Origin of the sequence: Klebsiella sp. RC2 (genome assembly GCF_014192815.1) — a bacterium.
In the GTDB taxonomy this organism is placed as follows: domain Bacteria; phylum Pseudomonadota; class Gammaproteobacteria; order Enterobacterales; family Enterobacteriaceae; genus Klebsiella; species Klebsiella variicola.
The window spans coordinates 807,403-862,693 of the sequence record NZ_JACHYL010000002.1; the positions used below are offsets into that span (position 1 = coordinate 807,403).

Sequence of the window (55,291 nt, forward strand, 5' to 3'; positions counted from 1 at the left end):
CAAGCTGGCGGTAAACTGCGTCATTAATCCTCTGACCGCCCTCAAAGGATGTAAAAACGGCGATCTGCGCCACTATCCGCAGGAGGTTGCCGCCATTTGCCAGGAAGTGGCGGCGGTGATGGAGCGCGAAGGTATTCATACCTCGGCGGAAAACCTGCTATTTTATGTCGAACAGGTGATTGAAAGTACGGCAGAAAATATCTCATCCATGCTGCAGGACATCCGCGCCCAGCGGCACACGGAGATCGACTATATCACCGGTTTTCTGCTCAACCGCGCCCGCGCCCACGGCGTTGCCGTACCGGAAAACGCCCGCTTATTTGAATTGATCAAGCGTAAGGAGAATGAATATGAGCGCGTCGGCACTGATTTGCCTCGCCCCTGGTAGCGAAGAGACCGAAGCGGTCACCACTATCGACCTGCTGGTCCGCGGCGGAGTGAAGGTAACCACCGCCAGCGTCGCCAGCGACGGCGGCCTGACCATCGTCTGCTCGCGCGGCGTCAAACTGCTGGCGGATGCGCCGCTGGTCGAGGTGGCCGATGGTGATTTCGATATCATCGTCCTCCCGGGCGGCATCAAGGGCGCAGAGTGCTTCCGCGACAGCCCGCTATTGGTGGAAACCGTCCGACAGTTCCACCTCTCAGGCCGCATTGTGGCCGCCATCTGCGCCGCCCCGGCGACCGTGCTGGTGCCCCATCAGCTGTTCCCGATCGGTAACATGACCGGTTTTCCGGCGCTGAAGGAACATATCCCCGCCGATCAGTGGCAGGATAAACGGGTGGTCTGGGATCCACGGGTGAATCTGTTAACCAGCCAGGGACCGGGGACATCGATTGATTTCGCCCTGAAAATGATTGACCTGTTGGTGGGTCGCGAGAAAGCGTATGAGGTCGCCTCGCAGCTGGTAATGGCCGCCGGCATCTATAATTACTACGAAGCCTGATAGCCGGTCCGCGCCGCGGACTGGCTCCCCTTTTCCTGAGGAGTCGTAGCATGTCCCGTAGCGCAACCGATTCTCGCGATCTTGTCATCAGCCGCCTGCTCAGCGCGCCAGCCTCTGCCCTGTGGCGCGCGTGGGCCGACCCGGCATTACTCAAAACCTGGTGGTGCCCGAAGCCCTGGTCTACTGAGGTGCTGGCCTTTGATTTTCGCTCTGGCGGGGCTTTTCATACCGTGATGCACGGCCCTGACGGTGAACGCAGCGATAATCCCGGCTGTTTTCTTGCGGTCATCCCGCAACAAAAAATCGTCATGACCTCGATGCTGACGGCGGATTATCGCCCTGCGGTTTCTCCCTTCGCCATGACGGCCATCATCACCTTTGCCGACGAAAAAGACGGATGTCGCTATACGGCCACGGTGCTGCATGCGGATGATGAAACTCGCGAGCAGCATGAGCAGATGGGATTTTTTGAGGGCTGGAATATCGTCATCGATCAGCTGAATGACCTGGCGATGACCCTGCGCTAATGCGCTGGCCCGGAGATGACAAAAGGCCTTCCATCGGGGAAGGCCTTTTTCAATATGGATGGCAACCCGTTACGGGCGATAAACTTTCACGTTGCTGAAGCCCTGCTCGCGCAGATAGAGCGCCTGCAGACGGCTCATCACCCCGCGCTCGCACCACAGCAGCCAGGTTTTGCTCTGATCAAGATCGCCAAATTTGGTGCTCAGCTTGTAGAACGGCAGCGAAACGACCTCAACGCCCTCGACCTTCAGCGGCTTGTCTTCCTGCTCGTCAATGGAGCGGATGTCAAGGATCGCGTCGTTAGCGCCAAAGCCGGTCACGGTTTCCACTTCAACCACGGCGGCTTCCGTCTGCTGGGCAATATCGCGAATGTCGATATTGCTCGCCTCTTCCACCACTTTATCGAGGATGCTGAAATCGAAGTGTTCTTCCTCCGCTTCAATCTTCGCCTTCACCGCCTTCACGGTCGGGCTCTTCGAGATCACGCCACAGTATTCCGGCATGGTGCGGGCGAAATCTTCCGTGCCGATCTCACGCGCCAGGTCGATGATGTGCTCTTTATCGTGCGAAATCAGCGGACGCAGGATCAGAGTATCGGAGACGTTGTCGATCAGGCGCAGGTTAGTGAGGGTCTGACTGGAAACCTGGCCCAGCGCTTCGCCGGTGACCAGCGCCTGCACGCCGTAGCGTTCCGCGACTTTTGACGCAGCGCGGACCATCATGCGCTTGAGCACGACACCCATCTGACCATCGTCCACTTTTTCAAGGATTTCGCCGACCACGGGCTCAAAGTTAATCGCCACAAAGCGAACGCGGTGCGAACTGCCGAAGCGGTTCCACAGGTAATGTGCGACCTGGCGAACGCCAATCTCGTGGGCGGCGCCGCCAAGGTTAAAGAAGCAGTAGTGCACGCGGCAGCCGCGGCGCATCAGCATATAGCTGGAAACGCCGGAGTCAAAGCCGCCGGAGATCAGCGACAGCACATCTTCCTGGGTGCCGATCGGGAAGCCGCCGATGCCTTCATAGCGGCCTTTCACCAGCAGCAGGCGATCGTTTTCAATCTCGAGATTGACGGTGACGTCCGGGTCGGTCAGCTTCACGCGCGCCGTTTCAATATGCTGATTCAGACCGCCGCCGACGTAGCGTTCCACCTCAATGGAGGTGAATTCATGTTTGCCGCGACGCTTCACACGCACGCAGAAGGTTTTGCCTTCCAGCGCCTCGCGCCACAGCGGCAGCGTCTTTTCAAAAATATCGTGCAGCGAGGTGAACGGTACGTCTTCGACTTCCAGAATATGGTGGATGCCGGGGATACGGGTCAGCGCATCGCGAATAGCCGGGCGCTGATTTTCATCTTTCGCGCGAACTTCGATATGATCCCAATGACGGACGACGGCCAGCGTCTCGTCATAGTTTTTGAGAACGTTACGAATGTTCCCGGTTAAGATTTTAATGAAGCGCAACCGCACAGATTGGCTTTTGATGGTGATTTCCGGGAACAATTTAATGATAAACTTCATGGCGACAATAGTTCGTTGGCAAGCCCGACGGGGCTATAAGCAAAAGTTGTAAAGCAGCGCACACCGGTGCCTGCATCCTGGGCGCGGAGTATATCACCATTGCGCGTTATTTGCTTACACGCGTGACTTCGTTACCATACCCGGTATTGCCGTCGCGACATAACAAGAGTCTACATTCACTATGCCAAAGAAAAATGAGGCCCCGGCCAGCTTTGAAACTGCTCTGGGCGAACTGGAGCAGATCGTTAACCGTCTGGAAAGCGGCGATTTGCCGTTAGAGGAAGCGCTAAGCGAATTTGAGCGCGGCGTACAGCTGGCGCGCCAGGGGCAAAGTCAGCTGCAGAAGGCCGAACAGCGCGTGCAGATCCTGCTGGCGGATAGTGAAGATTCCCCGACCACGCCTTTTACGCCGGACGCTGAATAAAATGGATTTCCCGCAACAATTGCAGGCCTGTGTGGAACAGGCTAATGGGGCATTGCGCCGTTTTATCGCGCCGCAGCCCTTTCAGAACACTCCGCTGGTGGAAGCGATGCATTATGGCGCACTCTTAGGCGGTAAACGCCTGCGCCCCTTCCTTGTCTATGCCACCGGCGCGATGTTCGGCGTCAGCCGCGCCACGCTCGATGCCCCCGCCGCGGCGGTCGAATGTATTCATGCTTATTCCCTGATGCATGATGATTTGCCGGCGATGGATGATGACGATCTGCGTCGCGGACTGCCGACCTGTCATATTAAATTTGGCGAAGCCAACGCAATTCTTGCGGGAGATGCCCTGCAAACGCTGGCGTTCTCTATACTGAGTGATGCGCCGATGGCCGACGTCTCTGATCGGGACCGGCTGGCGATGGTCTCCGAACTGGCGCAGGCCAGCGGCGTGGCGGGTATGTGCGGCGGCCAGGCGCTGGATCTGGAGGCGGAAGGACAGCAGGTGGATCTGCAGGCGCTGGAGCGTATCCATCGCCACAAAACGGGGGCGTTGATCCGCGCCGCCGTCCGGATGGGGGCGCTGAGCGCTGGCGAACGCGGCCGCGCTGCCCTGCCCGCGCTGGATCGCTATGCGGAAAATATCGGTCTTGCCTTCCAGGTCCAGGATGACATTCTCGACGTGGTAGGGGATACTGCGACCCTTGGCAAACGTCAGGGTGCCGACCAGCAATTGGGTAAAAGCACCTATCCCGCCCTCCTGGGTCTTGAGCAAGCCCGGAAGAAAGCGCACGACCTGATCGCTGATGCCCGCCGGTCGTTAGATGAGCTGGCCGCACAATCTCTGGATACTTCGGCACTGGAAGCGCTCGCGAATTACATTATTCAGCGCGATAAATAAACAATAAATGAGTCTCTGATGAGTTTTGATATTGCCAAATACCCGACCCTGGCGCTGGTAGATTCCACCCAGGAGTTGCGCCTGTTGCCAAAAGAGAGCCTGCCGAAGCTGTGTGATGAGCTGCGGCGCTATCTGCTGGACAGCGTCAGCCGCTCCAGCGGTCACTTTGCCTCTGGCCTCGGCACGGTGGAACTGACCGTGGCGCTGCACTACGTGTATAACACGCCGTTCGATCGCCTGATCTGGGACGTCGGCCATCAGGCCTACCCGCATAAAATTCTGACCGGCCGCCGGGACAAAATCGGCACCATTCGCCAGAAAGGCGGCCTGCACCCCTTCCCGTGGCGCGGTGAAAGCGAGTATGACGTGCTGAGCGTCGGCCACTCCTCGACCTCCATTTCAGCCGGTATCGGGGTGGCTATCGCCGCCGCGAAAGAGGATAAGCAGCGGCGCGCAGTGTGCGTGATTGGCGACGGGGCGATCACCGCCGGCATGGCGTTTGAAGCGATGAACCACGCCGGGGATATCAAACCCGACCTGCTGGTCGTGCTGAATGACAATGAAATGTCGATTTCCGAGAACGTTGGCGCGCTGAACAATCATCTGGCGCAGCTGCTCTCCGGCAAGCTCTACTCCACCCTGCGCGAAGGGGGTAAAAAGGTCTTCTCCGGGGTGCCGCCGATTAAAGAGCTGCTTAAACGAACCGAAGAACATATCAAAGGGATGGTGGTGCCGGGCACGCTGTTTGAAGAGCTGGGCTTTAACTACATCGGGCCGGTCGATGGCCACGATGTGCTCGGTCTGGTCAGCACGCTGAAGAACATGCGCGACCTGAAAGGCCCGCAGTTCCTGCATATTATGACCAAAAAGGGCCGCGGCTATGAGCCTGCCGAGAAAGACCCGATCACCTTCCATGCGGTGCCAAAATTCGACCATACCAGCGGCGTACTGCCCAAAAGCAGCGGCGGTCTCCCTTCCTACTCGAAAATCTTCGGCGACTGGCTGTGCGAAACGGCGGCCAAAGACAGCAAGCTGATGGCGATCACGCCGGCGATGCGCGAAGGTTCAGGGATGGTGGAGTTTTCGAAGAAATTCCCCGATCAGTACTTTGACGTCGCCATTGCCGAGCAGCATGCGGTCACCTTCGCCGCCGGGCTGGCGATTGGCGACTACAAGCCGGTGGTGGCGATCTACTCCACCTTCCTGCAGCGAGCCTACGATCAGGTGATCCACGATGTGGCTATCCAGAAGCTGCCGGTGCTGTTTGCTATCGACCGCGCCGGGATTGTCGGCGCAGACGGCCAGACGCATCAGGGAGCGTTCGATCTCTCCTTCCTGCGCTGTATTCCGGATATGGTGGTGATGACCCCGAGCGATGAAAATGAATGTCGCCAGATGCTGCATACCGGCTACCATTACAGCGACGGCCCCTGCGCCGTGCGCTATCCGCGCGGTAGCGGCACCGGCGCGACGCTCGAGCCGCTGGCATCGCTGCCGATCGGCAAAGGGATGGTGAAACGTCAGGGCGAGAAAATAGCGATCCTCAACTTTGGCACCCTGCTGCCGGAAGCCGCGGCGGTAGCGGATAAACTCAACGCGACCCTCGTGGATATGCGCTTTGTGAAGCCGCTGGATACGGCGCTGATCCTGCAGCTGGCCGGCGAACACGACGCGCTGGTGACGCTGGAAGAGAACGCCATCATGGGCGGCGCCGGCAGCGGCGTGAACGAAGTGCTGATGGCCCATCGCCGGGCGGTACCGGTGCTCAATATTGGCCTGCCGGATTATTTTATTCCTCAGGGCACTCAGGAAGAGATCCGCGCCGACCTCGGCCTTGATGCCGCCGGTATTGAAGCCAAAATCCGCGACTGGCTGGCATAATTGCCCCTTCCGCTCCTGCTATGCTTAAGGGATACCCTTGATGAATAGCAGGAGCGCACTATGCACTATATCCCCCTCGGTGATACTGCCTTACGGGTTTCCCGACTCTGCCTCGGCTGCATGACCTTCGGCGAGCCGGACCGCGGCAGACACGCCTGGACGCTTCCGGAAGAGAGCAGCCGCCCGCTTATCCAGCACGCTATTGAAGGCGGCATCAACTTCTTCGATACCGCAAACAGCTACTCCGACGGCAGCAGTGAAGAGATCGTTGGCCGCGCCCTGCGCGACTTTGCCCGCCGTGATGAGGTGGTTGTCGCCACCAAAGTGTATCACCAGGTCGGCGATCTGGCGGAAGGGCTTTCCCGGGCGCAGATCCTGCGCTCCATCGACGACAGCCTGCGCCGTCTTGGGATGGACTATGTCGACCTGCTGCAGATCCACCGCTGGGACTATACCACCCCGATTGAAGAGACCCTCGAAGCGCTGGACGAGGTGGTGAAAGCCGGCAAAGCGCGCTATATCGGCGCCTCGTCCATGCATGCCCGACAGTTTGCCCAGGCGCTGACGCTCCAGCAGCAGAACGGCTGGGCGCGCTTTGTCACCATGCAGGATCACTACAATCTGATTTACCGGGAAGAAGAGAATGAGATGCTGCCACTGTGTCAGCACAACGGCGTGGCGGTGATCCCGTGGAGCCCGCTGGCGCGCGGCAGACTGACCCGCCCCTGGGGAGAGACCACCGCCCGGCTGGTTTCGGATGAGTTCGGCAAAACGCTGTACAGCGCCAGCGAAGAAAACGACGCGCAGATCGCCGGGAATCTCGCGGACGTGGCGGAAGAACTCGACGCCAGCCGCGCCCAGGTCGCCCTCGCCTGGCTGTTAAGTAAATCTGGCGTTGCCGCGCCGATTATCGGTCCCTCGCGTCAGGAACAGCTCGACGACCTGCTGCAGGCGGTGGATTTGACGCTTTCTCCGGAACAGATCGACAAGCTGGAGGCGCCGTATCAGCCGCATCCGGTGGTGGGATTTAAGTAACAGGTGTGGTTTCCCCGGCAGCATGATGCTACCGGGGAGAGACGATTAAAGCAGACCGATGGGCCAGTGATGGCCAATGACATACAGCACGGCGGCCGAGATCACGCCGGCGACGATATCGTCGACCATAATCCCCATTCCGCCGTGGATATTGCGGTCAAACCAGCGAATCGGCCACGGCTTCCACATATCGAAGATACGGAAAATCACGAAGCCAGCGGCCACCCACTGCCAGTCCAGGGTCGGCAACGCCATCAGGGTGATCCACATCCCGACAAACTCATCCCAGACTATACTGCCGTGGTCATGGGTGCCCATATCTTTGGCCGTGCGATGGCACAGATAGACGCCAATACAGATGCTCATCATCACCACCAGCGAGTAGAGCTGCCAGGGGAGAAAGGTCATCAGATACCAGAACGGGATCGCCGCCAGCGACCCCATCGTCCCCGGTACCACCGGGCTTAAGCCGCTGCCAAAGCCAGTCGCCAGCAGATGCCACGGGTTACGCATGCTCAGGCGGCGTAACGCCTCGTCTCGACTACGCAAAGTGATCGTATCCCTTTAAATCAAGCGCGACCGGCTTACCATCGCGGATAAATTGCAGCCCTTCGCTCTCCGGCGCAATCTGTCCGATACAGGTAAAACGCGCGCCAAGATGGCCAAGGGCCACGTCCAGCGCCCCGCGGTTCAGCTCCGGTACGGTAAAGCACAGTTCGTAATCTTCCCCGCCGGCGAGCGCCCAGCGCAGCGCCTGCTCGGGCTCCACCTGGCGCAGTATCGCGTCGGAATACGGCATGGCATCGAGATCGATGCGCGCGCCGCAGCCGCTGGCTTTAAGAATATGGCCCAGATCGGAGATCAGGCCGTCGGAAAGATCGATAGCCGATGTCGCCAGGTCACGCAGCGCCTGACCCTGCAGCACGCGCGGCATCGGGCGCAGATGACGAGCCAGCAGGTAGTCGGCGTCAGACGGTTCATCCACCGTCAGCCGGTTCTGCAGCACCGCCAGGCCGGCGGCGCTGTCTCCCGGGGTGCCGGTGACATAGATCCAGTCTCCTGGCTTCGCGCCAGCGCGTTTCATGGCGCGCCCTGGCGGCACAAAGCCGTGAATACCCAGCGTCATGGCGAGCGGGCCACGGGTGGTATCACCGCCAATCAGCTGCATATCGTAATAGTCCAGCTGGACAAACAGGCTGTCGCTAAAGGCTTCCAGCCAGGTTTCATCCACCTCTGGCAAAGTCAGCGCCAGCGTGAGCCACGCCGGTTCCGCGCCCATCGCCGCGAGGTCGCTCAGGTTCACCGCCAGCGCTTTATAAGCGAGGTCGGCAGGGTCGATATCGGGTAAGAAGTGATTGCCCGCCACCAGGGTGTCGGTGCTGATTGCCAGCGTTTTTTTCTCGGGGATATTCAGGAGCGCGCAGTCATCGCCGATGCCGGTTTCAACATCAAGGCGGGCGCTTTTAACGCGATCAAAATAACGGGCAATCAGGGAAAATTCGCCGCATGCCATACGTTATGCCTCAGCAAAGAAAAAAATAAGGCCGGGTTCGCGGGATCAGATCCTGCAAAGCCCGGCCTGGCGTTTACTTTTTGCGGGGACGAATTACCGGAGCCGCTTTGTCCAGCACGCCGTTGACGAACTTATGGCTATCTTCAGCGCCGAAGGTTTTCGCCAGTTCGATAGCTTCATTGATGGCCACTTTATACGGTACGTCGTCACGTTTGGACAGCTCAAACAGCGCGATACGCAGCACCGCTTTTTCCACCTGGCCCAGCTCTTCCAGCTGACGGGACAGGTAGGGCTTCATCAGGCCGTCGAGGTACGCGCTGTTAGTCGCCACTCCGGACAGCAGTTCACGGAAATACAGAACATCTACATCTTTTACGTCCTGTTCCGCCAGGAACTGGTATTCGACATCAGCGATGTCGTTGTGGGACAACTGCCAGGAGTAGAGCGCCTGGACGGCACACTCACGGGCGCGGCGACGAGCAGCAGGTTTCACGGAATTCCCCTTACAAAAATCAGGCCTTGATGGCTTTCAATACGTTAATCATTTCCAGCGCGGTCAGCGCAGCTTCTGCGCCTTTGTTACCGGCTTTGGTGCCAGCGCGCTCGATGGCTTGTTCAATACTTTCAGTGGTCAGAACACCAAAGGCTACCGGGATTTCGCTGTCCTGAGCGACATGCGCCAGGCCATTGCTGGCACCGCCAGCCACATATTCAAAGTGGGCAGTACCGCCGCGGATCACCGTACCCAGCGCGATCACCGCGTCATATTTACCGGTTTTCGCCAGTGCGCCAGCCGCCAGCGGCAGCTCATACGCGCCTGGAACCCAAACAACGGTGATGTTTTCATCTTTTACCTGACCAATGCGTTTCAGGGCGTCAATCGCACCTTCCAGCAGGCTGTCATTGATAAAGTTGTTGAAACGCGCAATGGTGATGGCGACGCGAGCGTCCGGGGTAGCAACGTTAGCTTCAATAATGTTCATACTCTTCCTTCGGGTTCATGTGCCCCGCAAGGGGGGCGGATTTTATCATATTATTCTGAGCGCTGCTTCCTAATAATCAGGAAAGCCTCACGCAGTGGTTAAATGCAGGCAGACATCCGGGCCAACCTGACGTATCTCATTGAATTTGAAATGGGGTGCCTGGCTCAGTTCTTCAAGCCCCGGCAGCGCGCATAATCCACGCGCCGCATTGCCTAACAGTTTAGGCGCAATATAGACGATAAGCTCGTCGACAAGGCCAGCCTGCAGCAGCGCCCCGGCAAGCGTCGCTCCCGCCTCCACCCAGACGCTGTTCACCTGCTGTTTGCCAAGCAGCATCATCAGCAACACCAGATCGAGATGGCCGTTATGTTCCGGCACCAGCAGCGTACGAACGCTTTCCGGCCACTGGCGCTCATCCGCACGCAGGCGGGCAAACAGCGTTTCTCCTGCCTGCTGCACAATACGGTGCTCAGGCGTGACGCGGTTCTGACTGTCGATGACGACGCGCAGCGGTTGGCGCAAATTCTCTTCGGGATACAGCGCCTGAGTATCCGCGCTCAGCTCCTGCCAGCGCACGGTCAGCGCAGGATCGTCCGCCAGCACGGTGGCGCTGCTGGTGAGGATGGCATGACTTTGGGCGCGCAGACGCTGCACGTCGCGTCGCGCCTGCGGGGAGGTGATCCACTGGCTTTCACCGCTGGCCATCGCCGTGCGGCCGTCCAGCGAGGCGCCCAGCTTCAGCTGCACCCAGGGAAAACCGGTGCGCATCCGCTTCAGGAAGCCCTTATTCAGCGCTTCCGCTTCGTTCATCATCAGCCCGTGGCTGACGTCAATACCGGCCTGCTGCAGACGATACAGACCGCGCCCCGCCACCTGCGGGTTTGGGTCTTGCATCGCAGCGACCACGCGGCTAACGCCGGCGGCGATCAACGCATCGCAGCACGGCGGCGTACGGCCATGGTGGCTGCAGGGCTCAAGGGTGACGTAGGCGGTGGCGCCCTGCGCCTTTTCGCCGGCCATGCGGAGCGCGTGCACTTCAGCATGCGGCTCGCCGGCGCGATAGTGAAAGCCCTCGCCGACGATTTCGCCGTCTTTCACAATGACGCAGCCGACATTAGGGTTAGGATGGGTGGTAAAGCGTCCGCGCGTGGCAAGCTTCAGCGCTCGCGCCATGTACATTTCGTCCTGCATGGCTTAGTCCTGTAAGCGGGCGATCTCTTCGCCGAATTCTTTGATGTCTTCAAAGCTGCGATAGACCGACGCAAAGCGAATATAGGCGACTTTATCCAGCTTTTTCAGCTGCTCCATCACCAGATTGCCAATCATTTTGCTGGCCACTTCGCGCTCGCCGGTGCCGCGCAGATGGGTTTTGATATGGTTGACCGCCATTTCCACGTCATCGGCGCTAACCGGACGTTTCTCCAGCGCTTTCAGCATCCCGCTGCGCAGCTTGTCTTCGTTGAAGGGTTCACGCACATCGTTACTCTTCACCACCCGGGGCATCACCAGCTCCGCCACTTCGAAGGTGGTAAAGCGTTCATTACAGACCAGGCACTGCCGACGGCGACGCACGGAAGAGCCTTCCCCCACCAGACGAGAGTCGATCACTTTGGTATCCACGGCGAAACAGAAAGGGCAATGCATAGCGCGTCCTGACAGGTAGTTAAACTGAAGGGTAGTTTACCGCGAAGTGACCTGACTACAAAGAAAGAGCTTTTGAGACAAAGGATCTATGAGAGAGGCAGGCGGTTTGGCTACCATTAAGCATCCTCTGCAAACGGAATCCTGACCATGACAAGACGTTACCTGAAACTCGCCATCGCGGGCAGCCTGTTTACCCTGACCGCCTGCGCCCAGCAAAGCGAAATCCGCCAGATGCACCAGAGCGTGAGTACCCTGAGCCAGGAGATGACCCAGCTCAATCAGCAAACGATCAAAATCACCCAACAAAACGCGCTGAACGCCAAATCCACCCGCGGCGTCTATCTGCTGCCGGAGGCCAAAACCCCGGCGCGGCTGGAGAGCCAGATCGGCACCCTGCGCATGTCGGTGGGCAGCATTACGCCGGACGGCGACGGGTCACGCCTGACTTTACGCATTCAGGGTGAATCCAACGATCCGCTGCCGGCCTTTACCGCCACCGTCGCCTCCGGGCAGATCACCGGCACCACCCACAGCTATCAGGAAGTCAATGTTCAGGATCAGCTGATTAGCGCCCCGGCCAGCATCCTCGCCCCCAGCGATGTGGATATCCCGTTGCGTCTGAAAGTGACGCCCGACAAAGTCGGTTTTATTCGCGTCCACGATATCCAGCCCGCCGCCGCACAGTAAATCTTCACGCCGGGCCCTGCCCCGCCCGGCCTACCTCCAGCCCCGTCTTTCTTATCCACTTACAACTTTTCACAAGAGTTCATTAGAAATCGTTCTGTATGGCGATTTTCAGTAGCATTTTGTCAAGAAATGCATAGAATCGTGAACGCAATCGATTACGCATGTTCTGGTTATGTGAAACAACACGTATTTTTGTGAGCAATGATTCCTATAATAGACCCCCACAGAAAGACGAAATATTTAGAAACGCTTCGGCACTTCTTTTAACGCCTTCAGGCTCAATTTAAACAGTGGCATTACTATGAAAAAAACATTACTGGCAGCGGGTGCGGTTGTGGCGCTCTCCACTTCTTTTACTGCGGGCGCGGCAGAAAACGATAAACCGCAGTACCTGTCTGACTGGTGGCACCAGAGTGTTAACGTGGTGGGCAGCTACCACACCCGTTTTGGACCGCAGATCCGTAACGATACCTACCTGGAATATGAAGCGTTCGCCAAAAAAGACTGGTTTGATTTCTACGGCTATATCGATGCCCCGGTATTCTTCGGCGGCAACAGCACGGCAAAAGGTATCTGGAACAACGGCTCGCCGCTGTTTATGGAGATCGAACCGCGTTTCTCTATCGATAAGCTGACCAATACCGATCTGAGCTTCGGGCCGTTCAAAGAGTGGTACTTCGCGAACAACTATATCTACGATATGGGCCGTAACGACTCTCAGGAGCAGAGCACCTGGTATATGGGTCTGGGTACCGATATCGATACCGGCCTGCCGATGAGCCTGTCACTGAACGTCTACGCCAAATACCAGTGGCAGAACTACGGCGCGTCCAACGAAAACGAGTGGGACGGCTACCGCTTCAAAGTGAAATACTTCGTGCCGCTGACCGACCTGTGGGGCGGCTCGCTGAGCTACATCGGTTTCACCAACTTCGACTGGGGTTCTGACCTCGGCGATGACAACTTCTACGATCTAAACGGGAAGCACGCGCGCACCAGCAACTCCATCGCCTCCAGCCACATCCTGGCGTTGAACTACGCGCACTGGCACTACTCGGTGGTGGCCCGTTACTTCCATAACGGCGGCCAGTGGGCTGACGATGCCAAGCTGAACTTCGGCGATGGCGATTTCAGCGTCCGCTCGACCGGCTGGGGTGGTTACTTCGTGGTAGGTTACAACTTCTAATTGCGGATACAGCAAGACAGCGCCCGGGCCAGCCGGGCGTTTTTATTTCTCCCACACGTCGCACCGCACTTTGCGCAGAAAATCGCTTAACGAGCGATCGGCACACTCGCTGAATCGACGCTCGGTCGCCCTGACCGCCAGACAACGGTCGAGGCGAAAGTTACGATAATCATTACGCAGCTCGCACCAGGCCACCAGCAGCCAGCGCTCCCCCCAGAAAAACAGCCCCAGCGGCAGCACGTCGCGCTCGGTTACCCGGCCAGACTCATCCTGATAGCGCAACTGCAGCACCTGCTGGCCGGAGACCGCCTGATGAATGACGTCAAAATAGGTTTTGGCATAACGATGGGCACCGAGATCGGGGGCAAACAGGCGGGTCTGCTCCGCCTGGCGCCGGCGCGCCTCCGGCAGGATCGCCAGCATCTTCTCCTGGGCGGATTCCAGCGATTGTGACAGCGCCTCACCGCCCCAGGTTTTCAGCAACCGAATCGCGGCGATCAGCGCTTCGGATTCTTTGGTGGTCAGCATCAGCGGCGGCAGATCGTAGCCCGCCAGCAGGCGATAACCACTCCCCGCCTCGCCCTCCACCGGCACGCCGGAGAGGGAGAGATCGCGAATATCGCGATACACGGTGCGCTCCGACACGCCCAACCGCTCCGCCAGCAGCGCGGCGGTAGTGAGCCGCCTGCCGCGCAGGATCTGCACAATCTGAAATAAACGGTCGGCGCGTCGGGTCATGTCTCACTTCACAAAACGTTTAGGTTAAGCCGGCTGGTGCAGGCCGACGCGGTTGCCCTCGCTGTCAGTAAACAGCGCGATGGTGCCAATATCATTCGGCAGCGTCAGCGGCCCGAAAACACACGCCCCACCCGCCGAGGCAATGCGGTCCAGGGTGGCGGCAAGATGGTCTGTATGCAGGTAAATAATAGCGCCCTGCGCTGAAGGGGCGATACCCTCAAATTTGGCCAACGCGCCGCCGGGGGCCGGATCCTGATGCGGGAACACCGCCAGCTCGGCGCAGTCCATGGTTTCGCGACGCAGCGTCACCTGCATCACCGGCTCATAAAACGCGACGGCGCGATCCATATCGGCGACCGGAATTTCAAACCAGTTAATCACGTTATTCATACTTCCTCCTGCTCGTTAGTGAGTTCAGAAGGAGTGTATGGGAGGGCTCCTGACAGCATACTGTCAGCAGGTTTTATCGCGGACAAAAAAATCCCGGCCGCCTGGGCCGGGATGGCTTTATCTCAACTGAACCGGATTACGGCAGAATAGACGGCTGGTCCGCCCCTTCTTTTTCGACCTTCTGCTGCAGCAGATGCTCGCGCTTCATACCCAGTTTCAACGCCAGCGCAGAGGCGACGTAGATAGAAGAAGCCGTACCGATGGAGACACCGATCAGCATGGTCAGCGAGAAGCCTTCCAGAATCGGGCCGCCGAACAGGAACAGCATCAGGATCACCATCAGGGTGGTCCCGGAGGTGATCAAGGTACGGTGCAGCGTCTGGGTCAACGACACGTTGAAGATCTCGTACGGCGTACCGCGGCGGATCTTACGGAAGTTTTCACGGATACGGTCCGATACCACAATACTGTCGTTCAGCGAGTAGCCGATAACCGACATCAACGAGGCCACAATGGTCAGGTCGATCTCGATATGGAACAGCGACAGTACGCCCATGGTGATCACCACATCGTGCGCCAGGGCGATAACCACCCCGGCAGCCAGACGCCATTCGAAGCGGAAGCCGACGTAGATCAGGATACAGACCAGCGCGGCAATCAGCGCCAGGGCGCCAGTTTGCGCGAGGTCCGCGCCGACGCTCGGGCCGACAAACTCAATTCGCTTCACCGCCGCATTCTGGCTGGTCGATTCGTTAATCACCGTCACGACCTTGCTGCCCAGTTCCTGGCTGACGTTGGCGTCATGCACCGGCGGCATACGTACCATGATGTCGCGGCTGCTGCCAAAGTTCTGCACCTGCGGCTCTTCAAAGCCCGCTTTCTGCAGGGAGTCGCGCATCTGGTCCAGATCGACCGGCTTCTCAAGGGTAATCTCGATCACCGTACCGCCGGTGAAATCGAGCCCCCAGTTAAAGCCGCGGACGCCGATGATGGCGATCGACACAATCAGCAGAAAACCTGAAATGCCGAAGGCCCAGTAGTCCCAGCGCATAAAGTCCCAGACTTTACGGCCGTGGTTCAATTGTTCAACAGTATATTCCTGTGCCACAACGCACTCCTCAGATAGACAGCTTTTTAACGCGCTTGCCGCCGTACAGCAGGTTCACGATGGCACGGGTGCCGACGATAGCGGTAAACATTGAGGTCGCGATACCGATACCGGTGGTAATCGCAAACCCTTTAATGGCACCGGTACCGACCGCGTACAGGATGATCACTTTGATAAGCGTCGTCACGTTGGCGTCGAAGATCGAGCTGAACGCGCCGCGATAACCTTCGTCAATCGCCTGCTGAACGGTACGCCCGTTGCTCAGCTCTTCTTTGATACGCTCGTTGATCAGAACGTTAGCATCGACCGCCACCGCAAGGGTTAACACGATACCCGCGATGCCCGGCATGGTCAGCGTCGCCCCCGGGATCAGGGACATAATGCCGACAATCAGCACCAGGTTGGCAATCAGCGCCGAGGTCGCAATCAGACCGAACTTCTTATAGAAGAGGATCATGAACAGGATAGAGACCACCAGGCCGGCCAGACAGGCTTCCAGACCCTGCTTGATGTTCTGCATACCAAGGGTTGGGCCGATAGTCCGCTCTTCGACGATCTGAATCGGGGCAATCAGCGCACCGGCACGCAGCAGCAGCGACAGCTGGCGTGCTTCGTTCGGGTTGCTGATACCGGTGATACGGAAGCTGTTACCCAGACGCGACTGGATGTTGGCGATGTTAATCACCTCTTCCTCTTTCGCCAGGATAGCGCGACCGTTAGCGTCTTTCTTACCGCTGTCTTTATACTCCACGAACAGGGTCGCCATCGGCTTACCGATATTGTCCTTGGTGAAGTTAGACATGATATTACCGCCCGCGCTGTCCAGCGAGATGTTGACCTGCGGCTGGTTGTACTCATCCATGCTGGAGGTCGAGTCGGTGATATGGTCACCGGTCAGGATCACTCGCTTGTACAGCACCACCGGCTGGCCTTCACGCGTCTCTTTCACTTCCGAGTCGCCCGGCACGCGGCCAGAGGCAGCGGCGGACTGGTCCACGTTGGTATTGACCAGACGGAACTCGAGGGTCGCGGTTGCGCCAAGGATCTCTTTCGCCCGCGCGGTATCCTGGATACCCGGCAGCTCAACCACGATGCGGTCAGCACCCTGACGCTGAACCAGCGGTTCGGCGACGCCCAGCTGGTTCACACGGTTACGCAGAATGTTAATGTTCTGCTGAACCGCGTACTCACGGGCTTCTTTCAGGCGCTCATCGGTCATCACCGCTTTCAGGCTGTTGTCACCCTGAGAGGAAATAACCAGATCGCGATGGCGAGGGCTGAGATAAGAGATAGCCTGGTCGCGCGCCGCGCTGTCGCGGAAGACGATGCTCAGACCATAGTTGTCTTCCTTGCGCACGGTCGCGTAAGGAATGCCTTTGTCACGCAGTTCGCTGCGCAGGCTGTCGATGTTCTGTTCCTGCAGCTTGCCTAACGCGGTGTCCATGTCGACTTCCATCAGGAAGTGCACGCCGCCGCGCAGATCAAGACCCAGCTTCATTGGCTCGGCATAGAGTGCCGCCAGCCAGCGTGGGGTTGCCGGAGCAAGGTTTAGCGCCACGACGTATTTGTCACCCAGCACGGTAAGCAGCGCTTCACGCGCACGCAGCTGGGTATCAGTGGTGTCGAAGCGCGCAAGAATAGCGCCCTCTTCCAGTGCCACAGACTTCGCGGTTATTTTTTCTTCTTGTAAAGTTTTCTGGACCTGGATCAGCGTTTGCTCACTGGCGGCGACGCCGCGCGCGCCAGTGATTTGAACAGCCGGATCCTCACCATACAGGTTGGGAAGCGCATAGATCAGGCCGACGACAATGACGACGACCAGCATGACGTACTTCCACAAAGGATAACGGTTTAACACGGCAGTTCCCTTTGGGAAAAGTTAGATTACAGCGCCTTCATGGTGCCTTTCGGCAGAACGGCAGCAACGAAGTCACGTTTGATAACCACTTCAGTGGTATCGTTCAGCGCGATAGCAATGTAGCCAGTTTCCGCTACTTTGGTCACGCGACCGACCAGACCGCCGTTGGTCAGCACTTCATCACCTTTGGCGATGGAGTTCATCAGGTTCTTGTGTTCCTTGGTGCGCTTCTGCTGTGGACGCAGGATCATGAAGTAAAAAATCAGACCGAACACCACCAGCATCAGAATCAGAGACATCGGGCTGCCCTGCGCCGGTGCACCCGTTGCCGCTACCGCATCAGAAATAAAAAAGCTCATTGAAATTCCCTCATTATTAAAATTAATCAACGTTCAAAGGAGGCACGGTGCGCCCCTGACGTTGGTAAAAATCGGTCACGAAGCTCTCTAATTTACCCTCTTCGATAGCCTTGCGTAAACCAGCCATTAAACGCTGATAGTAGCGCAGGTTATGAATGGTATTGAGACGCGCGCCCAATATTTCGTTGCAACGGTCGAGGTGATGCAAGTAAGCGCGTGAATAATTGCGACATGTATAGCAATCACACTCGGCGTCCAGCGGTGCGGTATCGCTTTTGTGCTTCGCGTTGCGGATTTTCACCACGCCGTCGGTGACGAACAGGTGGCCGTTACGCGCGTTGCGCGTCGGCATGACGCAGTCGAACATATCGATACCGCGACGTACCCCTTCCACCAGATCTTCCGGCTTCCCGACGCCCATCAGGTATCGTGGTTTATCGGCCGGGATCTGCGGGCAGACGTGCTCCAGAATACGGTGCATGTCTTCCTTCGGCTCACCGACCGCCAAACCGCCGACAGCGTAGCCATCAAAGCCAATCTCTACCAGACCTTTCACCGAGATATCACGTAAATCTTCGTAAACGCTGCCCTGAATGATGCCGAACAGCGCATTTTTATTGCCAAGGCTATCGAAACGGTCACGGCTGCGCTTGGCCCAGCGCAGAGACATTTCCATCGAGCGCTTGGCGTAATCCCAGTCTGCCGGGTACGGCGTACATTCGTCGAAGATCATCACGATGTCGGAACCGAGATCGTATTGAATCTCCATCGATTTTTCCGGATCGAGGAAAATAGGATCGCCGTTGATCGGGTTGCGGAAATGGACGCCCTGCTCGGTGATCTTACGGATATCGCCAAGGCTGAACACCTGGAAGCCGCCGGAGTCGGTAAGGATCGGTCCTTTCCACTGCATAAAATCGTGCAGATCGCCATGCAGCTTCATGATCTCCTGACCTGGGCGCAGCCACAGATGGAAGGTGTTGCCAAGAATAATCTGCGCGCCGGTGGCTTCCACTTCTTCCGGCGTCATCCCTTTGACGGTGCCGTAGGTGCCAACGGGCATAAAGGCCGGTGTTTCCACCACGCCGCGCTCAAACACCAGGCGACCGCGGCGGGCGCGACCGTCGGTGGTATCCAGTTCAAATTTCATGCTTGCTCCTGCGTCAGAAAAACAGTCCGACGTTTTCATACTCGCCACGGAATGATTCCGTGGCTAAAAAATGCGTCATGGCGTCCAAAACGCCGGCGGGCCGGCCTTGTCAGGGACGCTCAGAAATAGCCTGCGGATTGTACGTGATAAACATCGCATCCCCGTAGCTAAAAAAGCGATATTTCTGCTCCACCGCCACCTTATAGGCGTTCATGGTGTGCTGATAACCCGCAAACGCCGACACCAGCATAATCAGTGTGGATTCAGGGAGATGGAAGTTGGTTACCAGCGCATCGATCACCTGGTACTGATAACCCGGGTAGATGAAAATCTGCGTATCGTCGAAGAACGGCGCGATCAGGGCGTCTTTCGCCGCCTGCGCCGCGCTCTCCAGCGAGCGTACCGAGGTGGTGCCTACCGCAATCACGCGGTTGCCGCGCGCTTTCGCCGCCAGCACCGCATCGACCACCTCCTGCGGCACTTCCGCATATTCAGAGTGCATGGTGTGCTCTTCAATGCTGTCGACGCGCACCGGCTGGAAAGTCCCCGCCCCCACGTGCAGGGTGACAAACGCCATCTCAACGCCTTTGGCGCGCAGTTTGTCCAGCAGCGGTTCGTCGAAGTGCAGACCGGCGGTCGGGGCGGCTACCGCGCCCGGCCTGGTGCCGTAGACGGTTTGATAGAGTTCGCGATCAGCGTCTTCGTCCGGGCGGTCAATGTAGGGCGGCAGCGGCATATGGCCGATCCCGTTGAGGATCTCCAGCACCGGACGCTCGTCGTTAAATTCCACTTCAAACAGCGCGCCATGACGCGCCAGCATCGTGGCCTTAATGCTCTCGTCATCGCCCAGCAGCAGCTCGGCGCCCGGCTTCGGCGCTTTTGAGGCGCGAATATGGGCCAGGATGCGCTTATCATCCAGCATCCGCTCCACCAGCACTTCAATCTTGCCGCCGCTGGCCTTGCGGCCGAACAGACGCGCCGGGATCACCCGGGTGTTGTTAAACACCAGCAGATCGCCGGGATTGAGCTTATCGAGGATGTCGGTGAAGGTGCCATGCGTCAGCGCGCCCGTCGGCCCGTCCAGGGAGAGCAGGCGGCAGCTGCTGCGCTCAGGCATCGGATAGTGGGCGATCAGAGATTCGGGTAGTTCAAAAGCAAAATCGGTAACGCGCATGACGGTAACTCAGACTGAATAAAGAGGCGGGTAGTCTAGTGCCGGGGCGTTCCGCCTGCAACCTTTACCCCTCCGGATGAATGACATAATCTATATTCCAAATCATTCCGAATGCCGCCATGCGGCAACCGAATGCCTTACCGGTGGCAAAGGTGCCGCGCGCAGCCAGGCAGCATGCCATGCGGACACCGAGGCGCCGTTCAGCGCAACATCGGTGATTCCACCTGCCCGCTCGTATTTAAAGGATGTCGTTTTATGAATTTTCTCGCCCACCTGCACCTCGCCCATCTCGCCGACAGCTCGCTGCCCGGCAACCTGATGGCCGATTTTGTGCGCGGCAACCCGCAGGGCGACTATCCGGCGGAGATCATCGACGGCATCTATATGCATCGCCGGATTGACGTGATGACTGACAACCTGGCGGAAGTCAAAGAGGCGCGGGAGTGGTTTCGCCCGCAAACCCGTCGCGTCGCCCCCATCACCCTCGATGTCATGTGGGATCATTTCCTGTCGCAGCACTGGGCGCAGCTCTCCCCTGACCTGCCGCTGGACGAGTTCGTGCGCTACGCCGAGCAGCAGATCGTCCCCATCCTGCCTGACTCACCGCCACGCTTCGTCAATCTGAATCAGTACCTGTGGTCGGAGCGCTGGCTGGAGCGCTATCAGGAGATGGATTTTATTCAGCGCGTGCTTAACGGCATGGCCAGCCGCCGTCCGCGTCTCGACGCCCTACGCGATTCCTGGCAGGATCTGGATACCCACTACGACCAGCTGGAGGGGCAGTTCTGGCGCTTTTATCCGCAAATGATGCGCCTGGCAGAAAACAAACAGCTGTAATAGCCACGTGATTGATAGGTAAAAGCTGGCTGAACGATTGTCAGCGCCTCTTTGTGTTATTAGCGGCCAGGCTCTATACTTGCCCGCGTTGCGTTCCAAATAACCTTAGTAATTACAGGAGAATCAAATGGTTCTGGTCACTCGTCAAGCGCCGGATTTTACTGCAGCCGCTGTGCTGGGTAATGGTGAGATCGTTGAGAAATTCAATTTCAAACAGCACACCAACGGTAAACCTACCGTTCTGTTCTTCTGGCCGATGGACTTCACCTTCGTGTGCCCGTCTGAGCTGATCGCGTTCGACAAACGTTACGAAGAATTCCAGAAACGCGGCGTGGAAGTGGTTGGCGTTTCCTTCGACTCCGAGTTCGTTCACAACGCATGGCGTAACACCCCGGTAGACCAGGGCGGTATCGGCCCGGTTAAATACGCGATGGTTGCTGACATCAAACGTGAAATCCAGAAAGCTTACGGTATCGAGCATCCGGACGAAGGCGTAGCGCTGCGCGGCTCTTTCCTGATCGACGCTAACGGCGTGGTACGCCACCAGGTGGTTAACGACCTGCCGCTGGGCCGTAACATCGACGAAATGCTGCGTATGGTTGACGCGCTGCAGTTCCACGAAGAGCACGGCGAAGTCTGCCCGGCGCAGTGGGAAAAAGGAAAAGAAGGTATGGCTGCTTCTCCGGAAGGCGTAGCAAAATACCTGACCGAAAACGTCTCCAGCCTGTAATCGGCACGCGTTTTAATAAAAGGCTCGCTCAGGCGGGCCTTTTTTGTTAGCGGTGTCAAAATTTAAGAAAATTACCCGCCGATATTTGTGACCAGAGATACACTTCTGCCGAAAAAATTCGCCCTACCTCTCACTTTTTCTCTGTCAAATTTCAGCGTCAAAATACAAAGCCTTCATAACCCACTGAAAAATACATAAATTATTTATATCGTTTTCTGCCGGTACTTTGCCGTCGATGTGATCCCCATCAATATTTAAAACCCCGGATGTGATCTCATCCATCATTTTCATCAATGTATTTAGTCATGATTTTACTCAGGAACAGGAATACGTTCAGGAGCTGAGGATGGAAATTATTTTTGACCCGTCGTTAATCGCCCTTAAGCAGAATATTTCCCGTGCGGAAGAGGCCATCGAACTGGCGGGTTCATTACTCGCCAGGCGTCAGATTTGCAGCGCCGAATATGTCAACGAGATGCTGACGGTATATGAAGATTTCGGCGCCGCTATCGTCATAGACGACGGGATTGCCATGCCGCACGCCCGGCCGGAAAAAGGGGCATTGCAGACCGGATTTTCGCTTGTCACCACCGCCACCCCAATCTCCTTCGGCCACGATGAGTTCGATCCGGTTACCGTGATCATCGCTATCGCCGGCGCGGACGCTGACAGTCATATCAAAATGATCCAACTGATAGCCTCGCTGATCGAGTCAGATATTGTGACCTTCCTTCAGCAGGAAAATGACGTGAATTCAGTCTTACATTTCATCCAAAAACAAATGGAGTAGTCATTATGTTAGTTATCAGAACGGTTTGTGGTAACGGTATTGGCAGTTCATTGATGGCTGCGAATAATGTCAAAAAGATCTGTGAAGAATTAGGTATCAAAGCAGACGTCGCCTCGGTCGATTTTGCTAACGCCGTCGGCGAAAAAGCCGATCTTTACATCACGATCAAAGAACTGGCAAATCAATTTCCAGCCCACTGTCATGTCGCCATCATTCGCAGCTACGTCCATAAAGCGAAAATCGCCGAGGATATTACCGACGCGCTGACCAAAATTGCGGCGAATCACTCTTAATTAACATAGAGGGAACGACCATGCAGGCTATTCTTAGTTTCTTAGCGGAAATATTCAGTCAACCTGCTTTTTTAATGGGGCTGATTGCTTTTGTCGGTTTAGTGGCGCTGCGCTCCCCCGGTAACAAACTCCTTACCGGCACATTAAAACCGATTCTAGGCTATTTAATGTTGAGCGCTGGCGCAGGCGTTATCGTTGCCAATCTCAACCCGCTGGGCGGTATTATCGAGGCCGGGTTTAATATCCGCGGCGTTATTCCAAACAATGAAGCCATTGTCTCCGTCGCCCAGAAGATGCTGGGCGTGGAAACCATGAGTATTTTGCTGTTAGGCTTTATTTTCAACCTGATTATCGCCCGCTGTACCAAGTATAAATATATCTTTCTGACCGGCCATCACTCGTTCTTCCTCGCCTGCCTGTTTTCCGCTGTCCTGCAGGCGGCGGAGTTCCATGGCTGGATGTTGATCCTGATCGGCGGATTCCTGCTGGGGTCATGGTCGGCCATCTCCCCCGCGATTGGTCAGCGTTACACCAAGCAGGTCACGGAAGACGGTGGGATCGCCATGGGTCATTTCGGCTCCCTCGGCTACTACCTCTCGGCATGGATCGCCAGCCGGACCGGCAATCCGGCAAATTCCTTCGCGGATACCGAAATTTCAGAAAAGTGGGGCTTTCTGCGCGATACCACCGTCACCACCGGTATCGTGATGTTTGTTATCTACTTTGTCTGCAGCGCTGTCGCCGGGTCGGCATACCTGAGCACCATCACCGACCAAAACATGCTGATCTTCTCGGTGCTGACCGGCCTGCAGTTCGCCGTTGGCGTGGCCATTGTGTACAACGGTGTGCGGCTGATCCTCGGCGATCTGGTGCCGGCATTCCAGGGCATCAGCCAGAAGCTGATCCCGGACTCCATCCCGGCCGTTGACTGCGCGGTATTCTTCACCTTTAGCCCCACCGCCGTGGTGGTGGGATTCATCAGTTCCTTCGTGGGCGGGCTGGTCGGGATGCTCTTGCTCGGCGGGCTGGGCATGGCGCTGATTATTCCCGGCATGGTGCCGCACTTCTTCTGCGGCGGCACGTCCGGCGTCTTCGCCGACAAGCTGGGCGGCAAGCGCGGATGTATCATCGCCTCCTTTATCGGGGGGATCTTCCTCGCCTTCCTGCCGGCGATGCTGCTGCCGGCGCTCGGCAACCTCGGGTTTGAAAACAGCACCTTCGCCGATTTCGACTTCGCGGTATGGGGCATCATTATCGGTAACGCCTTCACCCAGTTTGGCCAGGTCACTATCTACCTGATTTGTCTGGTGCTGCTCGTCGCGCTGCTGGCGCCTTTCTGTTTCCGTCACGTACGGGTGGTTGGCGATACGCTCAGCTATGAGGAGCTCACGGCGAAGCAGAAAAATGAATAAGCGACGTCATTTTTCCCGGCGGGGAGGTCAGGCTTCCCGCCGCTGACCAATAATCAGGAGTGGTTATGGCTATTTTGTCCATTGGATTTGCTTGTTTCGATCAGTTTTTCTTTCTCAATGAATGGCCTCAGGAGAATACCAAAAACTTTTGTCATGATTTTATAGAAAGCGGCGGCGGCCCAGCGGCCAATGCGGCATGGCTGCTGGGATTATGGGGTGAGGAAGTCTATTACATTGGTCATCTGCATCAGGACCTTTACGGTCAGCGCATTATCGATGAGTTTGCCGAAGCGGGCGTGGATACCAGCCAGGTGGTTTTTTCCGATGACATGATCACTCCGCTGGCCTCGGTGCTGGTCAATCGCTTAACGGGTTCGCGGACGATTATTACCCGCAAGATGCAAACGCCACCTTCCCTGACCTACGATCAAAAGCTCAAACTGGACGACCTCGCCGAGCGGCTGATTGCCAGCGAGGAGCCGGTCACCATTTTAATTGACGGCCATGAGGCAGAAATCAGTGAATATTTAATCAAGAAACTGCCCCACGCCAAAGTCGTGATGGACGGGGGTTCACTGCGTGCCAGCAATATTAAACTGGCGGCCTGGACTGACTATTTTGTCGTAAGCGAACATTTTGCCCGCGATTATATGAGCTATCGTTCACTGAGCACCGAAGCAGACATTAAAGCGGCCCTGATTGAACTGAATAAAATTTGCCGCGGCGAGGCGTTTATCACCCTTGGCGAAAAAGGCTGCGCCTTCTTAAAGAGCGGTATGCTGCAGATCGTCCCGTCCTGGCTGTGCAATGCCGTTGATACCACCGGCGCCGGGGATGTTTTTCACGGTGCCTTTACCTATGGCGTTCATTATTCGTGGCATATAGATAATATTATTTTATTTGCCAGCCTGACCGCCGCTATTTCTATTGAGAAAAAAGGGGTACGGGAATCGATGCCGGATCTGGCGCTCGTCCACCACTCGCTAAATAGCTACGAGAGAAATTTAAAGCAATATTTTGAAGAATAACTGCGTTTAATAAATATCAAGAGGTGACTATGTTAGTGTCGATGAAGGACATGCTTCAGCATGCCCTAAAGAACGGTTACGCCGTCGGTCAGTTCAACATTAATAATCTGGAATGGGTCGGCGCCGTATTAAGCACCGCCCAGCAGTGCCGCTCACCGGTTATTCTGGGCGTGTCCGGCGGCACGGTTAAGCATATGCTCGGGCTAAAATGTATTCATGATATTGTGGTTAATGCCATAGATTATTTACATATTGATATTCCGGTGGCTCTGCATCTGGATCACGGCACTACCCAGGAGGCCTGCGAAGCCGCGATCGCTGCCGGCTTCAGTTCCATTATGTTTGATGGTTCACATCTGCCGTTCAGGGAAAACCTGACCATCACCCGCCACCTGGTGGCGCTGGCGCACAGCAAGGGCATCTCCGTGGAAGCCGAACTGGGGACCATCGCCGGCAGTGAAGATGGTATCGTTAACTCCGAGGTCATTTACGCCGATCCTGAAGAGTGCTACACCCTGGTGACAGAAACGCAGGTGGATTGCCTCGCCGCCGCGCTGGGTTCCACCCATGGTCTGTATAAAGGTAAAGCCCGACTGGGATTTACTGAGATGAAAGCCATAGCCGAGCGCGTGAAGGTCCCGCTGGTGCTGCATGGCGGCACCGGTATTGCCGATGAGGATATGCGCCGGGCGATTGCCTGCGGCACCGCCAAGATTAACGTCAATACCGAAAACATGTACGCCTGGTGCCAGCAGGTGAAAGCGATCTTTGCCGCCGATACCGGACACGATGTGAACGATCCGCGGAAAGTCATCACCCAGGGACTGCAGCCGGTACGTGAGATGATTGCCCGCCGCATGGCGCTTTTTGGCTCACAGCAGCGCTATTGACGCCGGGCCTGCGGCTGAAACCTCCGCCCCGAAGCTGCCGGGGCGGAGGCGTCAAGGTATCAGAAGGCAAAGCAGGAGCAGCCCAGCACGCCCCAGAAAGCTTGCTCATCGGAGACCGGAATCGACGACTTGCGCGCAATATCATGTTGGTGGCCGTGAACGCCGCAGCTGCCGCAGCACTGGTGCATCTGGACCATGGCGCCGATTTTAGCCGCCGCCGGCGGAGCGGAACGGTAATGGCCCGGGACCTTCACCACCGGTGACCACTCCGGTAGCACCGGAATGGGCGGCGGCGCCAGCGGCGAAAAGTGACCGGCAGCGTACACCACTTTGCCATCAACCACCGTTAACATGGACTCAATGCCTTTGATCTCCTCCTCCGCGACGCCGAAGTAGTCTTTCGACAGCACCACCAGATCGGCAAGCTGACCGGCGGCCAGACGGCCTTTCTTGCCCTGCTCGCTGGAGAACCAGGCGCTGCCCGCCGTCCACAGCTCCAGCGCGACATCGCGCGGCAGGCGGTTGTCGTCGTCATACATCGCCATCCCGCCAACGGTGCGCCCGGAGACCAGCCAGTACAGCGCAGTCCACGGGTTATAGCTGGCGACGCGGGTGGCATCGGTGCCCAGCCCCACCGGCACGTCCAGCTCCAGCATTTTCGCTACCGGCGGGGTATGTTTCACCGCCTCTTTACCGTAGCGATCGACAAAATATTCGCCCTGGAAGGCCATCCGGTGCTGCACCGCAATACCGCCCCCCAGCGCCTTCACCCGCTCAATGTTACGCTCGGTAATGGTCTCGGCATGATCGAAGAACCAGTGCAGACCATTAAACGGGATATCGCGGTTCACCTTCTCAAACACGTCCAGCATCCGGCTGATGGACTCGTCGTAGGTGGCATGCAGGCGGAACGGCCAGCGATGTTCCACCAGATGGCGCACTACCCGCTCCAGCTCATCCTCCATGCCTTGCGGCAGATCCGGCCGCGGCTGCAGGAAATCCTCAAAATCCGCCGCCGAGAACACCAGCATCTCGCCGGCGCCGTTGGCGCGATAGAAGTCGGTCCCCTGCCCCGGCTTCAGCATATCGGTCCAGCGTTCGAAATCCTCCAGCTCCTGCTTCGGCCGCTGGGTAAACAGGTTGTAGGCGATGCGCACGGTCATCTGATCTTTCGCGTGCAGCTGTTCGATAATTTCGTAATCTTCCGGATAGTTCTGGAAGCCGCCCCCGGCGTCGATGGCGCTGGTCAGCCCCAGTCGGTTCAGCTCGCGCATAAACTGGCGGGTAGAGTTCACCTGCAGATCCAGCGGCAGCTTCGGCCCTTTGGCCAGCGTAGCGTAAAGGATCATGGCGTTCGGTTTGGCGATCAGCATCCCGGTCGGGTTGCCGCGGCTATCGCGGACGATCTCTCCGCCCACCGGATCCGGCGTCTCTTTGGTATACCCCACGGCTTTCAGCGCCGCGCGGTTCAGCAGCGCGCGATCGTAGAGATGCAGCACAAACACCGGCGTATCGGGCGCCGCGTCGTTCAGCTCTTCCAGGGTCGGCATCCGCCGCTCAGCGAACTGAAATTCGCTCCAGCCGCCGACCACCCGCACCCACTGCGGAGAGGGTGTGCGATCCGCCTGATCCTTAAGCATTCGCAGGGCATCGGCCAGCGAGGGAACGCCCTCCCAGCGGAGCTCAAGGTTGTAGTTCAACCCGCCGCGGATCAGGTGCAGGTGAGAATCATTGAGGCCCGGGATCACCGTATGCCCTTTGAGATCGACGATTTGCGTCCCCTCGGCGGCAAAGCTCATGATCCGATCGTGGCTTCCGGTAGCAACAATTTTTCCGTCGGCGATGGCCACGGCTTCCGCCAGGGGATTCGCGCGATCGAGGGTATGAATCTGACCGTGGGTCAGAATCAGTGTGGCAGTTTGCGACATAACGCACTCCTTGAGGAGGCTGACTCAGTTTTTCTTTAACCAGCCAGCAAACAGGCGGGTCACGATGGGCATCCAGAACCAGACCACCAGCGCAACCACGCAGGCATCATTGATCAGGTGCAGCAGCAGGCTCCCTTTGAGCGACGGCAACAGCATACCGGTGACCGCAGGCACCAGGTTGGTGCTGGGAAAAATCACCAGCAGGGTGATCAGAAACTGTTTCCAGCGCCGCGGCTGGCGCACGTTCGCCGTCGGCGGGGTAAACCAGAAGGCCGGCTCGGTCCGCACCTCCGTCCGATCGCCTTCCGTCAGCAGCGGCGCAATCTCTGCCACCAGCTGCCGACGGGTTTCCGACTGCGTCCAGGCGTAGAGGTGCTCCAGGGTATCGAAGCGGATTATGACGCTCCACAGATTCTGCCCTGCGGCGGGCCGGATCACATTCGCGCCGAGATGGCCGGGAAACTCGGCCGCAATGGGCATAATTTTACCGAGCCACTCCTCGTAGCGCTGGCCGTGTTGCGGATCGAGCAGATGGCTGATGACCAGGGTCACCGATTTTTGCTGCGCCATAGAGAGTTCCTTGCTTCAGGGGAATGGCGGGATTGTTCCCGCCATTAGCCACAGATGACCATACACAACATCATTCATGCTACGTCGAGGCGGCAAGCCGGCACGTCCCCCTGAGCGGAGATAAGTCAGCGACCGGGGACGGGTAAACGCAGCCGAAGATCAGGCAGCCTGAAGGATGAAGTGATTTACGCTTTACGCTCCGGCGCGCCATGCACCATGGTATAAGCGTAATCCACGCCCATCCCGTAGGCGCCGCTGTGTTCGCGTACGAGGTCCATCACCGCATCGTAGGTCGCTTTGCGCGACCAGTCGCGCTGGTACTCCAGCAGCACCTGTTGCCAGGTCACCGGTACCGCCCCCGCCTGCACCATCCGGTCAATAGACCGCTCATGGGCGTCGACAGAGGTGCCGCCGGAGGTATCCGTCACCACATAGACCTCGTAGCCCGCCTCCAGCGCCATCAACGCCGGGAAGGTCAGGCAGACTTCGGTCCACAGGGCGGAAATCACCAGCTTTTTACGGCCGGTCGCTTTCACCGCCGCCACAAACGCGTCGTCTTCCCAGGAGTTCATCGAGGTACGTTCAATCGGCTTGACGTCAGGATGCACGGCCAATAATTCCGGCCAGATATAACCGCTGAAGCTTTTGGTCTCTACGGAGGTATAAATCACCGGCACATTAAAAATTTTGCCCGCTTTCGCCAGCGCCACGGTGTTATTTTTCAGGGTCTGGCGATCGATATTCGCCACGCCAAATGACATCTGCGGCTGGTGGTCAATAAAGATAAGTGCGGAATTAGTGGGATCGAGCAGTTCACGAATAGACATTAAATACCTTCTTAATCAATGAGTTAAAAAGATGACATGATGGTTAATGCGTCGTGTGGATCCTGACTGATAAAGCATGGTGAGTATAGCCAGTTATTTCTAACAAGTTATTAAAGTTTTTTTGTGGTTTATTTTTTGCCCGTAGCAAGGATTTGCTCGCATCCGCATTAATCAAATTTTTACGCCAAACTGTTCTGATTTATTCACTGGCATTGATTATTGTGCTTAGGTACAACAAGGGAAAATAAATTAATGGATAGCTCCCCCATGCGTGTGAATTTTGATGTACTCATGATCCTTGATGCCCTGGACAGACACGGGTCCTTCGCCACCGCCGCGGAGTCGCTGTATAAAACCCCCGCCGCCCTGAGCTATATGATCCAGAAGCTGGAGAGCGATCTGGATATTGTGCTGTTGGATCGCTCTGGCCACCGGGCGAAGTTTACCGATACCGGCCGGCTGATGCTGGAGAAGGGACGGCAGCTGTTGAGCGCCGCCAGAGATCTGGAAAAGCAGGCGCAGCAGCTGAGCGCGGGCTGGGAGCGAGAGCTGGCGATCGCTCTCGATGCTTCGTTTCCCTTTTCTGCCCTGCTGCCGCTGATCGCCGAATTTTATGCGCAAAATCCGCAGACGCGCCTGAACTTCAGTCATCACACCCTCGCCGGTTCGTGGGAAGAGCTGACCCACCATGGCGCGGATATTATCCTCGGCGCCATCAATGAACCCCCGACCTCTGCAGAGTGGTCATGGCAAACCCTCGGCGCGCTGGATAACATTTTCGTGGTTGCCCCCGCTCACCCGCTGGCTCAGGCGAAGGAGCCACTGACCAATAAACAGCTCAGCCAACATCGGGCCATCGTGATCCGCGACAGCGCCCGTTATTGCCATCCGCTAAACAGCAATCTCCTCGACGAGCAGCCGCAAATCGGCGTCGATGATTTCGCCAGTAAAGTCGAACTGCTGTGCGCCGGGTTGGGCTGCGGCTTTCTGCCGCGCCATATCGCTCGCCCATGGCTGGAAAACGGCAGTCTGGTGGAGAAAAGCGTCGCCTGCTGGCGGGAAAAAGATATCACCTACATGGCCTGGCGCAGCGGGAATGACGGGCTGGCTCAGCGCTGGTGGCGGGAGGCGCTCCTCCGCGGCGACCTGCTGAGCCAGCTCTACCGTTAACGGCCGGACCAGACGCTGGCGGAGATGGCCGGAAGGGTCAGCACCCCGTCCTGAAAGGCGCCGGCGCCTTCCAGCAGCGTCCACCCGGCCACGTTCAGCAGCGGCGAATCCTCGATAACCACCTCGCAGGCTTCCCCGCGGTTAATCGCCACCAGCACGCGCTGCTGTTTGTAGACCCGGACAAACACCACCACGTTATCCTCGGCGTAAATCACCTGACAGCCGCCGTAGCGCAGCGCCTGCTGGGCCTTACGCAGTTTCGCCATCCGCTGATACAGCGCCAGCAACTGGGTATCCTGCAGCGCCGGATCCCACGGGAACGGTTTGCGGCAGAACGGATCGTTGTTGCCATCCACGCCCACCTCGTCGCCGTAGTAGATGCACGGTACACCCGGCCAGCTAAACAGCCACACCACCGCCAGCGGCAGGCGCGCTACGTCTTTACCAAGGAGCGATTTAAAGCGCGCCGTATCATGGCTGTCGAGCTGGTTGAACATCCGCAGCTGCTGCTGATGCGACAGCCCGGCGCGATAATTATCCATCCACGCCATGCAGGTCTGGGCGTCTATCTTCTGCGGATCGTAAGAGATATCGGTATTGGCGAGGAATCCCCAGATCGGGAAGGTAAAGCCGCGATAGTTCATCGCCGCATCTTCGGCATCCGCCTGCAGCCATTGTCGCGCATCGCCAAAATGTTCGCCAAAGACAAAGGCTTCCGGCTGCGTTTGTTTTGCCGCCTGAGTGATGCCGGCGATATGCTGCAGGTTATTCCGCGCCCCGCCGCCTTCGCCCAGCATATGCACCACATCCAGACGCCAGCCGTCCATGCTCCACGGCGCTTTCAGCCAGTGGCGTACGATACTGTCCTCGCCGGCATAGATCTCGTTGACCAGGCTGGTCGAGCGATAGTCGAGCTTCGGCAGACTGGCATAGCCCAGCCAGTTGTGCGCCTGCCCCTCCTCTGAGAAGGTAAACCAGTCGCGCCACGGAGAATCCGGGTAATGGCCGGCGCCGCCGCTGCCCTGCTGGTGTCGGTCGAACCAGGGATGGGAATCGCCGGTATGGTTGAACACCCCGTCAAGGATCATACGCATCCCCGCCCGCTGCGTATTATGGCGCAGCCGGAGCAGCGCCGCGTCGCCGCCAAACTGCGGATCGACGCGCCGATAATCCTCGGTATCGTATTTATGCACGCTGGGGGCGGCGAAAACCGGGTTCAGATAGAGGGCGGTGACGCCGAGTTGCTTCAGGTAGGGAAGTTTTTCGCTGATGCCGTCGAGATCGCCGCCGTAGAACGTCGACCCGCCCGCCTCACCGGTTAGCGGTTCGTCCCATGCCTTGCGCACAATCTCCCGTCCCGCCGCGTGATGGTAATAGACCGCATCCTGGTCGGCGTCACGCGCGGCGCTGCGGGCAAAGCGATCGGGGAAAATCTGATAGAACACCTGATCGGCCACCCACTGCGGGCCGGCGTCCGGCAGGTCAATGGCAAACTGTTCCAGCCTGGCCGGCGGGAAACGGGTGAAACCTTGTGGCGTAAACCAGCGCTGATGGTCGGCCCACAGCAGCTTAAAGCTGTAGCGGCGGCGCGGCTGGCCGCTGGCGAGAGAGATTTCACCGCGCCATGCCACCACGCCTGGCTGCGGCGCCTGACGGAGCCGCTGCATCGGCAGCGACAGCTCTTCGTTATCCTCTTCCGCGCGCAGCGTGATCCGCTGCGGCAGCGACTCACCGCTTAACCACAGGGTAATAAACAGTCGGTCCTGTTGCACCTTGATAAAGGGTGCAACCGGAAGGTGCCATGCCTTCAACATCGTGAATCCTCATTGTGCAGAATGGGCACACCTTGCCATAGCCGTCAGGCGCAGAACTCATCATCACAGGATTTTTTGGGGGAGGATAACGGGGGAGGACGCGGGACTGCAAGCCGCCCCGGTCGCGTGATGCTGACCGGGGCGGTGCATTTACTGTGCCTGCGCCAGGCGGCGATCGCGACGGGTCTTAAAGACCCAGCCCAGCAGCAGCAGGCCGATCCACGCCATACCGACATACAGCGAGATACGGGTATCCGGATGATAGCCGATCAGGGCGATAATAAAGGCCAGGAACACCAGGCCGACTACCGTGGTCACCACTCCGCCGGGCACTTTGAATTTCAGCGCCTTGACCTCTTCGGGCGACAGACGGCGGCGGAAGGCAATCTGTGACAACAGGATCATAATCCACACCCACACCGTGGCGAAGGTGGCCAGGGAGGCGATCACCAGGAAGACGTTTTCCGGCATGATGTAATTGAGATACACCGCAAACAACAGCGCAATAGTCATCACCATCACCGTCACCCACGGAATACCGCGGCGCGACGTTTTAGCGAACACCTTCGGCGCGCTGCCCTGCTCAGCCATACCGTGCAGCATACGGCCCACGCCGAACACGTCGGAGTTAATCGCCGACAGGGAGGCTGTCAGGACCACGAAGTTAAGAATACTGGCCGCGAAGGTAATGCCCAGATGCTGGAAGGTCAGGACAAAGGGGCTGCCGTCGGTTCCCACCTGATTCCACGGATAGATGGACATAATGACGAACAGTGTGCCGACGTAGAACACCAGAATACGCATCGGCACCGAGTTGATCGCGCGCGGAATGGATTTCTCCGGGTCTTTCGCCTCACCGGCGGTAATACCGATGATTTCGATGCCGCCGTAGGCGAACATCACCATCTGCAGCGACATCACCATCCCCAGCCAGCCGTTGCTGAAGAAGCCGCCGTTGCTCCACAGGTTATGAATGCCGGTCGGCTGGCCGCCGTTGCCGATCCCCCAGATAATAATGCCGAACCCGGCGAGGATCATGATGATAATGGTGGCCACTTTGAAGAACGAGAACCAGAACTCCAGCTCACCAAACACCTTGACGCTCATCAGGTTGACGGCGCAGATGATCAGTACCACGCTGAGCACCCAGATCCAGTGCGGCACCGTCGGGAACCAGACGCCCATGTAGATACCGAAGGCGGTGACGTCGGCGATGGCGACGATCAGGATTTCGAAGCAGTAGGTCCAGCCGGTGATATAGCCCGCCAGTCCGCCGAGGTTTTCCTGGGCATAGCGGGAAAATGAGCTGGCGGCAGGGTTATGCACCGACATCTCACCGAGCGCCCGCATAATGATATATGCCGCGACGCCACCGATAATGTAGGCCAACAGCACGCTGGGTCCGGCCATCTTAATGGCGTCGGCTGAGCCGTAAAAAAGCCCGGTGCCGATGGCGGAACCCAGGGCCATAAAGCGGATATGCCGGGTGCTTAGCCCGCGCTTAAGCTTGTTACTACTTTCCATCGTGGTTTTTCAATGCCGTTTAACACAAAAAATAAAAAACCACGGAACCCGAAGTCCCGTGGTTAAACGCTTTTCCTTAACGCCTGTTAATGGGCGCTGGAAGTCACCTGACGTCCGGCTGCGCGATCCCAGATCACCGCGAGGAACACCATCACGGCGGTGGGCATCAGCCAGGCCAGGCCCTGCTCCGCCAGCGGCAGACGCGCGGTCCAGGCCGGCAGAATCGCGGCAAACGCCGATGACTTAATCCCGTCAATGATACCAAACATCAGACTGATAAACATGGCCGGCGCGATAACGCGGGACGAATTATGCCACCAACTGCGGGTAAAGCTTAATACAACCAGTGCGATACACGGCGGATAGATAGCGGTCAGCACCGGAATTGACACCTGAATCAGATGGCTCAGCCCCAGATTGGAGACCGCCATCGAGAACAGGCCAAGGATAAAGACCAGCGTGCGATAGGAGAACGGCAGATACTGGGCAAAGAACTCGGCGCAGGCGCAGGTCAGGCCCACCGCCGTCACCAGGCAAGCGATGAAGATCAGCGCCGCCAGCAGGAAGCTGCCCGCCCCGCCGAAGGTGTGCTGCACGTAGGAGTGCAGAATGGCCGCGCCGTTGGCGGACTGGTCCACGAGAGTGGCGCTGTCAGAACCCAGACGGAACAACGCCAGGTACAGCAGCGTCAGGCCAACGCCTGCCATCAGGCCAGCCCAGACGGTGTAGCGGGTCAACAGACGCGCTTCGCTGACGCCGCGGGAGCGTGCCGCATTGACAATCACGATCCCGAACACCATCGCGCCGAGGGTATCCATGGTCAGGTAGCCGTTGACGAAGCCATTGGAGAATGGCGCCGTACGATACGCTTCCAGCGCGTCGCTGATCGGGCCCGCTGGCCAGATGATGGCCGCGACCGCCAGCACAATCAGGGCGATAATTTTCAGCGGCGCAAGGAAGTTACCCACGGTGTCCAGCAGTTTGCCCGGATAGAGGGAGACCAGAATCACCAGCGCGAAATAGATAACGCTGTAGATCAGCAGCGGCAGCGGGCCGTCGCCGGTCAGCGGCGCAATACCGACCTCAAAGGAGACGGTCGCGGTGCGCGGGGTCGCGAACAGCGGTCCCACCGCGAGATAACACACCACCGCCAGCAGGATACCCGCCACTTTACCAATCGGGGTGCTCAGGCTTTCAACGCCGCCGCCGACTTTCGCCAGCGCCACCACCGTCAGCACCGGCAGACCCACCGCAGTGATCAGGAAGCCGATCGCTGCTGTCCAGACGTGCTCGCCCGCCTGTAAGCCAACCATCGGAGGGAAAATTATGTTGCCTGCGCCAACAAACAACGCGAAGGTCATAAAGCCCAACGCTATGATGTCGCGAGATTTTAACTGATGGGTCATAAATTCATTACTGCCTGTGGATGTGGTGTTGTAAAAAATGGAAAAATACCGCGCTCCCCTCTCAGGGACGATACAGCGGCCATTGCCGGTAAACTCAGCGAGATATGCTCCCGAAGCGGCGTGGGAAAGAATTGTTTTTGGTATTACCACGCAAAAGCAGTCTGTCATCGACTGCGCAGGCGCAATTTAAACGCTTATAACGTTTTAAAGCAAGGCACGATCGCAAAAGCAGATGATTATGCTGGTTATCAGTTTCACACCAGAATCATTTACCATATTGATGGAAAACCCGTGGCTTATCATGCGAACAAAAAAGCAGCACGCGTTCATTAAATAGGCGAGGAAAAAAGGGATGCCAACGAAAATGACCAGCCGGGGCTGGTCATTGGCAAGATAAGCTGACAGCACGCCGATCAGGCGTCGTTTCTGGCAATTAATCGTTCCGGGAGCAGGAAGCTAAAACGGGTTCCCTTGCCCACCGTGCTGTCGATCTCCAGCCGGCTGTCATGATGGTTGACCGCGTGTTTGACGATCGCCAGTCCCAGGCCGCTGCCCCCCGTTTGCCGGGAGCGAGCTTTATCCACCCGATAAAAACGCTCGGTCAAACGGGGAATATGCTCTGGCGCAATGCCTGGCCCATTATCCTCGACGCTGAACAGCGCCCCCTGCGGGGTCCGCTGCCAGCTGACGCGAATTTCGGTCCCCGGCGGGGTGTGGTTCACCGCGTTATAGACCAGATTGGAAATGGCGCTGCGCAGTTGCTCCTCATTACCCAGCACCTTGAGCTGCTCGTCAACGGTGAAGATCAGCGTCTGTTTCTCCTGGCTGAGAGTTTGCGCCTCGCGCTCCACCACCCGCAGCATCATCGGCACGTCGATGCGGTCATTCATCGCCAGCGCCGGCGCGGCTTCAATGCGCGACAGCGTCAGCAACTGCTTCACCAGCCCTTCCATACGCTGAGTTTGCTCTCGCATGGTGTGCAGGGCTTTTTCCCGCGTCGCCCCCTCCAGCACCTGCTCCTGCATCATCTCCAGATAGCCCTGCAGCACCGTCAGCGGGGTGCGCAGTTCATGGCTGACGTTGGCGAAAAAGTTCCGCCGCGCCCCTTCCAACTGATGCATCTGCGTCACGTCGCGCGCCACCATCAGCCACTGCTTGTCGGTGTAAGGCATCACGCGAATTTCCAGATGGCGAGCGTTATTCAGCACCAGGTTGAGTGGCTTAGAAAAATCACGCTGTTTCAGATAGTTGGCGAACTCGGGATAACGCAGGAGGTTGAGAATATTTTGGCCACTGTCGTCCGGCCAGCGCAGGTTTAAAATCTGCTGCGCCAGGCCATTACACCAGAAAATGGCCCCCTCTTCCGTGGTCAGTACAACCGCATCCGGCAGCGATTCCGCCCCGCTGCGAAAGCGTTTAATCAGGCTTCCCAGCTCGCGTCGACGCTTTTTATTACGCATCTGCATCTGATGCAGACCATACAGCAGCGGCTCCCAGCTGCCGCGTCCAGGCGGAGGAGTCATGCTCCGATCCACCCACAACCACCACGACAGGCGCATCAAATTCCAGAAATGCCAGATCAGCAAACCGGTCACTGCCGCCAGTAAAAACCACGGCAGATGACCCACAAACGCCCCCAGAATCAGGGCCGGAATACACGCTAAAAAGAGCTCCAGCGCCAGCCTTTTCCATGACAGCCGTTCCAGCACGGGTCACACTCCTGTCAAAATTCAGAAACGGGCGGAGAAACGATACCCCGTGCCGCGAACCGTTTGCACCATACGATCATGGCCACTGTGTTCCAGCGCTTTGCGCAGGCGGCGAATATGGACGTCCACCGTGCGGTCTTCCACATAGACGTTGGTTCCCCAGACGTGGTTCAGCAACTGCTCGCGGCTGTACACTCGCTCAGGATGGGTCATAAAGAAGTGCAATAATTTAAATTCCGTCGGCCCCATGTCCAGCGGACTGTCGCCGGTCATCACCCGATGCGACGAAGGGTCGAGGCTCAGACCCTGCATTTCGATCACCTCTTCCACCGCCATCGGCGAAATACGGCGCATCACCGCTTTGATTCGCGCCACCAGCTCTTTCGGTGAGAAAGGCTTGGTAATGTAGTCGTCCGCGCCGGTCTCCAGGCCGCGAACACGATCCTCTTCTTCTCCACGCGCGGTCAGCATCACAACCGGGATATCCCGCGTCATCGCCTCGCGCTTGAGCAACTTAATAAACTGCAGCCCCGAACCACCCGGCAGCATCCAGTCAAGGAGAATCAAATCAGGCCAGGGTTCATTGAGTTGATTCACCGCGCTGTCATAATCTTCCGCCTCAACGGGCTGAAAGCCATTTTGCTCCAGAACAAAGCAGACCATTTCGCGGATTGGAGCTTCATCTTCAACGACCAGAATTCTTCTCGCCATTATTTACCCTGTGTTTTTTAGCCATCAGTATAGAAGTGCGGCGTCATTATGCGTCACTTTTGTGACAGATTTATGAAAAAAATGACGGTCTGATGATCGGGTAATTTGAAGCATGACGCGGACTTACCCCGCGCCGACAAATGATATACTGCCGCCCATGCTTTTTTCGCTAGGGAAGATTTATGCGCCTCCTTCACACCTCCGACTGGCATTTGGGCCAGAATTTTTACAGCAAAAGCCGCGCGGCAGAACACGACGCTTTTCTTACCTGGCTGCTGGCCCGCGCGCAGGAGCATGAAGTCGACGCCATTATCGTGGCTGGCGATATTTTTGATACCGGCTCGCCGCCGAGCTATGCCCGCGAGCTGTATAACCGTTTTGTCGTCCAGTTGCAGCAGACCGGCTGTCGCCTGGTGGTGCTGGCGGGCAATCACGATTCAGTGGCGATGCTCAATGAGTCCCGCGATATTCTCGCCTTTTTGCACACCACCGTGGTGGCGAACGCCGGCTACGCGCCCATTGAGCTGCCGTTGCGCGACGGCACCCCTGGCGCCATCTTTTGCCCGGTGCCGTTTTTACGCCCCCGCGAGCTGGTTACCAGTCAGGCCGGCCACTCCGGTCGGGAAAAACAGCAACAGCTCCTGCACGCTATTAGCGACTATTATCAGGAGCAGTATCAGCAGGCCTGCGCGCTGCGCGGCGATCGGCCGCTGCCCATCATTGCCAGCGGCCACCTGACCACCGTCGGCGCCAGCAAAAGCGATGCCGTCCGCGACATTTACATCGGCACGCTGGATGCCTTTCCGGCGCAACACTTCCCGCCTGCCGACTACATTGCGCTGGGCCATATTCATCGGGCGCAGGTGGTCGGTGGCTGCGAGCACATCCGCTACAGCGGCTCGCCGTTGCCGCTGAGCTTCGATGAAACCGGCAAAGCCAAATCGGTGCACCTGGTGAGTTTTAACGACGGGCGCCTCAGCGCCGTGGAAACCCTGGAGGTGCCCGTGACCCAGCCGCTGGCAGTGATCAAAGGCGATCTGGCCGCCATCACCGCCCAGCTGGAGCAGTGGCGCGGCGTCGAGCAGGACCCGCCGGTGTGGCTGGATATCGAAATCACCACCGAGGACTACCTGCACGATATTCAGCGTCATATTCAGGCGCTGACGGAGGATCTGCCGGTGGAAGTGTTGCTGGTACGCCGCAGCCGCGAGCAGCGCGAGAAAATATTGCTCAACGCCCAGCGGGAGACCCTCAGCGAACTGAAGGTGGAAGAGGTGTTCGAGCGCCGGCTGGCGCTGACCGAGATTGACGATGACAAGCGCGCCCGGCTGCACGAGCTGTTCACCCATACGCTGCATACGCTCACCGCGGAGGACGAAAACGCATGAAAATCCTCAGTCTGCGTCTGAAAAACCTCAACTCCCTGAAGGGTGAATGGAAGATAGACTTTACCGCCGAGCCGTTCGTCAGCAACGGCCTGTTCGCCATTACCGGCGCCACCGGCGCCGGCAAAACCACCCTGCTCGATGCCATTTGCCTGGCGCTTTATCACGAGACGCCACGCCTGAATAAAGTTTCCCAGTCGCAAAATGACCTGATGACCCGCGATACCGCCGAATGTCTGGCGGAGGTCGAGTTTGAAGTCAAAGGCACCGCCTACCGCGCTTTCTGGAGCCAGAACCGGGCACGCAACCAACCGGATGGCAATCTGCAGGCGCCCCGCGTCGAGCTGGCACGCTGCGCCGACGGCAAAATCCTCGCCGATAAGGTCTCGGACAAACTGGAGCAAACCGCGACGCTCACCGGGCTCGACTATGGCCGTTTCACCCGCTCGATGCTGCTTTCCCAGGGACAATTTGCCGCCTTCCTGAACGCGAAGCCGAGCGATCGCGCGGAGCTGCTGGAGGAGCTGACCGGCACGGAAATCTACGGCCAGATTTCGGCCATGGTCTACGAACAGCACAAAGCCGCTCGCCACGCGCTGGAGAAGTTCGAAGCCCAGGCGGCGGGCATCGTTCTGCTGACGGAAGCGCAGCAGCAGGCGCTGCAGGAAAGTTTGCAGGTACTCACTGACGAAGAAAAAACCCTGCTAACGCAGCAGCAAAACCAGCAACAGCAGCTTCAGTGGCTGACGCGCTGCGACGAGCTGGCGCAGCAGCACCAGCAGGCGGTTAGCCGGCAACAGCAGGCCCGCCAGGCGCTGACCGACGCCGCCCCGGCGCTGGCGAAGCTTGAGCTGGCGCAGCCGGCCGCCCAGCTGCGCCCCCTGTGGGAGCGTCAGCAGGAACAGGTGGCAGGTCTGGCGCAAACCCGGCAACGGATCAACGAAGTAAATGCTCGCTTACTTGCCTGCACCGCGCAGCGCGCGCGCATCCGCCGCAGCGCCCTGCACGCTCAGCAGCAGCGTCAGGCTGAACTGACGGACCTGGCGCAGTGGCTGGCGGCCCATGACCGATTCCGCTTATGGGGCCAGGAGATTGCCGGCTGGCGGGCGCAATTCTCGCAACTGGCGCGCGATAAACAGCAGTTAACGGCTCAGACCACCCGCCTGGCCGCGCTGCGCCAGAAACTCAGCGCTCTGCCGGCCAGCTCCCTGTCATTGTCCGCAGAGGAAGTCGCGGCGGCGATGGCGCAGCAAACGCAATCGCGGCCGCTGCGCCAGCGGCTGCTCTCCCTGCATGAACAGCATCAGCAGTTGCACAAACGCCTGCGGCAGAGCGCCGAGAACATCCAGCAGGCGCAAACGGAGCAGGCAAAACTCAATGCCACCCTGACGCAACGTCGGGAGCAATATAAAGACAAAAACCAGCACTATCTCGACCTGAAGGCGCTCTGCCAGCGGGAAGAAACGATTAAAGATCTGGAAGGTTACCGCGCCCGGCTTGAGGCGGGGAAGCCCTGCCCGCTGTGCGGATCCTGTGAACATCCGGCGATTGAGCAATACGCCTCCCTAACGGTCACGGATAATCAGCGCCGCCGCGACGCGCTGGAAAAAGAGGTCGCCGCGCTGAAAGAAGAAGGTCTGCTGGTCCTCGGGCAGGTCAACGCCCTGACGCAGCAGCTCCAGCGTGAGACCGAAGCGGCCCGGCGGCTCACAGAGGAAGAGCAAGCGCTCACTAAAGCGTGGCAGGAAACCTGCGCCGCTCTGCAGGTCACGCGGGATATTGCGCAAGAGATAAACGACTGGATGCAGGAGCAGGAGCGCTACGAGCAGCAGCTCTATCAGCTCAGCCAGCGTCTGATGTTACAGAGCCAGCTCAACGACCAGCAAGCGCTGGAGCGCCAGGCTCACCAGCAGCTGGAGACCACGCGCCAGGGGCTGGAGAACGCCCTGCAGACGCTGTCGCTCAGCCTGCCGGAAGAAGGCGCAGAAGCCGCCTGGCTGCACGCTCGCGAAAGCGAATTTGCCCGGTGGCAGGCGCAACAGACGCGGCATGGCGTGCTCCAGGAGCAGATCGCCGCCCTGAAACCGCTGCTCGATACGCTGCCGCCCGGCGATGAGGATGACGCGGAGGCTGAGCCGGTGATCCCGGACAACTGGCGCGAAATCCACGAGGAATGCCTGTCGCTGCACAGCCAGCTTGTCGCCCAGCAGCAACTGGAGACCGAAGAAACGGCGCGCGTACATCAGTCACAGACGCAATTCACGACTGCCCTGGCCGCCAGCCGCTTCAACGATCGGGAGGCGTTCCTCGCCGCACTGCTGGATGACGAGACCGCCCAGCGGCTGACGCAGTTAAAACAGTCGCTTGAGCAGCAGCTTCAGCAAGCGACGGTGCTCTGCGAGCAGGCGACTCAGCAGCAACAGGCGCATCTGGCGCTGCGGCCGCAAGGATCAGACGCGGACGGCCCCACCCTGCAAACGCAGCTGCACGCCCTGGCCCAGCGGCTGCGGGACAACACGACCCGTCAGGGTGAGATCCGCCAGCAGCTCAGGCAGGATAATGAAAGCCGCCAGCAGCAGCAGGCGCTGGGGCAGCAGATTGCAGAGGCGGCGCAGCTGGCGGACGACTGGGGCTATCTGAATTCGCTGATCGGCTCCAGCACCGGCGACCGGTTCCGCAAATTCGCCCAGGGGCTGACGCTGGATAATCTGGTCTGGCTGGCAAACCAGCAGCTCAACCGCCTGCACGGCCGCTATCTGCTGCAACGCAAGGCCAGCGAGGCGCTGGAGCTGGAGGTGGTCGATACCTGGCAGGCCGACGCCGTGCGCGACACCCGCACTCTCTCCGGCGGCGAAAGTTTCCTCGTCAGCCTGGCGCTGGCCCTGGCGCTGTCAGACCTGGTGAGCCATAAGACACGGATTGACTCCCTGTTTCTCGATGAAGGCTTTGGCACCCTCGACAGCGAAACGCTGGATACGGCGCTGGACGCCCTGGATGCCCTTAACGCCAGCGGCAAAATTATCGGGGTGATCAGCCACGTGGAGGCAATGAAGGAACGTATTCCGGTGCAGATCAAAGTGAAGAAGATAAATGGCCTGGGCTACAGTCGGCTGGACAGAGTGTTTGCGGTGGAGTGAGGTCTGAATTATGGCGATGTCCCCTTACCCTAACCCTTTCCCGGAGGGAGAGGGAACCGTCCGGCGCCGGTCTGTAATTTCGCACGCTATTGCGATTCCCCTCTCCCTGCAGGATGAGGGGTTCCCGGCCACTGCCTCTACCACCCGCACCGTACCGCTTTTCTCCCTCTCTCTGCAGGGAGAGGGCCGGGGTGAGGGGGAGCGGTTCAGGTCCCCTGGAGCGGCCACAGCCAGGCCGCGCCGCGTACTCCGCTGGAGTCACCGTGCAACGCTTTGCGGATCGGCGTTTCACACTCGCCGCCGAAGACCCACTGCTTCACCAGGTCCGGTACCGTTTGATACAGACGCTCGACGTTGCTCATCCCGCCGCCCAGCACGATAACGTCCGGGTCGAGGATATTCACCACGTGGGCCAGCGATTTCGCCAGCCGCTGTTCATAGCGGCTCAGCGCCAGTTCGGCCTTTTCGTCACCTTCGCCCACCAGACGCATAATCTCGCTGCCGGTTAACCCCTTGCCGCTCAGCCGCTGGTAGTCGGTGGCAAAGCCGGTGCCGGAGATAAAGGTTTCGATACATCCCTGTTTACCGCAGTAGCAGGGCACTTCGGCGCGATAGCGCAGCTCATCGTCGTTCATCCACGGCAGCGGGTTATGCCCCCACTCGCCGGCGTTACCGTTGCCGCCGATATGCGCCCGCCCGTTGAGCGCCACCCCGGCGCCGCAGCCGGTGCCGATAATCACCGCAAACACCGTTTGCGCCCCCGCCGCCGCGCCGTCCACCGCCTCCGACACCGCCAGACAGTTGGCGTCGTTGGCCAGCCGGACTTCACGCTCAAGGCGCAGGCTGAGATCCTTATCAAAGGGCTGGCCGTTGAGCCAGGTCGAGTTGGCGTTTTTCACCACCCCGGTATAGGGCGAAATTGCGCCAGGAATGCCCATCCCCACGGTACCCTGCTGCCCGGTCGCCTGCTCGGCCATCGCCACCAGGGTGGCGATAGTCTCGATGGTTTGCCGGTAGTCCTCACGCGGCGTGGGTAACCGGTGGCGAAACAGCTGCTCTCCCTGGTCGCTCAGGGCTATCACTTCGGTTTTTGTTCCACCTAAATCAATACCAATACGCACGCTCAGCTCCTCACCCCGATTAACAATGCAAGCATAGCGACAATTCGCTATCATGCCCGCCTGATTTAACGACAAAGCCGTGGAAATTATCATGCTGTGGTTCAAAAATTTAATGGTTTACCGTCTCAGCCGCGATATCGAATTGCGCGCCGAGGAGATGGAAAAACAGCTGGCCGAGCTGACATTTACCCCGTGTGGCAGCCAGGATATGGCGAAAACCGGTTGGGTGTCGCCGATGGGATCGCACAGCGACGCGCTGACGCATACGGCAAACGGCCAGATCATTATCTGCGCGCGTAAAGAAGAAAAGATCCTGCCGTCGCCGGTGATCAAGCAGGCGCTGGAGGCGAAGATCCAGAAGCTGGAAGCCGATCAGGGCCGCAAGCTGAAGAAGACCGAGAAAGATTCCCTGAAAGATGAAGTGTTGCACTCGCTGCTGCCGCGCGCCTTCAGCCGCTTCAGCCAGACGATGATGTGGATCGATACCGTTAACGGCCTGATCATGGTCGACTGCGCCAGCGCGAAGAAAGCGGAAGACACTCTGGCCCTGCTGCGTAAAACCCTCGGTTCGCTGCCGGTGGTGCCGCTGACCCTGGAGAATCCGATTGAGCTGACGCTGACCGAGTGGGTCCGCTCCGGCACCGTGGCGCAGGGCTTCCAGCTGCTGGATGAAGCCGAGCTGAAAGCGATGCTGGAAGATGGCGGCGTGATCCGCGCCAAGAAACAGGATCTGGTCAGCGACGAAATCGCCGTGCACATTGAGGCCGGGAAGGTCGTCACCAAGCTGGCGCTGGACTGGCAGCAGCGTATTCAGTTTGTGATCTGCGACGATGCGTCAATTAAGCGCCTCAAGTTCTGCGATGAATTACGTGACCAAAACGAAGATATCGATCGGGAGGATTTCGCCCAGCGCTTTGACGCCGACTTTATCTTAATGACCGGCGAGCTGGCTGCCCTGATCCAAAGCCTGGTAGAAGGGCTCGGCGGCGAAGCGCAGCGCTAAGCGCCGCTTTCCTTCCTGCCAGGCAGGAAGGAAAAAACAACCCGGCGGCAGGCGCCGGGTGTCACTCTGGCTTACAGATAGCGGCACAGATAAGAGGTTGGCTCAGCCACCTGCAGATGAAATTCGCTGTTGCCTGGCACATTGAAAACTTCGCCGGCGGCGTAAACTTTCCACTCAGTCTCACCCGGCAGCAGGACATTCAGCGCCCCGCTGACCACCGTCATCTCTTCCGGCTGCGCCGTACCAAAGGTGTATTCCCCTTCCGCCATCACGCCAACGCTGGCGCGACCGGTACTGCTGCTGGTGAAGCCAATGGATTTCACTTTTCCGTCAAAGTATTCATTGCTTTGAAGCATAAACAAGCCCTTCTGATCGTCGGTTAAAGGCTCAATATAGGGGGCGCTCCTTGCCCCTGTCACGTGAAATTAACACATTAGACCAATAGTTCTGCCGCCAGTCGGGAAACCAGCACATTCGACAGCAAAACCGGGACGTCCAGGGCTTTTTGTAACACATCGCGGTGATGCTGATAGTAACCGAGACAGTCGAGCACCAGCACGTCGGCGCCCTGCTCCAGCAGCGTTTTGCCGGCGCTTAATAACTCACTGTCGCTGCCGGTAAAAGGGTTGGCCAGCGCGTAGTACGGCGACTTTTCCAGCGAGAGCCACTTTTGCCGCTGCATAGGCATGATCTCTTCCACCGGCACGATCACCCCCACCTGATGCCCATCGACGATCGACGCCACCAGCGGCGGGATGATCCGCTGCGGCTCAAGAAGGATCGCATGGTGGGTGGTAAAACCGCTTAACTGTTCGGAGCTAAGCAACAGGATCACATCATAGTTCTGCCGATCTAGCATCGCGATCACGCTGCGGATATCGCGTTCAATTTTCTGCCGCGATACCATCACCAGCTGGTTATCATTGAGCAAGGTCAGCAGGCCCTGCTCGCCGTCACCCACCGCGTACTCTTTGGTTACCTCAGCATGTGTCATATCGCCCAGCAAACTAATGTGGGTGATCTGTTCTTCCCTGATATGTTCGGTCAGGAGCGGCAACACTCCCGCCAGCGGCACAACGCCGATGGTCAAAATTGCCATCGTTGCACTACTCATATCATGTACCTTTTCACTACCACTGCTTCAAGACAGACTTACCACACACGGCATCCGCCCCCCCGGTGAGTAAAAATCAACCGTCGAGAAGCGTAGCAGTTCCGCGCCGCGGTTGAATGTAAAGATTGCCGGGCGACAGCGGCGTGCCTGAAAAATCCGTGTGTTAGATATTCATTAGTACGACTGATAAATAAAAAATGTGAGATACGCCCGATATTGCCAGTATGGCCGGCAATCCGGGCTCAGGGGTTACGACTTATCAGGATCTTCATAGCGCCGCTTGGCATCCACGGCTTCCTGCTCGGTAGGATGTTCGCTGATCAGCGAATTGGGTTCAGGATAATCCGCGCGGAGTTGATACCAGGTGACGGTCTGACCCTGCGGGCCTTTCTCTACCGCAACCACGCGCGCTTCTCTCGGATATGGGGGCCTGTTTGGCATAGTTCTTCCTTCTTCTGGTATCAGAACTATCAAGTATAGGCGCCCCTCGCCGCCTTAATGTAAGTAAATTCTTAACTTACCGGGGTTGCCGTCGCGCCGCACAGCATGGTCATAATCTGCTCCACCACCCGATCCGGGGAGGCCGTGGCATCGACAATATGATGGGCGGCATCACGGTATAAGGCTTCGCGCTGCGCCAACACCTCGCCCACTTCCTCACGTACCGGCTTACCGGTAAGCGTCGGCCGCTGTTCGGCTTTTGGGTAGGCCTCCAGACGATCAATGAGCGCCGACACCGAGGCCTGCAGATAGATCACCACGCCGTTTTCCCGCATAAACTGGCGATTACCTTCCGCCAGCACAATACCGCCGCCGGTGGCGATCACCGTATTCGGCAGAGTCACGGCCTTCAGCGACAGGGTCTCCAGTTCGCGAAAACGCGCCCACCCTTCTGCCTGCACGATCTCTGCCACCGTCCGCTGCTCATGGGCCTGCAGCCGATGATCGGTATCGGAGAACTGAAAATGCCGCGCTCGCGCCAGCGCATGACCGACGGTGGTTTTACCGCAGCCGCGTGGCCCGATGAGAAAGATTGGCTGTGTCATGACCGAAGACCCCCTGGTTCCGCCTGTCGTAAAATATGAAAACGAAAGAACGTATTATCGCTGTTTGTTCCGTAACGTAGTCGTAAACAAAACGTTACACAACTTCTTTACACCCCATCACCACAGTGACAAAAGGGGTTCTTGATGTAAACTTATCATTGCATTAAGTGTTTAACCAGCTTTACTTTCGGCTGGGCGTTATTTTTTATCCAACGCTGGCGTAAACGGTAACACATTTATGCATAGCTTTACGAAGCAACATATTTACAACATCGTGTTTCAGACGCACCCTGATGCCTATTCGACAGTGTGACAGAGGAATGTAACATGCAATCTGAAGAACAACGCCTTATTGATGGACTGTTTTCCCGGCTAAAAGAGGCTGAGGCGCACAGTGCATCGCGCGATACCAGCGCCGAGGAGCGGATTGCCCAACATGTAAGCGCGCAGCCGGCGGCCCCCTACTATATGGCGCAAACCATTCTTATCCAGGAAGCCGCGATTAAACAGCTTAACGATCGCATCCAGGCGCTGGAGAGCCAGGTCAGCCAGCTGCAGGCGGCGAAGCCCAGCAGCGGCGGATTCCTCTCCGGCCTGTTTGGCGGTGGCGGCTCGTCACGCGGCTCTGACCCCATCCCGGGCGCGGAGCAATACGGTCGCCCGCAGGCCAGCGCCCAGCCGCAGTATGCCCCGCCGCAACAGCAACAGAACTATGCCCCGCAGGCAGCGGCACGCGGCGGCGGCTTTATGGCAGGCGCGCTGCAAACGGCCGCAGGCGTAGCGGGCGGCGTGGTGCTGGGCAATATGCTGACCAACATGTTCAGCGGCTCGCACCCGCAGGAGATTGTCAATATCATCGAAGAGCAGCCGCAGCCTGCTGCCGCCGCCGCGCAGGACGCCACCGCGGGTGACGATCCGTTCCGCCAGGGAGACGATCAGTTCCTTGCCGACAACACCTGGAACGACGACTTCGACGCCGGCTTTGGCGACGATGATATTGGCAGCGACGACGATAGCTGGGTTTAACCCTGCTGACGCTTAACCGCCAGCAACCACTTCTCCAGCTCGGCAGCAAACTGTTGCCGGTCGCGCTGCGATAAACTATCCGGGCCGCCGGTCTGCACGCCGCTGGCCCGCAATGTCTCCATAAAATCCCGCATCGTCAGGCGCTCGCGGATCGTCGCCTCACTGTAGCGTTCCCCGCGCGGATTCAGCGCCGCCCCGCCCTTCGCCAGCACCTCTGCCGCCAGCGGGATGTCGGCGGTGATGACTAAATCTCCCGCCGCGCACTGGCGAACGATTTCGTTATCCGCCACGTCAAAACCTTGCTCAACCCGCAAAGTGCGGATGAAACGCGACGGCGGCACGCGCAGCGGCTGATTCGCCACCAGCGTCACCGGGGTCTGGGTACGCTCTGCCGCGCGGAACAAAATCTCTTTAATCACGTTCGGACACGCGTCCGCATCTACCCAAATAGCCATGCCAGCTCCTGTTACCTGCAATAAGTGACGCCAATGTTACCTGCTTTTCTCCCCCATGAAAGCACCAGGATGGTAAGCTAATCAGATCGTAACGAAAAAAGCAGAGGGGAATGGTGATGGATAAGAAAATTGGCTTTATCGGCTGCGGCAATATGGGTAAGGCCATTCTGGGTGGACTGATCGCCAGCGGCCAGGTACAGCCGGGACAAATCTGGGTCTACACCCCGTCGCCGGATAAGGTTGCGGCTCTGCGCGACCAGTATGGCATCAACGCCGCCGGGAGCGCTCAGGAAGTGGCGCAGATTGCCGATATCGTCTTCGGCGCGGTTAAGCCGGGGATCATGACCAAAGTGCTGGGCGACGTCGCCTCAAGCCTGAATAAAGAGTCGCTGGTGGTCTCCATCGCCGCCGGGGTCACGCTTGAGCAACTGGCGCGCGCCCTCGGTCACGATCGCAAAATTATTCGCGCGATGCCCAATACGCCGTCACTGGTCAACGCCGGTATGACCTCCGTCACGCCTAACGCGCTGGTGAGCAGCGAAGATGTGGCCGAAGTGCTGACCATTTTCCGCTGCTTTGGCCAGGCGGAACAAATTGCCGAGCCGATGATCCATCCGGTGGTGGGCGTGAGCGGCTCCGCGCCGGCCTATGTCTTTATGTTTATCGAAGCGATGGCCGATGCCGCCGTCCTCGGCGGCATGCCGCGCGCCCAGGCCTATAAATTCGCCGCCCAGGCGGTAATGGGCTCCGCCAAAATGGTGCTGGAGAGCGGCGAGCATCCGGGGGCGCTGAAAGATATGGTCTGCTCGCCTGGCGGGACCACCATCGAAGCCGTCCGCGTACTGGAAGAGAAAGGGTTCCGCTCCGCGGTGATCGAAGCCATCACCCAGTGTATGGAGAAATCAGAGAAACTGAGCCGCTCCTGAGCCTGAGAGGGTAGGCAGCAATGCCCTGAGTGTTCAAAGAAGAAGGGAGCGGATAAGCGCTCCCTTTTTTTCAGGCTTTCTTCAGGCAGGTACTCATGAAGGTACTGCGTTCATCACCCTTCAACGATTTTGCCGAGGCCGCTTTGTTGCAGTCGCTCATCTTCTGCTGCTGAGGGGTGAGCGCTTTTCCTTGCGACGTAGTGGTCTCTTTTTTCAGGCACTGGCTCATAAACGTTTTGCGCTCATCTCCTTTCAGCGCTTTGGCTGACGCTTGCTGATTGCAGTCCGTCATCTTTTGCTGCTGTGGAGTGGGCGTTTTTTCTGCCGCGCCAACCGCGCTGATAAAGATCAAGCCAAACAGTAGAGTCATTAGTAAGGTTATTTTCATCGCACCATCCTTCTGTGAGTGGATCGTTGTAAGTCTGGACGCAGATAGAAAAAAAACCAGCCGGTGACGCGATTTCGCCACCGGCAGCGACTTATTTCAGACTCAGGGCGGCTTTCATGGTCGAGAACAGGTCGGTCTGGTCGGTCAGGCCGACGACGTTAGCCGCGTGTGGACCGTAGGCCGCAATGCGCAGCTGGGTGCCGGTATGCTCCATCGACTCTTCCTCAGAGTTGCCGTAGCTCATGACCATCACTGCGCCATCGTGGGTATTCAGAGCCTGGGTCAGTCCCGGGGCTTTGCTGTCCGCCGGAATGATCTGGCTGGCGTGCGCATGGTCGGCGGTGACGATCACCAGGGTATTGCCGTCTTTTCGCGCAAACTCCAGCGCCTTCTGCACCGCTTCGTCGAGGTCTACGGTTTCGCCGATCTGGCCACACGGATTCGCCGCATGATCCTGTTTATCGATGGAAGCGCCTTCCACCTGCAGGAAGAAACCTTTCTCGTTGCGGCTCAGCAGGTCAATCGCTTTCTCCGTCATCTGCGCCAGCGTCGGCACCGAGGCGTCGCGTTTCGGGTTTGGCGTACAGGTCACCGGCGCCTTATCGATATTGCCGTGATAAGACGCCTTCGGCCCTTCCCAGCGAACCGGCATATTGCCATCGGCGAAGAGTCCCAGCAGCGGCTTAGCCTGACTGGCGTCAGTCGCGGCGGCAAGGGAAGCCGCGTCGGTCACAATCTGGTAGCCGCGCGCTTCCGCCTGCTCGCGCAGGGTTTTGCCCTGCCACTCGCCCGCCGTCGCCGTTTCGGCAAAGGTCTTCGCCCCGCCGCCTAAGGTGACATCCGGCCGGGCGTTCAGCAGCTGTTCGGTAATGGAGCCTTTGCCCCCTTTCTCCAGCGCATTGCTGGGGCATTTTTCACTGGTGACCGTGGGGCCGTAACATTTACGCGATGTCACATGCGCCACCAGCGCTGCGGGGGTGGCGTCCTGCAGCTCGGCGGTGGAAACGTTGCCGGTGGCCAGCCCCGCCGCTTTCGCCAGCTCGAGGATGGTCTGATGCGCGTTCTCATGAATATCGACGCCCAGCGCGCCGTTATAGGTCTTGACGCCGGTGGTCCAGGCGGTGGCGGACGCCGCCGAGTCGGTCACGTAGTCCGGTTTCCCGGTTTTTTTATCCAGCGAATAGTGCGTGTACTGCCCGGTTAACGGCAAGGCGTCAATCCCTTTAAAGAAACCGCCTGCCCCTTGCGCATAATTTCGCGCAGCGGTAATTTCCGAATCACCCATGCCATCGCCAATCAGCAAAATAACGTTTTTAGCTGGCTTATTGATTAACGAGGCGCGCAGCGCTTCGGTTTGATCGCCGGTTAAACGACGCGCGCCGCCGGGAGTGGTGATATCTCCCTGCGCAGCGCGATTTTCCAGAACCGGCGCAGCAGTGGTTTCTGCATGAATAACCGGCGAGCCCAGCAGAGGAACCAGGGCAATAAACAGGGCGCTTAATTTCACTTTTGTCATCTCCATGTAAAAAATACTTAAAAAAAACAAAACGAGGGAGACTTTATAAAAGGGAGATGACAGAAAAATGACGGCATCCTTGTCGTGTCATAAAGACTAGCTACGAGGATGCCGCAACAGCTTCTTTAGATATTGCTGCAGCAGCATCGCATCCTGGTCGTTGACCGGCGGACAGGGCGTCACCTGGTCAATCGCCTGTTCTATATCCTGAATCAATGCCTGCTGGGCATCATGCTCCATATGGCGCAATAATGCGGTGACCACGATCTCCAGCGCTTCAACCTGCACCGTCAGTTCCTTTGCTTCTTCTTCCTTTTGCGCCAGTTTAACCAGTAACTCAGCAATGAGATTCTTCATAGCACCAGTTCCTTATGCGAGGCCTGTTTTTGATTGGGATGTCATACCCGATGACGGACCTCAGAATTACTTAAAATAAGAATCATCGCAACACCCAATATACAGCGAAACGTTTTACCACAACAAAATACCACTATAAATAGTATTGTTTAATCATGGTCGGGGATGGTTATAACCAGATGGCGCAGGAAATAATAAAATGGAATAGCGCTCACGGCATGGCGATAACAAAAAGTAATGGTAAATGTACCGACGGTGAATAACGCTGACGGTATCGCGATAAATACCGTCAGCAGAGGTTCAGGCGTTAGCCCGGCGGGTGCGGCGCAGCATCCATGCCAGCTGCCAGAGGTTAATGAAAACGATAATGGCGGTAGCAATAAACACCCAGCGGAAGCCGGCCATCGCCGATACAGAGGCGCCAATCAGCGGCCCGGCGACGTTGCCCAGATACATAAACGACTGGTTATAGCCAAAGATGCGTCCGGTGACGCTGTCGCTGCTGTATTTCAGCAATAAAGTCTGCACCGCCGGGAGCATCGCGCCATCGGCAAAGCCGAGCAGGAAACGCAGCGTACCCAATTGCAGCGGGGTGGTGACAAAAGACATGGCGAAAAACATCACCACTGCGCAGCAGAGCGTCGCGAGCAGGATCCGCGAGGTACCGATGCGATCGCCTAACTTACCCAGCCGTGGCGCAGAAATCAGCGCCGACACGCCAGGCACCGCGGCGATCATCCCGGCCAGAAAGGCGATATTGTTGCTGTCCGGCGCCATCGACTTGATAAACAGCGCCAGGATCGGGCCAATTGAGCCGTTGCACAACTGGATCACCAGGGTGGTGAAGAACAGGCTGATCACCAGCCCCGGATAGGGTAAAGAGGCAAGGACTTGTTTTCCGGTGAGGCGCTCGCTTTTACTGACCTGAGGGCGCCCTCCCTCTTTGATCAGAAACAGGGTCACCAGAAAACTGATGGTCAGCAGGATCGCCGTAATAAAAAAGACCATCCGCAGCCCGACGTGGTCCGCCAGGAAGCCGCCCAGCAGCGGGCCGCCGATCACGCCGCTGATTTGCGCGGTTGATAGCGTGCTCAGCGCCCAGCCGCTGCGCTCGCGCGGCACCTGGGAGGCCACCAGCGCCATGGCGTTGGGGATATAACCGGAGGTTAAGCCCATGATCGCCCGCAGGATAAACAGCTGCCAGACGTTAGTGGCGAAGGCCTGCAGTAAAATAGCAATCGCCATCCCCAGCGAGGCACGCAGCAGCATCAGCTTGCGGCCTTTGCGGTCTGCCAGGCTCCCCCACATCGGCGAGACGATCGCCGAGACAAGAAAAGTCACGCTGAAGGTCAGCCCCGACCACATCGACAGCGCTTCATGCGAGGTAACGCCCAGCTGGGAGACGTAGAGGGGCAAAAAAGGGAGAATTTGACTGATCGCCAGGCCGGTAAAAAAGCAACCAAACCAGACGGAGATGAGATTAACCTTCCAGGATTCCATAACTACGCGTATTCATTAATGATTTGCCAATTATTACCTAGCTTAGCAATTTCATTCCACTGGTGTACTACCATAGATGCGCTGGCGGTGAGTTTGGTGTTTTATGAGTGTGGATGAGAACCTGACGAAGCATTTTCTGGTCATTTAGGCTACTCACAGCGCTTTATGCTCAAAAGCAGAAGCCCTGTCCGCGCATCCCCAGATGAAAATGATTGGCGTGAGCCGCATTGTACTCTGGCCCCAGCGCGTTGCCGAAGTAGTGGCAGCTGTTGTTCAACAGCGCCGCCAGCCAGGGATGCGAGGTCTCGCTCCGCCAGCCCTGCAGGACGCTGACGCGTCGGCCGTCCGCCAGGCGGAAACCGCTGACGTCCAGCGCGTCCGCCGTGGCGTGTTCACTGCGCCGCGCCTGTTGCCGATGGTAGATATTGCGGCAGGCGAAGCTGCCGAGATGATCGATCTGGCGCAGATCGCTCGCCATCAGTTGACGGGTCAGCGGTTTCGCCTGCTGCTCGACATACAGCGCACTGCTCAGCGCCAGCGGGCAGCTGGCGAGGAAACTGCTGCTCAGCGTCACGCTGCCAAAATTCGCTACCCGCACCACGTTATGCAGCGGGCAGCTTCCCTCGCTGTCCGCCACCGGCTGGCTGGCGATAAGCCGGCGGCGATTGGCTTCCGCCAGCAGGGAGGCGCACTGGTCTGCCGTCAGCCTGCGCAGCTTGAATGACGTCAACCAGCCCGGGGGATCGTCAAGCGCCAGCGGCGCCAGCGGATTCAGGTGCGGCGGCAGATAGCGGTATCCTAACAGGCCCGCGCCGAGCAGCCCGGCCAGCACCAGCAGCGTCTTTCCTCTCACGCCCACTCCCGTCAATTGATCAGGTAAATATTATGGCAGGCAGGCAGCGGTTTCACATGGTATGTTATGCCCTTTGATGTTATCTGGATGGAAGTTGAAATGGCAAAGATGAGGGTTGGGATCGTTTTTGGCGGCAAGTCGGCGGAGCATGAAGTGTCGCTGCAGTCAGCGAAGAATATCGTGGAAGCGATTGATAAATCGCGCTTCGATGTGGTTCTGTTGGGTATTGATAAACAGGGGCTATGGCACATCAACGACGCCGGCAACTACCTGCTCAATGCTCAGGATCCTGCCCGCATTGCCCTGCGTCCTTCCACGGTGACCCTGGCGCAGATCCCGGGCCGAGAAGCACAGCAGCTGATTAACGCCGACAGCGGCCAGCCGCTGGCGGCTATCGATGTGATTTTCCCCATCGTCCACGGCACGCTGGGCGAGGATGGCTCCCTGCAGGGGATGCTGCGCATGGCGAATCTGCCTTTCGTTGGTTCCGATGTGCTGGGCTCCGCGGCCTGTATGGACAAAGACGTGACCAAACGTCTGCTGCGCGATGCCGGGCTCGCCGTCGCCCCGTTTATCACCCTGACCCGCGCCAACCGCGCGCAGTTCAGCTTTGCCGATGTCGAAGCGAAGCTGGGGCTGCCGCTGTTCGTGAAGCCGGCCAACCAGGGATCATCGGTTGGCGTCAGCAAAGTTAAAAACGAAGAGCAGTACCATCAGGCGGTGGCCCTGGCCTTTGAATTTGACCATAAAGTCGTGGTGGAACAAGGCATTAAAGGGCGGGAAATTGAGTGTGCGGTGCTGGGTAACGACCACCCGCAGGCCAGCACCTGCGGTGAGATTGTCCTCAACAGCGAGTTTTACGCCTACGACACCAAATATATCGATGACCAGGGCGCGCAGGTGGTGGTCCCGGCCGCCATCGCCCCTGAGATCAACGACAAGATCCGCGCGATTGCAGTGCAGGCCTACCAGACCCTGGGCTGCAGCGGCATGGCCCGCGTCGACGTGTTCCTCACCGCCGACAACGAGGTGGTGATCAACGAGATCAACACCCTGCCGGGCTTTACCAACATCAGCATGTATCCGAAGCTGTGGCAGGCCAGCGGCCTCGACTACACCAGCCTGATCACCCGGCTGATTGAGCTGGCGCTGGAGCGCCATGCCGCGGACCGGGCGCTGAAAACCTCCATGAACTAAAACGCGTTTATCGCGCCTGGCAGCAGGGGTCTTAGGCCTCTTCTGCCGGGCGGCGGCGGATCACCAGGCCCGCGGCCCAGAAGCTAATGACCCAGGTCACCAGACCGACGGCGTAGGATTGCCAGCCCTGTGTTTCAAACCCCAGCAGCCCCACCACCCCATTGAGAATAAAAATTAGCCCCAGCGCCACCGCGTAGTAGTGCCAGTCGCGGCGAATTTTATCTGTGAGCTTCATGCGACCTCCAACAGCAAAAAAACGCATCTTCGCATAGCCGCCCGCGGCGGTCTGTAGCGCGGGAGAGAATGTTGCTGGATTGCGACGCCGCTCTCCCTTTTCCATTCCTGTGGCGCGGTTAACACACCGGCGAAAACAGGATTATTCCTGGACGGCAATTACCAGCAATCTGATACTGACAATGGCCCCTCACTGCCAGAATACCTGCCATAGAGCTGGAGAAAAAACCAGCAGTACAGAGGTGGGAGGGCCTATGGCTGAATTCAGTTTTTCAAAATCGCTTTTGGGAAATAAAAAAAGAGGGGCGTTGACCGGCAGCCATGTCGCCTACGGCCTGTTCGTGCTGGTCTGCTGCTGGGCCGGCGCGCAGATG

The 55,291-nt window shown here is 58.1% G+C and carries 61 protein-coding genes (2 of these 61 running past the window's edge); 25 read left to right on the plus strand and 36 right to left on the minus strand.

Going from position 1 to position 55,291, the window contains the following annotated elements:
- The 3 genes in view from panE to FHW76_RS08725 are tightly spaced (at most 50 nt apart) and all read left to right on the plus strand, a layout consistent with a single transcriptional unit that may run on beyond the window.
- A protein-coding gene (gene panE, locus FHW76_RS08715; RefSeq protein WP_008805385.1) for a 2-dehydropantoate 2-reductase crosses the window boundary here: on the plus strand, positions 1–388 show its end. The gene continues 524 nt to the left of window position 1, outside the view; 388 of the gene's 912 nt are visible here — the last part of the coding sequence; its start codon lies off the left edge, out of view; the stop codon is at positions 386–388.
- Positions 351–944 carry a protein deglycase YajL gene (gene yajL / locus FHW76_RS08720; protein WP_008805384.1) on the plus strand — a complete coding sequence of 198 codons (594 nt, stop codon included), beginning with the start codon at positions 351–353 and terminating at the stop codon, positions 942–944. Before panE ends, yajL begins: the two co-directional genes overlap by 38 nt.
- Positions 945–994: 50 nt before the next feature.
- A complete protein-coding gene (locus FHW76_RS08725) occupies positions 995–1,471 on the plus strand; it encodes an SRPBCC family protein (RefSeq protein WP_008805383.1) in 477 nt (158 codons plus the stop codon).
- A gap of 69 nt (positions 1,472–1,540) precedes the next feature.
- Here FHW76_RS08725 and thiI read toward each other — a convergent pair whose 3' ends face one another.
- Positions 1,541–2,989, minus strand: coding sequence for a tRNA uracil 4-sulfurtransferase ThiI (thiI, locus tag FHW76_RS08730; RefSeq protein WP_008805382.1), 1,449 nt, complete (start codon positions 2,987–2,989; stop codon positions 1,541–1,543).
- A gap of 181 nt (positions 2,990–3,170) precedes the next feature.
- Between thiI and xseB the strand changes: the two genes are divergently transcribed.
- Genes xseB through FHW76_RS08750 form a run of 4 tightly spaced genes read left to right on the plus strand, consistent with a single transcriptional unit; the run spans position 3,171 to position 7,230 of the window.
- Positions 3,171–3,413, plus strand: coding sequence for an exodeoxyribonuclease VII small subunit (xseB, locus tag FHW76_RS08735; RefSeq protein ID WP_002891398.1), 243 nt, complete (start codon positions 3,171–3,173; stop codon positions 3,411–3,413).
- Position 3,414: 1 nt separating this feature from the next.
- Positions 3,415–4,314, plus strand: a complete 900-nt coding sequence (ispA, locus tag FHW76_RS08740) for a (2E,6E)-farnesyl diphosphate synthase (RefSeq protein WP_040973555.1) — start codon at positions 3,415–3,417, stop codon at positions 4,312–4,314.
- Between the two features lie 18 nt (positions 4,315–4,332).
- Complete coding sequence (gene dxs, locus FHW76_RS08745) at positions 4,333–6,195, plus strand: 1-deoxy-D-xylulose-5-phosphate synthase (RefSeq protein ID WP_008805380.1); 1,863 nt, start codon at positions 4,333–4,335, stop codon at positions 6,193–6,195.
- A 60-nt stretch (positions 6,196–6,255) separates the two neighbouring features.
- Entirely contained in the window at positions 6,256–7,230 is a 975-nt protein-coding gene (locus FHW76_RS08750) for an aldo/keto reductase (protein ID WP_183476557.1), read from the plus strand.
- Positions 7,231–7,275: 45 nt separating this feature from the next.
- On the opposite strand, the gene pgpA is transcribed toward FHW76_RS08750, so the two are convergent.
- The 6 genes from pgpA to nrdR all read right to left on the minus strand — a co-directional run bounded on the left by pgpA (position 7,276) and on the right by nrdR (position 11,370).
- Complete coding sequence (gene pgpA / locus FHW76_RS08755; protein WP_183476559.1) at positions 7,276–7,779, minus strand: phosphatidylglycerophosphatase A; 504 nt, start codon at positions 7,777–7,779, stop codon at positions 7,276–7,278.
- On the minus strand, positions 7,772–8,743 hold the full coding sequence (gene thiL / locus FHW76_RS08760) for a thiamine-phosphate kinase (RefSeq protein WP_012542699.1): 972 nt from the start codon (positions 8,741–8,743) through the stop codon (positions 7,772–7,774). The genes pgpA and thiL overlap by 8 nt, the downstream gene beginning before the upstream one ends.
- A gap of 73 nt (positions 8,744–8,816) precedes the next feature.
- Positions 8,817–9,236 (minus strand): transcription antitermination factor NusB, encoded by a 420-nt coding sequence (nusB, locus tag FHW76_RS08765; RefSeq protein WP_008805376.1) that lies wholly within the window; start codon positions 9,234–9,236, stop codon positions 8,817–8,819.
- Positions 9,237–9,255: 19 nt separating this feature from the next.
- Positions 9,256–9,726 carry a 6,7-dimethyl-8-ribityllumazine synthase gene (ribE, locus tag FHW76_RS08770; RefSeq protein WP_001021161.1) on the minus strand — a complete coding sequence of 157 codons (471 nt, stop codon included), beginning with the start codon at positions 9,724–9,726 and terminating at the stop codon, positions 9,256–9,258.
- 87 nt (positions 9,727–9,813) lie between these two features.
- A complete protein-coding gene (gene ribD / locus FHW76_RS08775) occupies positions 9,814–10,917 on the minus strand; it encodes a bifunctional diaminohydroxyphosphoribosylaminopyrimidine deaminase/5-amino-6-(5-phosphoribosylamino)uracil reductase RibD (protein ID WP_023297122.1) in 1,104 nt (367 codons plus the stop codon).
- Between the two features lie 3 nt (positions 10,918–10,920).
- Positions 10,921–11,370 (minus strand): transcriptional regulator NrdR, encoded by a 450-nt coding sequence (gene nrdR / locus FHW76_RS08780; protein WP_002890417.1) that lies wholly within the window; start codon positions 11,368–11,370, stop codon positions 10,921–10,923.
- A 147-nt stretch (positions 11,371–11,517) separates the two neighbouring features.
- Here nrdR and FHW76_RS08785 point away from each other — a divergent pair, with 147 nt between their 5' ends.
- Positions 11,518–12,057: a DUF3251 domain-containing protein gene (locus tag FHW76_RS08785; protein WP_040973217.1), complete on the plus strand. Its 540-nt coding sequence runs from the start codon at positions 11,518–11,520 to the stop codon at positions 12,055–12,057.
- A 301-nt stretch (positions 12,058–12,358) separates the two neighbouring features.
- A complete protein-coding gene (locus FHW76_RS08790) occupies positions 12,359–13,243 on the plus strand; it encodes a nucleoside-specific channel-forming protein Tsx (protein ID WP_004204836.1) in 885 nt (294 codons plus the stop codon).
- 42 nt (positions 13,244–13,285) lie between these two features.
- Here FHW76_RS08790 and FHW76_RS08795 read toward each other — a convergent pair whose 3' ends face one another.
- From FHW76_RS08795 to FHW76_RS08830, 8 genes are all read right to left on the minus strand, one after another.
- Positions 13,286–13,981: a YafY family protein gene (locus tag FHW76_RS08795; protein WP_008805373.1), complete on the minus strand. Its 696-nt coding sequence runs from the start codon at positions 13,979–13,981 to the stop codon at positions 13,286–13,288.
- Positions 13,982–14,005: 24 nt separating this feature from the next.
- A complete protein-coding gene (locus FHW76_RS08800) occupies positions 14,006–14,371 on the minus strand; it encodes a VOC family protein (RefSeq protein ID WP_012968837.1) in 366 nt (121 codons plus the stop codon).
- Positions 14,372–14,507: 136 nt separating this feature from the next.
- A complete protein-coding gene (gene secF / locus FHW76_RS08805) occupies positions 14,508–15,479 on the minus strand; it encodes a protein translocase subunit SecF (RefSeq protein ID WP_008805371.1) in 972 nt (323 codons plus the stop codon).
- 10 nt (positions 15,480–15,489) lie between these two features.
- Positions 15,490–17,337 (minus strand): protein translocase subunit SecD, encoded by a 1,848-nt coding sequence (secD, locus tag FHW76_RS08810; protein WP_008805370.1) that lies wholly within the window; start codon positions 17,335–17,337, stop codon positions 15,490–15,492.
- Between the two features lie 26 nt (positions 17,338–17,363).
- Positions 17,364–17,696: a preprotein translocase subunit YajC gene (yajC, locus tag FHW76_RS08815; protein ID WP_002890398.1), complete on the minus strand. Its 333-nt coding sequence runs from the start codon at positions 17,694–17,696 to the stop codon at positions 17,364–17,366.
- Positions 17,697–17,718: 22 nt separating this feature from the next.
- Positions 17,719–18,846, minus strand: a complete 1,128-nt coding sequence (gene tgt / locus FHW76_RS08820; RefSeq protein ID WP_002890395.1) for a tRNA guanosine(34) transglycosylase Tgt — start codon at positions 18,844–18,846, stop codon at positions 17,719–17,721.
- Between the two features lie 109 nt (positions 18,847–18,955).
- Positions 18,956–20,020 (minus strand): tRNA preQ1(34) S-adenosylmethionine ribosyltransferase-isomerase QueA, encoded by a 1,065-nt coding sequence (gene queA / locus FHW76_RS08825; RefSeq protein ID WP_002890390.1) that lies wholly within the window; start codon positions 20,018–20,020, stop codon positions 18,956–18,958.
- A gap of 64 nt (positions 20,021–20,084) precedes the next feature.
- Positions 20,085–20,201, minus strand: coding sequence for a hypothetical protein (locus FHW76_RS08830; protein WP_004218831.1), 117 nt, complete (start codon positions 20,199–20,201; stop codon positions 20,085–20,087).
- Between the two features lie 74 nt (positions 20,202–20,275).
- On the opposite strand from FHW76_RS08830, the gene acpH reads away from it, so the two are divergent.
- Together acpH and FHW76_RS08840 are read left to right on the plus strand one after the other, a co-directional pair.
- Positions 20,276–20,857: an ACP phosphodiesterase gene (gene acpH / locus FHW76_RS08835; protein WP_008805369.1), complete on the plus strand. Its 582-nt coding sequence runs from the start codon at positions 20,276–20,278 to the stop codon at positions 20,855–20,857.
- 127 nt (positions 20,858–20,984) lie between these two features.
- The gene (locus tag FHW76_RS08840) at positions 20,985–21,587 is read left to right on the plus strand and encodes a peroxiredoxin (protein WP_004178733.1); all 603 of its coding nucleotides are present in this window, start codon (positions 20,985–20,987) and stop codon (positions 21,585–21,587) included.
- 144 nt (positions 21,588–21,731) lie between these two features.
- Here FHW76_RS08840 and FHW76_RS08845 read toward each other — a convergent pair whose 3' ends face one another.
- Positions 21,732–21,878 carry a hypothetical protein gene (locus FHW76_RS08845; protein ID WP_012542702.1) on the minus strand — a complete coding sequence of 49 codons (147 nt, stop codon included), beginning with the start codon at positions 21,876–21,878 and terminating at the stop codon, positions 21,732–21,734.
- A 55-nt stretch (positions 21,879–21,933) separates the two neighbouring features.
- Here FHW76_RS08845 and FHW76_RS08850 point away from each other — a divergent pair, with 55 nt between their 5' ends.
- From FHW76_RS08850 to fba, 5 genes are all read left to right on the plus strand, one after another.
- On the plus strand, positions 21,934–22,377 hold the full coding sequence (locus FHW76_RS08850; RefSeq protein ID WP_012542703.1) for a PTS sugar transporter subunit IIA: 444 nt from the start codon (positions 21,934–21,936) through the stop codon (positions 22,375–22,377).
- Positions 22,378–22,382: 5 nt separating this feature from the next.
- On the plus strand, positions 22,383–22,670 hold the full coding sequence (locus FHW76_RS08855; RefSeq protein ID WP_008805367.1) for a PTS sugar transporter subunit IIB: 288 nt from the start codon (positions 22,383–22,385) through the stop codon (positions 22,668–22,670).
- Between the two features lie 20 nt (positions 22,671–22,690).
- Positions 22,691–24,082 carry a PTS ascorbate transporter subunit IIC gene (locus FHW76_RS08860; protein WP_012542705.1) on the plus strand — a complete coding sequence of 464 codons (1,392 nt, stop codon included), beginning with the start codon at positions 22,691–22,693 and terminating at the stop codon, positions 24,080–24,082.
- 65 nt (positions 24,083–24,147) lie between these two features.
- Positions 24,148–25,110, plus strand: a complete 963-nt coding sequence (locus FHW76_RS08865; RefSeq protein ID WP_040973216.1) for a carbohydrate kinase family protein — start codon at positions 24,148–24,150, stop codon at positions 25,108–25,110.
- Between the two features lie 35 nt (positions 25,111–25,145).
- Positions 25,146–26,000, plus strand: a complete 855-nt coding sequence (fba, locus tag FHW76_RS08870; RefSeq protein ID WP_162493339.1) for a class II fructose-1,6-bisphosphate aldolase — start codon at positions 25,146–25,148, stop codon at positions 25,998–26,000.
- Positions 26,001–26,059: 59 nt separating this feature from the next.
- On the opposite strand, the gene FHW76_RS08875 is transcribed toward fba, so the two are convergent.
- The 3 genes from FHW76_RS08875 to FHW76_RS08885 form a co-directional block, all read right to left on the minus strand.
- Positions 26,060–27,928 (minus strand): amidohydrolase, encoded by a 1,869-nt coding sequence (locus FHW76_RS08875; RefSeq protein WP_044650304.1) that lies wholly within the window; start codon positions 27,926–27,928, stop codon positions 26,060–26,062.
- A gap of 24 nt (positions 27,929–27,952) precedes the next feature.
- The gene (locus FHW76_RS08880) at positions 27,953–28,498 is read right to left on the minus strand and encodes an antibiotic biosynthesis monooxygenase (protein ID WP_008805362.1); all 546 of its coding nucleotides are present in this window, start codon (positions 28,496–28,498) and stop codon (positions 27,953–27,955) included.
- Between the two features lie 185 nt (positions 28,499–28,683).
- On the minus strand, positions 28,684–29,325 hold the full coding sequence (locus tag FHW76_RS08885) for a hydrolase (RefSeq protein ID WP_002890357.1): 642 nt from the start codon (positions 29,323–29,325) through the stop codon (positions 28,684–28,686).
- A gap of 267 nt (positions 29,326–29,592) precedes the next feature.
- Here FHW76_RS08885 and FHW76_RS08890 point away from each other — a divergent pair, with 267 nt between their 5' ends.
- Positions 29,593–30,495: a LysR substrate-binding domain-containing protein gene (locus FHW76_RS08890; protein ID WP_038422170.1), complete on the plus strand. Its 903-nt coding sequence runs from the start codon at positions 29,593–29,595 to the stop codon at positions 30,493–30,495.
- On the opposite strand, the gene malZ is transcribed toward FHW76_RS08890, so the two are convergent.
- From malZ to brnQ, 3 genes are all read right to left on the minus strand, one after another.
- Positions 30,492–32,309 carry a maltodextrin glucosidase gene (gene malZ / locus FHW76_RS08895; protein ID WP_008805359.1) on the minus strand — a complete coding sequence of 606 codons (1,818 nt, stop codon included), beginning with the start codon at positions 32,307–32,309 and terminating at the stop codon, positions 30,492–30,494. The two genes, FHW76_RS08890 and malZ, sit on opposite strands and share 4 nt — an antisense overlap.
- 150 nt (positions 32,310–32,459) lie before the next feature.
- Positions 32,460–33,833, minus strand: coding sequence for a proline-specific permease ProY (proY, locus tag FHW76_RS08900; RefSeq protein WP_008805358.1), 1,374 nt, complete (start codon positions 33,831–33,833; stop codon positions 32,460–32,462).
- A gap of 86 nt (positions 33,834–33,919) precedes the next feature.
- A complete protein-coding gene (gene brnQ / locus FHW76_RS08905; protein WP_008805357.1) occupies positions 33,920–35,239 on the minus strand; it encodes a branched-chain amino acid transporter carrier protein BrnQ in 1,320 nt (439 codons plus the stop codon).
- Here brnQ and FHW76_RS08910 point away from each other — a divergent pair.
- The gene (locus FHW76_RS08910; protein WP_153242733.1) at positions 35,231–35,572 is read left to right on the plus strand and encodes a hypothetical protein; all 342 of its coding nucleotides are present in this window, start codon (positions 35,231–35,233) and stop codon (positions 35,570–35,572) included. The two genes, brnQ and FHW76_RS08910, sit on opposite strands and share 9 nt — an antisense overlap.
- Positions 35,573–35,652: 80 nt before the next feature.
- On the opposite strand, the gene phoR is transcribed toward FHW76_RS08910, so the two are convergent.
- On the minus strand, positions 35,653–36,948 hold the full coding sequence (gene phoR / locus FHW76_RS08915; RefSeq protein ID WP_012968845.1) for a phosphate regulon sensor histidine kinase PhoR: 1,296 nt from the start codon (positions 36,946–36,948) through the stop codon (positions 35,653–35,655).
- A 21-nt stretch (positions 36,949–36,969) separates the two neighbouring features.
- The gene (phoB, locus tag FHW76_RS08920) at positions 36,970–37,659 is read right to left on the minus strand and encodes a phosphate response regulator transcription factor PhoB (protein WP_002890343.1); all 690 of its coding nucleotides are present in this window, start codon (positions 37,657–37,659) and stop codon (positions 36,970–36,972) included.
- 182 nt (positions 37,660–37,841) lie between these two features.
- Between phoB and sbcD the strand changes: the two genes are divergently transcribed.
- Positions 37,842–39,047, plus strand: coding sequence for an exonuclease subunit SbcD (gene sbcD, locus FHW76_RS08925; protein ID WP_012542712.1), 1,206 nt, complete (start codon positions 37,842–37,844; stop codon positions 39,045–39,047).
- Positions 39,044–42,181, plus strand: coding sequence for an exonuclease subunit SbcC (gene sbcC / locus FHW76_RS08930; protein ID WP_060619482.1), 3,138 nt, complete (start codon positions 39,044–39,046; stop codon positions 42,179–42,181). The genes sbcD and sbcC overlap by 4 nt, the downstream gene beginning before the upstream one ends.
- Before the next feature lie 206 nt (positions 42,182–42,387).
- On the opposite strand, the gene mak is transcribed toward sbcC, so the two are convergent.
- Positions 42,388–43,302, minus strand: a complete 915-nt coding sequence (gene mak / locus FHW76_RS08935; protein ID WP_012542714.1) for a fructokinase — start codon at positions 43,300–43,302, stop codon at positions 42,388–42,390.
- Between the two features lie 91 nt (positions 43,303–43,393).
- Here mak and rdgC point away from each other — a divergent pair, with 91 nt between their 5' ends.
- A complete protein-coding gene (gene rdgC / locus FHW76_RS08940) occupies positions 43,394–44,305 on the plus strand; it encodes a recombination-associated protein RdgC (protein ID WP_002890285.1) in 912 nt (303 codons plus the stop codon).
- Between the two features lie 71 nt (positions 44,306–44,376).
- On the opposite strand, the gene ppnP is transcribed toward rdgC, so the two are convergent.
- The 4 genes from ppnP to aroL all read right to left on the minus strand — a co-directional run bounded on the left by ppnP (position 44,377) and on the right by aroL (position 46,465).
- Positions 44,377–44,661 (minus strand): pyrimidine/purine nucleoside phosphorylase, encoded by a 285-nt coding sequence (ppnP, locus tag FHW76_RS08945; protein WP_002890284.1) that lies wholly within the window; start codon positions 44,659–44,661, stop codon positions 44,377–44,379.
- A 77-nt stretch (positions 44,662–44,738) separates the two neighbouring features.
- Positions 44,739–45,419, minus strand: coding sequence for an AroM family protein (locus FHW76_RS08950; RefSeq protein WP_008805351.1), 681 nt, complete (start codon positions 45,417–45,419; stop codon positions 44,739–44,741).
- Between the two features lie 249 nt (positions 45,420–45,668).
- Positions 45,669–45,860, minus strand: coding sequence for a YaiA family protein (locus FHW76_RS08955; protein ID WP_008805350.1), 192 nt, complete (start codon positions 45,858–45,860; stop codon positions 45,669–45,671).
- A gap of 71 nt (positions 45,861–45,931) precedes the next feature.
- On the minus strand, positions 45,932–46,465 hold the full coding sequence (gene aroL / locus FHW76_RS08960; RefSeq protein WP_008805349.1) for a shikimate kinase AroL: 534 nt from the start codon (positions 46,463–46,465) through the stop codon (positions 45,932–45,934).
- A 327-nt stretch (positions 46,466–46,792) separates the two neighbouring features.
- Here aroL and FHW76_RS08965 point away from each other — a divergent pair, with 327 nt between their 5' ends.
- The gene (locus FHW76_RS08965) at positions 46,793–47,491 is read left to right on the plus strand and encodes a DUF2076 domain-containing protein (protein WP_023322130.1); all 699 of its coding nucleotides are present in this window, start codon (positions 46,793–46,795) and stop codon (positions 47,489–47,491) included.
- Here FHW76_RS08965 and FHW76_RS08970 read toward each other — a convergent pair.
- Positions 47,488–47,946, minus strand: coding sequence for a YaiI/YqxD family protein (locus FHW76_RS08970; RefSeq protein ID WP_008805347.1), 459 nt, complete (start codon positions 47,944–47,946; stop codon positions 47,488–47,490). The two genes, FHW76_RS08965 and FHW76_RS08970, sit on opposite strands and share 4 nt — an antisense overlap.
- A 116-nt stretch (positions 47,947–48,062) precedes the next feature.
- Here FHW76_RS08970 and proC point away from each other — a divergent pair, with 116 nt between their 5' ends.
- The gene (proC, locus tag FHW76_RS08975) at positions 48,063–48,872 is read left to right on the plus strand and encodes a pyrroline-5-carboxylate reductase (protein ID WP_008805346.1); all 810 of its coding nucleotides are present in this window, start codon (positions 48,063–48,065) and stop codon (positions 48,870–48,872) included.
- 70 nt (positions 48,873–48,942) lie between these two features.
- Here proC and FHW76_RS08980 read toward each other — a convergent pair whose 3' ends face one another.
- The 5 genes from FHW76_RS08980 to FHW76_RS09000 form a co-directional block, all read right to left on the minus strand.
- Positions 48,943–49,260, minus strand: a complete 318-nt coding sequence (locus tag FHW76_RS08980; protein WP_008805345.1) for a PsiF family protein — start codon at positions 49,258–49,260, stop codon at positions 48,943–48,945.
- 91 nt (positions 49,261–49,351) lie between these two features.
- Complete coding sequence (gene phoA / locus FHW76_RS08985) at positions 49,352–50,782, minus strand: alkaline phosphatase (RefSeq protein WP_012542718.1); 1,431 nt, start codon at positions 50,780–50,782, stop codon at positions 49,352–49,354.
- A gap of 90 nt (positions 50,783–50,872) precedes the next feature.
- Entirely contained in the window at positions 50,873–51,133 is a 261-nt protein-coding gene (iraP, locus tag FHW76_RS08990) for an anti-adapter protein IraP (protein WP_008805343.1), read from the minus strand.
- A gap of 300 nt (positions 51,134–51,433) precedes the next feature.
- Positions 51,434–52,633, minus strand: a complete 1,200-nt coding sequence (locus FHW76_RS08995) for a multidrug efflux MFS transporter (RefSeq protein WP_008805342.1) — start codon at positions 52,631–52,633, stop codon at positions 51,434–51,436.
- Between the two features lie 169 nt (positions 52,634–52,802).
- Positions 52,803–53,486, minus strand: coding sequence for an extensin family protein (locus tag FHW76_RS09000; RefSeq protein ID WP_023297115.1), 684 nt, complete (start codon positions 53,484–53,486; stop codon positions 52,803–52,805).
- Positions 53,487–53,585: 99 nt separating this feature from the next.
- On the opposite strand from FHW76_RS09000, the gene ddlA reads away from it, so the two are divergent.
- Positions 53,586–54,683 (plus strand): D-alanine--D-alanine ligase, encoded by a 1,098-nt coding sequence (gene ddlA / locus FHW76_RS09005; protein ID WP_012542722.1) that lies wholly within the window; start codon positions 53,586–53,588, stop codon positions 54,681–54,683.
- Between the two features lie 31 nt (positions 54,684–54,714).
- On the opposite strand, the gene FHW76_RS09010 is transcribed toward ddlA, so the two are convergent.
- Positions 54,715–54,918 (minus strand): DUF2754 family protein, encoded by a 204-nt coding sequence (locus tag FHW76_RS09010; RefSeq protein WP_012968852.1) that lies wholly within the window; start codon positions 54,916–54,918, stop codon positions 54,715–54,717.
- Between the two features lie 253 nt (positions 54,919–55,171).
- On the opposite strand from FHW76_RS09010, the gene FHW76_RS09015 reads away from it, so the two are divergent.
- Positions 55,172–55,291 carry the 5' portion of a YaiY family protein gene (locus FHW76_RS09015; protein WP_012542723.1) on the plus strand. The gene runs 183 nt beyond the window's last position, so the window shows 120 of its 303 coding nt (coding positions 1–120); the start codon lies at positions 55,172–55,174; its stop codon lies beyond the right edge, outside the window.

Coding starts and splice junctions, on each gene's coding strand:
- dxs (WP_008805380.1), top strand. CDS start 4,333: ATGAGTTTTGATATTGCCAAATACCCGACCCTGGCGCTGGTAGATTCC.
- FHW76_RS08890 (WP_038422170.1), top strand. CDS start 29,593: ATGCGTGTGAATTTTGATGTACTCATGATCCTTGATGCCCTGGACAGA.
- nrdR (WP_002890417.1), bottom strand. CDS start 11,370: ATGCATTGCCCTTTCTGTTTCGCCGTGGATACCAAAGTGATCGACTCT.
- FHW76_RS08980 (WP_008805345.1), bottom strand. CDS start 49,260: ATGAAAATAACCTTACTAATGACTCTACTGTTTGGCTTGATCTTTATC.
- FHW76_RS08840 (WP_004178733.1), top strand. CDS start 20,985: ATGGTTCTGGTCACTCGTCAAGCGCCGGATTTTACTGCAGCCGCTGTG.
- FHW76_RS09010 (WP_012968852.1), bottom strand. CDS start 54,918: ATGAAGCTCACAGATAAAATTCGCCGCGACTGGCACTACTACGCGGTG.
- yajL (WP_008805384.1), top strand. CDS start 351: ATGAGCGCGTCGGCACTGATTTGCCTCGCCCCTGGTAGCGAAGAGACC.
- sbcC (WP_060619482.1), top strand. CDS start 39,044: ATGAAAATCCTCAGTCTGCGTCTGAAAAACCTCAACTCCCTGAAGGGT.
- FHW76_RS08855 (WP_008805367.1), top strand. CDS start 22,383: ATGTTAGTTATCAGAACGGTTTGTGGTAACGGTATTGGCAGTTCATTG.
- brnQ (WP_008805357.1), bottom strand. CDS start 35,239: ATGACCCATCAGTTAAAATCTCGCGACATCATAGCGTTGGGCTTTATG.
- malZ (WP_008805359.1), bottom strand. CDS start 32,309: ATGTTGAAGGCATGGCACCTTCCGGTTGCACCCTTTATCAAGGTGCAA.
- tgt (WP_002890395.1), bottom strand. CDS start 18,846: ATGAAATTTGAACTGGATACCACCGACGGTCGCGCCCGCCGCGGTCGC.
- iraP (WP_008805343.1), bottom strand. CDS start 51,133: ATGAAGAATCTCATTGCTGAGTTACTGGTTAAACTGGCGCAAAAGGAA.
- aroL (WP_008805349.1), bottom strand. CDS start 46,465: ATGACACAGCCAATCTTTCTCATCGGGCCACGCGGCTGCGGTAAAACC.
- FHW76_RS08995 (WP_008805342.1), bottom strand. CDS start 52,633: ATGGAATCCTGGAAGGTTAATCTCATCTCCGTCTGGTTTGGTTGCTTT.
- ddlA (WP_012542722.1), top strand. CDS start 53,586: ATGGCAAAGATGAGGGTTGGGATCGTTTTTGGCGGCAAGTCGGCGGAG.
- FHW76_RS08885 (WP_002890357.1), bottom strand. CDS start 29,325: ATGTCTATTCGTGAACTGCTCGATCCCACTAATTCCGCACTTATCTTT.
- thiL (WP_012542699.1), bottom strand. CDS start 8,743: ATGGCATGCGGCGAATTTTCCCTGATTGCCCGTTATTTTGATCGCGTT.
- FHW76_RS08850 (WP_012542703.1), top strand. CDS start 21,934: ATGGAAATTATTTTTGACCCGTCGTTAATCGCCCTTAAGCAGAATATT.
- ppnP (WP_002890284.1), bottom strand. CDS start 44,661: ATGCTTCAAAGCAATGAATACTTTGACGGAAAAGTGAAATCCATTGGC.
- rdgC (WP_002890285.1), top strand. CDS start 43,394: ATGCTGTGGTTCAAAAATTTAATGGTTTACCGTCTCAGCCGCGATATC.
- phoA (WP_012542718.1), bottom strand. CDS start 50,782: ATGGAGATGACAAAAGTGAAATTAAGCGCCCTGTTTATTGCCCTGGTT.
- FHW76_RS08970 (WP_008805347.1), bottom strand. CDS start 47,946: ATGGCTATTTGGGTAGATGCGGACGCGTGTCCGAACGTGATTAAAGAG.
- FHW76_RS08800 (WP_012968837.1), bottom strand. CDS start 14,371: ATGAATAACGTGATTAACTGGTTTGAAATTCCGGTCGCCGATATGGAT.
- FHW76_RS08865 (WP_040973216.1), top strand. CDS start 24,148: ATGGCTATTTTGTCCATTGGATTTGCTTGTTTCGATCAGTTTTTCTTT.
- sbcD (WP_012542712.1), top strand. CDS start 37,842: ATGCGCCTCCTTCACACCTCCGACTGGCATTTGGGCCAGAATTTTTAC.
- FHW76_RS08950 (WP_008805351.1), bottom strand. CDS start 45,419: ATGAGTAGTGCAACGATGGCAATTTTGACCATCGGCGTTGTGCCGCTG.
- FHW76_RS08795 (WP_008805373.1), bottom strand. CDS start 13,981: ATGACCCGACGCGCCGACCGTTTATTTCAGATTGTGCAGATCCTGCGC.
- FHW76_RS08790 (WP_004204836.1), top strand. CDS start 12,359: ATGAAAAAAACATTACTGGCAGCGGGTGCGGTTGTGGCGCTCTCCACT.
- phoB (WP_002890343.1), bottom strand. CDS start 37,659: ATGGCGAGAAGAATTCTGGTCGTTGAAGATGAAGCTCCAATCCGCGAA.
- proC (WP_008805346.1), top strand. CDS start 48,063: ATGGATAAGAAAATTGGCTTTATCGGCTGCGGCAATATGGGTAAGGCC.
- FHW76_RS08860 (WP_012542705.1), top strand. CDS start 22,691: ATGCAGGCTATTCTTAGTTTCTTAGCGGAAATATTCAGTCAACCTGCT.
- FHW76_RS08880 (WP_008805362.1), bottom strand. CDS start 28,498: ATGGCGCAGCAAAAATCGGTGACCCTGGTCATCAGCCATCTGCTCGAT.
- FHW76_RS08965 (WP_023322130.1), top strand. CDS start 46,793: ATGCAATCTGAAGAACAACGCCTTATTGATGGACTGTTTTCCCGGCTA.
- thiI (WP_008805382.1), bottom strand. CDS start 2,989: ATGAAGTTTATCATTAAATTGTTCCCGGAAATCACCATCAAAAGCCAA.
- ispA (WP_040973555.1), top strand. CDS start 3,415: ATGGATTTCCCGCAACAATTGCAGGCCTGTGTGGAACAGGCTAATGGG.
- acpH (WP_008805369.1), top strand. CDS start 20,276: ATGAATTTTCTCGCCCACCTGCACCTCGCCCATCTCGCCGACAGCTCG.
- FHW76_RS08910 (WP_153242733.1), top strand. CDS start 35,231: ATGGGTCATAAATTCATTACTGCCTGTGGATGTGGTGTTGTAAAAAAT.
- FHW76_RS08845 (WP_012542702.1), bottom strand. CDS start 21,878: ATGAAAATGATGGATGAGATCACATCCGGGGTTTTAAATATTGATGGG.
- FHW76_RS08785 (WP_040973217.1), top strand. CDS start 11,518: ATGACAAGACGTTACCTGAAACTCGCCATCGCGGGCAGCCTGTTTACC.
- FHW76_RS08750 (WP_183476557.1), top strand. CDS start 6,256: ATGCACTATATCCCCCTCGGTGATACTGCCTTACGGGTTTCCCGACTC.
- ribD (WP_023297122.1), bottom strand. CDS start 10,917: ATGCAGGACGAAATGTACATGGCGCGAGCGCTGAAGCTTGCCACGCGC.
- yajC (WP_002890398.1), bottom strand. CDS start 17,696: ATGAGCTTTTTTATTTCTGATGCGGTAGCGGCAACGGGTGCACCGGCG.
- ribE (WP_001021161.1), bottom strand. CDS start 9,726: ATGAACATTATTGAAGCTAACGTTGCTACCCCGGACGCTCGCGTCGCC.
- FHW76_RS08955 (WP_008805350.1), bottom strand. CDS start 45,860: ATGCCAAACAGGCCCCCATATCCGAGAGAAGCGCGCGTGGTTGCGGTA.
- FHW76_RS08875 (WP_044650304.1), bottom strand. CDS start 27,928: ATGTCGCAAACTGCCACACTGATTCTGACCCACGGTCAGATTCATACC.
- proY (WP_008805358.1), bottom strand. CDS start 33,833: ATGGAAAGTAGTAACAAGCTTAAGCGCGGGCTAAGCACCCGGCATATC.
- FHW76_RS08725 (WP_008805383.1), top strand. CDS start 995: ATGTCCCGTAGCGCAACCGATTCTCGCGATCTTGTCATCAGCCGCCTG.
- FHW76_RS08830 (WP_004218831.1), bottom strand. CDS start 20,201: ATGGCATGCTGCCTGGCTGCGCGCGGCACCTTTGCCACCGGTAAGGCA.
- xseB (WP_002891398.1), top strand. CDS start 3,171: ATGCCAAAGAAAAATGAGGCCCCGGCCAGCTTTGAAACTGCTCTGGGC.
- queA (WP_002890390.1), bottom strand. CDS start 20,020: ATGCGCGTTACCGATTTTGCTTTTGAACTACCCGAATCTCTGATCGCC.